At 73.9% G+C, this 55,519-nt stretch carries 52 protein-coding genes and 3 pseudogenes (1 of these 55 cut by a window edge); 33 read left to right on the forward strand and 22 right to left on the reverse strand.

Annotated elements, in window-relative coordinates; genetic code table 11:
* Positions 1-104 precede the first annotated feature (104 nt).
* From argG to AB0F71_RS06225, 3 genes are all read right to left on the reverse strand, one after another.
* Positions 105-1,517: an argininosuccinate synthase gene (argG, locus tag AB0F71_RS06215; RefSeq protein WP_360229003.1), complete on the reverse strand. Its 1,413-nt coding sequence runs from the start codon at positions 1,515-1,517 to the stop codon at positions 105-107.
* 320 nt (positions 1,518-1,837) lie between these two features.
* Positions 1,838-2,671, reverse strand: coding sequence for an SAM-dependent methyltransferase (locus AB0F71_RS06220; protein WP_360229006.1), 834 nt, complete (start codon positions 2,669-2,671; stop codon positions 1,838-1,840).
* 97 nt (positions 2,672-2,768) lie between these two features.
* Positions 2,769-3,605: a rhomboid-like protein gene (locus AB0F71_RS06225; RefSeq protein WP_360229009.1), complete on the reverse strand. Its 837-nt coding sequence runs from the start codon at positions 3,603-3,605 to the stop codon at positions 2,769-2,771.
* A gap of 245 nt (positions 3,606-3,850) precedes the next feature.
* Here AB0F71_RS06225 and AB0F71_RS06230 point away from each other — a divergent pair, with 245 nt between their 5' ends.
* Positions 3,851-4,591 carry a rhomboid-like protein gene (locus AB0F71_RS06230; RefSeq protein WP_360229012.1) on the forward strand — a complete coding sequence of 247 codons (741 nt, stop codon included), beginning with the start codon at positions 3,851-3,853 and terminating at the stop codon, positions 4,589-4,591.
* Between the two features lie 214 nt (positions 4,592-4,805).
* The gene (locus AB0F71_RS06235) at positions 4,806-7,553 is read left to right on the forward strand and encodes a glycosyl hydrolase (protein WP_360229015.1); all 2,748 of its coding nucleotides are present in this window, start codon (positions 4,806-4,808) and stop codon (positions 7,551-7,553) included.
* Positions 7,554-7,667: 114 nt separating this feature from the next.
* Here AB0F71_RS06235 and AB0F71_RS06240 read toward each other — a convergent pair whose 3' ends face one another.
* The 4 genes and pseudogenes from AB0F71_RS06240 to AB0F71_RS06255 form a co-directional block, all read right to left on the reverse strand.
* Positions 7,668-8,048: a VOC family protein gene (locus tag AB0F71_RS06240; RefSeq protein ID WP_360229018.1), complete on the reverse strand. Its 381-nt coding sequence runs from the start codon at positions 8,046-8,048 to the stop codon at positions 7,668-7,670.
* Positions 8,049-8,159: 111 nt separating this feature from the next.
* A complete protein-coding gene (locus AB0F71_RS06245; protein ID WP_360229021.1) occupies positions 8,160-9,110 on the reverse strand; it encodes an STM4011 family radical SAM protein in 951 nt (316 codons plus the stop codon).
* Positions 9,107-9,490: pseudogene (locus AB0F71_RS06250) on the reverse strand (coproporphyrinogen III oxidase family protein); the annotation flags it as partial. The pseudogene AB0F71_RS06250 and the gene AB0F71_RS06245, both read right to left, overlap by 4 nt.
* 78 nt (positions 9,491-9,568) lie before the next feature.
* Positions 9,569-10,612 carry a helix-turn-helix transcriptional regulator gene (locus AB0F71_RS06255; protein WP_360229024.1) on the reverse strand — a complete coding sequence of 348 codons (1,044 nt, stop codon included), beginning with the start codon at positions 10,610-10,612 and terminating at the stop codon, positions 9,569-9,571.
* Between the two features lie 163 nt (positions 10,613-10,775).
* On the opposite strand from AB0F71_RS06255, the gene AB0F71_RS06260 reads away from it, so the two are divergent.
* The 8 genes and pseudogenes from AB0F71_RS06260 to AB0F71_RS06295 all read left to right on the forward strand — a co-directional run bounded on the left by AB0F71_RS06260 (position 10,776) and on the right by AB0F71_RS06295 (position 14,868).
* On the forward strand, positions 10,776-11,216 hold the full coding sequence (locus AB0F71_RS06260) for an ATP-binding protein (protein WP_360229026.1): 441 nt from the start codon (positions 10,776-10,778) through the stop codon (positions 11,214-11,216).
* Between the two features lie 262 nt (positions 11,217-11,478).
* Complete coding sequence (locus AB0F71_RS06265; RefSeq protein ID WP_360229029.1) at positions 11,479-11,838, forward strand: hypothetical protein; 360 nt, start codon at positions 11,479-11,481, stop codon at positions 11,836-11,838.
* Positions 11,835-12,149, forward strand: a complete 315-nt coding sequence (locus tag AB0F71_RS06270) for a hypothetical protein (protein WP_360229032.1) — start codon at positions 11,835-11,837, stop codon at positions 12,147-12,149. The genes AB0F71_RS06265 and AB0F71_RS06270 overlap by 4 nt, the downstream gene beginning before the upstream one ends.
* A 167-nt stretch (positions 12,150-12,316) precedes the next feature.
* On the forward strand, positions 12,317-12,439 hold the full coding sequence (locus AB0F71_RS06275) for a hypothetical protein (protein WP_360229035.1): 123 nt from the start codon (positions 12,317-12,319) through the stop codon (positions 12,437-12,439).
* A gap of 58 nt (positions 12,440-12,497) precedes the next feature.
* Positions 12,498-12,617: pseudogene (locus tag AB0F71_RS06280) on the forward strand (IS110 family transposase); the annotation flags it as partial.
* A 67-nt stretch (positions 12,618-12,684) separates the two neighbouring features.
* Entirely contained in the window at positions 12,685-13,071 is a 387-nt protein-coding gene (locus tag AB0F71_RS06285) for a DUF6193 family natural product biosynthesis protein (RefSeq protein ID WP_360229038.1), read from the forward strand.
* Between the two features lie 265 nt (positions 13,072-13,336).
* A pseudogene (locus tag AB0F71_RS06290) lies at positions 13,337-13,549 on the forward strand (hypothetical protein); the annotation flags it as partial.
* A 107-nt stretch (positions 13,550-13,656) separates the two neighbouring features.
* Positions 13,657-14,868, forward strand: coding sequence for a DUF6745 domain-containing protein (locus AB0F71_RS06295; RefSeq protein ID WP_360229041.1), 1,212 nt, complete (start codon positions 13,657-13,659; stop codon positions 14,866-14,868).
* An 18-nt stretch (positions 14,869-14,886) separates the two neighbouring features.
* On the opposite strand, the gene AB0F71_RS06300 is transcribed toward AB0F71_RS06295, so the two are convergent.
* The 3 genes from AB0F71_RS06300 to AB0F71_RS06310 all read right to left on the reverse strand — a co-directional run bounded on the left by AB0F71_RS06300 (position 14,887) and on the right by AB0F71_RS06310 (position 17,922).
* Positions 14,887-16,680 carry a hypothetical protein gene (locus AB0F71_RS06300; protein ID WP_360229044.1) on the reverse strand — a complete coding sequence of 598 codons (1,794 nt, stop codon included), beginning with the start codon at positions 16,678-16,680 and terminating at the stop codon, positions 14,887-14,889.
* A gap of 106 nt (positions 16,681-16,786) precedes the next feature.
* Entirely contained in the window at positions 16,787-17,002 is a 216-nt protein-coding gene (locus AB0F71_RS06305; protein ID WP_360229047.1) for a hypothetical protein, read from the reverse strand.
* A 137-nt stretch (positions 17,003-17,139) separates the two neighbouring features.
* The gene (locus AB0F71_RS06310) at positions 17,140-17,922 is read right to left on the reverse strand and encodes a methyltransferase domain-containing protein (RefSeq protein ID WP_360229050.1); all 783 of its coding nucleotides are present in this window, start codon (positions 17,920-17,922) and stop codon (positions 17,140-17,142) included.
* 187 nt (positions 17,923-18,109) lie between these two features.
* On the opposite strand from AB0F71_RS06310, the gene AB0F71_RS06315 reads away from it, so the two are divergent.
* The 3 genes from AB0F71_RS06315 to AB0F71_RS06325 are packed head-to-tail and all read left to right on the forward strand — an operon-like array spanning position 18,110 to position 19,925.
* Positions 18,110-18,778 carry a hypothetical protein gene (locus AB0F71_RS06315; RefSeq protein ID WP_360229053.1) on the forward strand — a complete coding sequence of 223 codons (669 nt, stop codon included), beginning with the start codon at positions 18,110-18,112 and terminating at the stop codon, positions 18,776-18,778.
* Positions 18,775-19,155, forward strand: a complete 381-nt coding sequence (locus tag AB0F71_RS06320; protein ID WP_360229056.1) for a hypothetical protein — start codon at positions 18,775-18,777, stop codon at positions 19,153-19,155. Before AB0F71_RS06315 ends, AB0F71_RS06320 begins: the two co-directional genes overlap by 4 nt.
* Before the next feature lie 8 nt (positions 19,156-19,163).
* Entirely contained in the window at positions 19,164-19,925 is a 762-nt protein-coding gene (locus AB0F71_RS06325; protein WP_360229059.1) for a class I SAM-dependent methyltransferase, read from the forward strand.
* A 70-nt stretch (positions 19,926-19,995) separates the two neighbouring features.
* Here AB0F71_RS06325 and AB0F71_RS06330 read toward each other — a convergent pair whose 3' ends face one another.
* Both AB0F71_RS06330 and AB0F71_RS06335 read right to left on the reverse strand, forming a co-directional pair.
* Positions 19,996-21,597 carry an ABC-F family ATP-binding cassette domain-containing protein gene (locus AB0F71_RS06330; protein ID WP_360229062.1) on the reverse strand — a complete coding sequence of 534 codons (1,602 nt, stop codon included), beginning with the start codon at positions 21,595-21,597 and terminating at the stop codon, positions 19,996-19,998.
* Between the two features lie 239 nt (positions 21,598-21,836).
* Entirely contained in the window at positions 21,837-23,171 is a 1,335-nt protein-coding gene (locus tag AB0F71_RS06335) for an FAD-dependent monooxygenase (protein ID WP_360229065.1), read from the reverse strand.
* Between the two features lie 473 nt (positions 23,172-23,644).
* On the opposite strand from AB0F71_RS06335, the gene AB0F71_RS06340 reads away from it, so the two are divergent.
* The 6 genes from AB0F71_RS06340 to AB0F71_RS06365 all read left to right on the forward strand — a co-directional run bounded on the left by AB0F71_RS06340 (position 23,645) and on the right by AB0F71_RS06365 (position 29,736).
* Positions 23,645-24,814, forward strand: coding sequence for a magnesium and cobalt transport protein CorA (locus AB0F71_RS06340; RefSeq protein ID WP_360229068.1), 1,170 nt, complete (start codon positions 23,645-23,647; stop codon positions 24,812-24,814).
* 231 nt (positions 24,815-25,045) lie between these two features.
* Positions 25,046-26,599, forward strand: coding sequence for a hypothetical protein (locus AB0F71_RS06345; RefSeq protein WP_360229071.1), 1,554 nt, complete (start codon positions 25,046-25,048; stop codon positions 26,597-26,599).
* 246 nt (positions 26,600-26,845) lie between these two features.
* Complete coding sequence (locus tag AB0F71_RS06350) at positions 26,846-27,442, forward strand: helix-turn-helix transcriptional regulator (protein WP_360229074.1); 597 nt, start codon at positions 26,846-26,848, stop codon at positions 27,440-27,442.
* A gap of 65 nt (positions 27,443-27,507) precedes the next feature.
* Positions 27,508-28,512 (forward strand): signal peptidase I, encoded by a 1,005-nt coding sequence (gene lepB / locus AB0F71_RS06355; protein WP_360229077.1) that lies wholly within the window; start codon positions 27,508-27,510, stop codon positions 28,510-28,512.
* Positions 28,513-28,725: 213 nt separating this feature from the next.
* The gene (locus AB0F71_RS06360; RefSeq protein ID WP_360229080.1) at positions 28,726-28,980 is read left to right on the forward strand and encodes a hypothetical protein; all 255 of its coding nucleotides are present in this window, start codon (positions 28,726-28,728) and stop codon (positions 28,978-28,980) included.
* A gap of 96 nt (positions 28,981-29,076) precedes the next feature.
* Positions 29,077-29,736 carry a zinc ribbon domain-containing protein gene (locus AB0F71_RS06365; protein WP_360229083.1) on the forward strand — a complete coding sequence of 220 codons (660 nt, stop codon included), beginning with the start codon at positions 29,077-29,079 and terminating at the stop codon, positions 29,734-29,736.
* A gap of 109 nt (positions 29,737-29,845) precedes the next feature.
* Here AB0F71_RS06365 and AB0F71_RS06370 read toward each other — a convergent pair whose 3' ends face one another.
* Complete coding sequence (locus AB0F71_RS06370) at positions 29,846-31,327, reverse strand: LCP family protein (protein ID WP_360229494.1); 1,482 nt, start codon at positions 31,325-31,327, stop codon at positions 29,846-29,848.
* A 492-nt stretch (positions 31,328-31,819) separates the two neighbouring features.
* On the opposite strand from AB0F71_RS06370, the gene AB0F71_RS06375 reads away from it, so the two are divergent.
* From AB0F71_RS06375 to AB0F71_RS06385, 3 genes are all read left to right on the forward strand, one after another.
* Positions 31,820-32,167 carry a hypothetical protein gene (locus AB0F71_RS06375; RefSeq protein WP_360229086.1) on the forward strand — a complete coding sequence of 116 codons (348 nt, stop codon included), beginning with the start codon at positions 31,820-31,822 and terminating at the stop codon, positions 32,165-32,167.
* Between the two features lie 106 nt (positions 32,168-32,273).
* Positions 32,274-33,485: an aminotransferase class I/II-fold pyridoxal phosphate-dependent enzyme gene (locus AB0F71_RS06380; protein WP_360229089.1), complete on the forward strand. Its 1,212-nt coding sequence runs from the start codon at positions 32,274-32,276 to the stop codon at positions 33,483-33,485.
* A gap of 100 nt (positions 33,486-33,585) precedes the next feature.
* Positions 33,586-34,221 carry a hypothetical protein gene (locus AB0F71_RS06385; protein ID WP_360229092.1) on the forward strand — a complete coding sequence of 212 codons (636 nt, stop codon included), beginning with the start codon at positions 33,586-33,588 and terminating at the stop codon, positions 34,219-34,221.
* Positions 34,222-34,283: 62 nt separating this feature from the next.
* On the opposite strand, the gene AB0F71_RS06390 is transcribed toward AB0F71_RS06385, so the two are convergent.
* Positions 34,284-36,128 carry a SpoIIE family protein phosphatase gene (locus tag AB0F71_RS06390; protein ID WP_360229095.1) on the reverse strand — a complete coding sequence of 615 codons (1,845 nt, stop codon included), beginning with the start codon at positions 36,126-36,128 and terminating at the stop codon, positions 34,284-34,286.
* Positions 36,129-36,351: 223 nt separating this feature from the next.
* On the opposite strand from AB0F71_RS06390, the gene AB0F71_RS06395 reads away from it, so the two are divergent.
* Positions 36,352-37,224, forward strand: coding sequence for an SDR family NAD(P)-dependent oxidoreductase (locus AB0F71_RS06395; RefSeq protein WP_360229098.1), 873 nt, complete (start codon positions 36,352-36,354; stop codon positions 37,222-37,224).
* Positions 37,225-37,446: 222 nt separating this feature from the next.
* Positions 37,447-38,667 carry an ROK family protein gene (locus AB0F71_RS06400; protein WP_360229101.1) on the forward strand — a complete coding sequence of 407 codons (1,221 nt, stop codon included), beginning with the start codon at positions 37,447-37,449 and terminating at the stop codon, positions 38,665-38,667.
* A gap of 117 nt (positions 38,668-38,784) precedes the next feature.
* Here AB0F71_RS06400 and AB0F71_RS06405 read toward each other — a convergent pair whose 3' ends face one another.
* Complete coding sequence (locus tag AB0F71_RS06405) at positions 38,785-39,960, reverse strand: S1 family peptidase (RefSeq protein ID WP_360229104.1); 1,176 nt, start codon at positions 39,958-39,960, stop codon at positions 38,785-38,787.
* 278 nt (positions 39,961-40,238) lie between these two features.
* On the opposite strand from AB0F71_RS06405, the gene AB0F71_RS06410 reads away from it, so the two are divergent.
* Both AB0F71_RS06410 and AB0F71_RS06415 read left to right on the forward strand, forming a co-directional pair.
* A complete protein-coding gene (locus AB0F71_RS06410) occupies positions 40,239-40,754 on the forward strand; it encodes a hypothetical protein (RefSeq protein WP_360229107.1) in 516 nt (171 codons plus the stop codon).
* A gap of 158 nt (positions 40,755-40,912) precedes the next feature.
* Entirely contained in the window at positions 40,913-41,149 is a 237-nt protein-coding gene (locus tag AB0F71_RS06415) for a hypothetical protein (protein WP_360229109.1), read from the forward strand.
* A 245-nt stretch (positions 41,150-41,394) separates the two neighbouring features.
* Here AB0F71_RS06415 and AB0F71_RS06420 read toward each other — a convergent pair whose 3' ends face one another.
* The 5 genes from AB0F71_RS06420 to AB0F71_RS06440 form a co-directional block, all read right to left on the reverse strand.
* On the reverse strand, positions 41,395-42,045 hold the full coding sequence (locus AB0F71_RS06420; protein ID WP_360229112.1) for a transcriptional regulator: 651 nt from the start codon (positions 42,043-42,045) through the stop codon (positions 41,395-41,397).
* Positions 42,046-42,234: 189 nt separating this feature from the next.
* Positions 42,235-42,633: a hypothetical protein gene (locus tag AB0F71_RS06425; protein ID WP_360229115.1), complete on the reverse strand. Its 399-nt coding sequence runs from the start codon at positions 42,631-42,633 to the stop codon at positions 42,235-42,237.
* 108 nt (positions 42,634-42,741) lie between these two features.
* Positions 42,742-43,329, reverse strand: coding sequence for a DUF6817 domain-containing protein (locus AB0F71_RS06430; protein ID WP_360229118.1), 588 nt, complete (start codon positions 43,327-43,329; stop codon positions 42,742-42,744).
* A gap of 121 nt (positions 43,330-43,450) precedes the next feature.
* Complete coding sequence (locus AB0F71_RS06435) at positions 43,451-44,323, reverse strand: 2-dehydropantoate 2-reductase (protein ID WP_360229121.1); 873 nt, start codon at positions 44,321-44,323, stop codon at positions 43,451-43,453.
* Between the two features lie 83 nt (positions 44,324-44,406).
* The gene (locus AB0F71_RS06440; RefSeq protein WP_360229124.1) at positions 44,407-44,928 is read right to left on the reverse strand and encodes a hypothetical protein; all 522 of its coding nucleotides are present in this window, start codon (positions 44,926-44,928) and stop codon (positions 44,407-44,409) included.
* Positions 44,929-45,876: 948 nt separating this feature from the next.
* Here AB0F71_RS06440 and AB0F71_RS06445 point away from each other — a divergent pair.
* From AB0F71_RS06445 to AB0F71_RS06455, 3 genes are all read left to right on the forward strand, one after another.
* Entirely contained in the window at positions 45,877-46,650 is a 774-nt protein-coding gene (locus AB0F71_RS06445; protein WP_360229127.1) for an ABC transporter ATP-binding protein, read from the forward strand.
* Between the two features lie 5 nt (positions 46,651-46,655).
* The gene (locus AB0F71_RS06450; protein WP_360229130.1) at positions 46,656-48,050 is read left to right on the forward strand and encodes an FtsX-like permease family protein; all 1,395 of its coding nucleotides are present in this window, start codon (positions 46,656-46,658) and stop codon (positions 48,048-48,050) included.
* 283 nt (positions 48,051-48,333) lie between these two features.
* Positions 48,334-49,551, forward strand: coding sequence for a sensor domain-containing protein (locus tag AB0F71_RS06455; RefSeq protein ID WP_360229133.1), 1,218 nt, complete (start codon positions 48,334-48,336; stop codon positions 49,549-49,551).
* Positions 49,552-49,617: 66 nt separating this feature from the next.
* On the opposite strand, the gene AB0F71_RS06460 is transcribed toward AB0F71_RS06455, so the two are convergent.
* Positions 49,618-50,283, reverse strand: coding sequence for a response regulator transcription factor (locus AB0F71_RS06460; RefSeq protein ID WP_360229136.1), 666 nt, complete (start codon positions 50,281-50,283; stop codon positions 49,618-49,620).
* Between the two features lie 174 nt (positions 50,284-50,457).
* Here AB0F71_RS06460 and AB0F71_RS06465 point away from each other — a divergent pair, with 174 nt between their 5' ends.
* Both AB0F71_RS06465 and AB0F71_RS06470 read left to right on the forward strand, forming a co-directional pair.
* On the forward strand, positions 50,458-50,892 hold the full coding sequence (locus AB0F71_RS06465; protein WP_360229496.1) for a MarR family transcriptional regulator: 435 nt from the start codon (positions 50,458-50,460) through the stop codon (positions 50,890-50,892).
* A complete protein-coding gene (locus AB0F71_RS06470) occupies positions 50,889-52,373 on the forward strand; it encodes an MFS transporter (RefSeq protein ID WP_360229139.1) in 1,485 nt (494 codons plus the stop codon). Before AB0F71_RS06465 ends, AB0F71_RS06470 begins: the two co-directional genes overlap by 4 nt.
* Before the next feature lie 108 nt (positions 52,374-52,481).
* Here the strand turns inward: AB0F71_RS06470 and AB0F71_RS06475 are convergent, their stop codons facing one another.
* On the reverse strand, positions 52,482-53,513 hold the full coding sequence (locus AB0F71_RS06475; RefSeq protein WP_360229142.1) for a ScbA/BarX family gamma-butyrolactone biosynthesis protein: 1,032 nt from the start codon (positions 53,511-53,513) through the stop codon (positions 52,482-52,484).
* 559 nt (positions 53,514-54,072) lie between these two features.
* Between AB0F71_RS06475 and AB0F71_RS06480 the strand changes: the two genes are divergently transcribed.
* On the forward strand, positions 54,073-55,155 hold the full coding sequence (locus tag AB0F71_RS06480) for a lactonase family protein (protein ID WP_360229145.1): 1,083 nt from the start codon (positions 54,073-54,075) through the stop codon (positions 55,153-55,155).
* A 174-nt stretch (positions 55,156-55,329) separates the two neighbouring features.
* Positions 55,330-55,519, forward strand: partial view of a FadR/GntR family transcriptional regulator gene (locus tag AB0F71_RS06485; protein WP_360229148.1) — the beginning only. The gene runs 488 nt beyond the window's last position; only the first 190 of its 678 coding nucleotides appear in the window; the start codon lies at positions 55,330-55,332; its stop codon lies off the right edge, out of view.

A 55,519-nucleotide genomic window follows, 5' to 3' on the forward strand; every position in this document is an offset into this window, starting at 1 on the left:
CCGGGGGCCGCCGCACCGGTGTGGTGCGGCGGCCCCCGGCCGTTCCGGAGCGTTGCCGGTCAGGTGCCCGTCGTTCCGGTAGCCGTCGGCCGAGTGCCCGTAGGTCAGTCGGTGCCGGACTCGATCGCCGCGTGGTCCAGCGCGGTGGACTCGGCCTCGTCACCGGTGCCCGCCGCGATCGGCGCTGCGCCGCCCGGGGTGAGCTCGCCGATCAGGCCGGTCCACGGCGCCAGCTGGCCGTGACCCGCGTACTGCTCCAGCTTGCTGCGGGAGTCGGCGATGTCCAGGTTGCGCATGGTCAGCTGGCCGATCCGGTCGTCCGGGACGAAGGCGGCGTCGACGCTGCGCTCCATCGACAGCTTCTCCGGGTGGTAGCTGAAGTTCGGGCCCTGGGTGTCGATCACCGAGTAGTCCTGGCCCCGCCGCAGCCGCAGCGTGACGCTGCCGCTGACGGCCTGGCCGACCCACTTCTGCAGGCTGTCCCGCAGCATCAGCGACTGCGGGTCGAACCAGCGGCCCTCGTACATCAGCCGGCCGAGGCGCCGGCCCTGGGTGTGGTACGTGGCGAGGGTGTCCTCGTTGTGGATCGCGTTCAGGAGGCGCTCGTAGGCGATGTGCAGCAGCGCCATGCCGGGGGCCTCGTAGATGCCGCGGCTCTTGGCCTCGATGATCCGGTTCTCGATCTGGTCCGACATGCCGAGACCGTGCCGGCCGCCGATCAGGTTGGCCTCGTGCACCAGCGCGACGGCGGAGTCGAACTCACGGCCGTTGATCCGGACCGGCCGGCCGAACTCGAACTCGACCGTGACGTCCTCGGTCCGGATCTCGACGGCCGGGTCCCAGAAGGCCACGCCCATGATCGGGGCGACGATCTCCATCGAGGTGTCCAGGTACTCCAGCCGCTTGGCCTCGTGGGTGGCGCCCCAGATGTTGGCGTCGGTGGAGTAGGCCTTCTCGGCGGAGTCCCGGTACGGGAGGTCACGCTCGGCCAGCCACTCGGACATCTCCTTGCGGCCGCCGAGCTGGTCGACGAAGTCCTGGTCCAGCCACGGCTTGTAGATCCGCAGGTTGGGGTTGGCGAGCAGGCCGTAGCGGTAGAACCGCTCGATGTCGTTGCCCTTGTAGGTGGAACCGTCGCCCCAGATCGAGACGCCGTCCTCCTGCATGGCCCGGACCAGCAGGGTGCCGGTCACGGCGCGGCCGAGCGGAGTGGTGTTGAAGTAGGTCTGCCCGGCGGAGCGGATGTGGAAGGCGCCGCAGGCCAGGGCGGCCAGACCCTCCTCGACCAGCGGGGCCCGGCAGTCGATCAGGCGGGCCTGCTCGGCGCCGTAGGCGCGGCCACGGGCCGGGACGTCGGCGAGGTTCGGCTCGTCGTACTGGCCGATGTCGGCCGTGTAGGCGTAGGGGACGGCACCGTGCTCGCGCATCCACGCGACCGCGACGGAGGTGTCCAACCCACCCGAGAATGCGATGCCGATCCGTTCACCGACCGGCAGCTTGCTCAAGACCTTCGACATGCATGCACCCTTGACCCACCCGCGGTGCGGGCTCCTGATTTAGCGACGTGTGAGGGGATTCGGCCTGATTGATCCGATGCCCGCACTCTGGCATAGATTTGCAGAGTACCGCAAGAGCATACGGACGCGTCGACCGGGGCGGCAGCTCCGGAGGGCGACTCCAGGCGGTCGGGGCCGACTACAACTCCCTTGGGCGGAGCGGGGTTTGGCGGGTGCGGCGGGAGGCGCGGGGTCGTGGTGCGGAGGGGAGGAGGACGGGACGGCGCAGGGCCGGACTCCCGGGGGAGTCCGGCCCTGCGCTGGTCCGGGGGAGGCGGGGGTCAGGCCTTGCGGCCCACGCCCGCGTACATCCAGCGGGTCGAGTCCGCGGTCGGCCCGTCCGGGCGCCAGAGCGGGACGAAGTCCACGCCCGGTTCCAGCGCCTCCCAGCCGGTGAGGAAGGCCTCCACCTCGGCCCGGCCCCGGAGCCGGATGCGCGAATCGGTGTCGTCCCAGGTCTTCACGACCTCGGCGGCCCGCTGCGGATTGCCCTCGGCGGTGCTGTGCGAGAGCAGCAGGAAGCTCCCCGGGGCGACGCGGTCGTGGACGGCCTTGACCGCCGCGGCGGCCTGGTCGTCGTCGACGAAGTGCAGGACGGCCATCAGCAGGACGGCGACCGGTTGGGAGAGGTCGATCAGCTCGCGCAGCGCGGGCCGGTCGAGCAGCTCGTCGAGGTCGCGCAGATCGCCGGTGAGCACGGTGGTGGAGTGGTTGCTGGCGAGCAGCGCCCGGCCGTGGGCGAGCACGATCGGGTCGTTGTCGATGTAGACCACCCGGGACTCCGGGGCCAGCTCCTGCGCGACCTCGTGCACATTGCCCTGGGCGGGCAGACCGGAGCCGATGTCGATGAACTGGCGGACACCGGCCTCGACGCAGAGCCGGACGGCGCGGCGCAGGAAGGCGCGGTTCTCCCGGGCGGCCTGCGGGACGTCGGGCGCGGCGGCTATCGCGTGCTCGGCGGCGGCCCGGTCGGGCGGGAAGTTGTCCTTGCCGCCCAGCCAGTAGTCGTAGATCCGGGCCGGGTGGGGCCGGTGGGTCTGGAGCATCACCGGGTCGACGAAGCCCGCCGGATCGGTCACGTCCGCAGGGCTCGTGGCGTTGTCGAACTCGGGCATCGGGTCCCCTCCGTTTGGCCTGATCAACGGTCACCAGAAGCTGGCAGCCAGCCGGTTGATCGGTTCTGCATCGTACCCGGCCCACTGGGAAGGACGATCAGGGGCCCTGGTCCGGTTCACCGGGAGACCGGGCGGAGGTGCGGGCACGGGCAGTGGGGCGGTTGCCGGCCCGGGCGCGGGTGCGGAGCCAAGGGGTGCGGAGCCAGGGGGTGCGGGCGGCGAGGACGCCGAGGGCCAGGGCCACCAGGTGGCCCGCGTCGGCCAGTTGCTGGTCTGCCGCCCAGGCGACGGCCAGTACCAGGGCGAGGAGCGGCAGGCCGTACCGGCGCAGCGCGCGCGGGCCCAGGGCGAGCAAGCAGCCGATGGTGGCGACCAGCCCGTAGCTGATCCCGACGTCCCGCGCGCGGGAGAGCGCCCCCGGGATCCGGGCGGTCAGCATCACCCACATGGCGCCCTCGGTGAGCAGGGTGGCGCCCAGGTGCCCGAAGACGAATACCGCGCCCGCGCGGGCCGGGCCCCAGCGCCACTCGGCCAGGCCCAGGGCGATCGCGACGGCGGCGATGCCGGCCCAGGCCGGGACCCCGTCGACCACCAGGCCGCTGGTGAACATCGTCCACCACTTGCCCACCTCCATGTGGTGGACGTTGCTGCTGTTGTGCCGGATGAACCGGGCCCGCTCGGCGTGGCCCTGGGTGGCGAGCCAGGCGGCGGTGACGGTCAGCAGGACGACGTAGACGGAGGTGAGGCGCAGCCGGAGGGCGGCGGTGCGGGCGGTCGCCGCGAGCGAGGCCCGGCCGCCGGTGGCCGTTCTGTCGGTGGCCGTCGCGCTGGTGGCCGTCCCGACGGTGTGTGTTCTGTCGGTGGCTGTTCTGGGGGCAGACGTCCGGGAGGTGGCGGTGTCGGTCGGCTTCGTCGTTCCGAGGCGGTCCCTCATCGTGCCTGGCGCCCTTTGCGTGCGGTGTCCGGTGTCCGGTGCCCGGCGGCCCCGTGGGCGGCCGGAGAGCCAGCCTACGGCAGTCGGGCGGGGCCGCCCCGTCGACGGTTTCCCGGGCGGAGGCCGGGCGCGGATGGTGTCGGGCCGGTCACCCGAACGGGCCGTCGCGGCGGCGGGCGGCGGCCGGGGCGGGCCAGGGTGAGGAGGGGGCCGTCGAGGAGGAGGGGGCCGTCGAGGAGGCGCCGATGACCGGCAGCACCACCGGCGTGCCGCAGGTGCACCAGGGGCCCTGGTGGGCGCGCGCGGCCCGGGCGGCGTTGCGCTACGTCCGGCGCGCCCCCGGCACCTACATCTGGCTGGCGATCCTGCTGGTCACCACCGAGGTGATCCGGCACGTCGACCCGGTGACCGCCGACCGGATCCTGCAGCGGCGTTCGACCAATCTGCACCACCTCCAGGTTTCACCCGGTCGGGTGCTGCTGACCAGCGCGATGTGGATCGCGGGCGGCGGCTGGCTGAGCTACTTCGCGCTGTACAACCTCTTCCACGTGCCCGCCGAGCGCTGGCTGGGCACGCTGCGCTGGCTGTCGGTGGCGGTGCTGGCGCACGTCGGGGCGACCTACCTCAGCGAGGGGGTGCTCGGCTGGGCGATCCACCGCGGCCTGGCGGCGCCGAAGGCCGTCTACACGCTCGACTACGGCGTGAGCTACGCGCTGGCCGGGGTGGTCGGGGTGCTCAGCTACCTGATCGTGCGGCCCTGGCGGTACCTCTACGTGGTGGGCGTACTCGCCGTGTACGTCTACGGCGTCCACCAGAGCCGGGACTACACCAGCATCGGCCACCTCAGTGCGGCGCTGATCGGACTCGCCTGCTATCCGATCACCCGGGACCGGCCTGGGTCTTTCGATCCGGCCGCCGTGGTGCGGGAGTCGTGGCGGCGGGCGCGGGGGTGGCGGCTGTGTGGGTGGCGGGTGCGCGGGCGGTGAGGGGGGCCGTCGGACCCGAGGCGCTCGGGCAGTCGGGCATCCCGGCAGTCGGGCATCCCGGCATTCGGTGAATGCCAACTGTTCGAAACGGTAAGGGTCTTAACCATCTCTTACCGTTCGGGTCTTCCCCCGGGCGGGTGCACCGGACAGGCTTACCCCCTGTTCAGCCGGGGTCGCGCGACCGCGCGGCCGGCCACAGGGGAGGACCGCACTCGTGCCCATCAGGCAACGCCGTCGGCTGCTGCTCAGCGCCGTCACGCTCACCGCTCTCGGACTGACCACCAGTCAGGCGCTCGCCGCGCCTTCGCCGTCCGCATCGCAGCCCTGGCAGGTGCGCCACCAGGCGGACGTCGGGAAGCAGCACGCGAAGAAGGTCCGGGGCGCCACCACCGCCTCGACCGCCCCCCGCTCGACCGCCGCCCCCGAGGCCGACTCGCCCGGGGACGGCGGAGACGAGGTGGAGAACTCCGCCGAGGGCGTCGCCCAGTACACCGAGGCGCGCACCGCGCCGGGTGTCGTGGCGCCGGGCGCCTACGGCGCGGCCTGGGCGCAGTTGAAGTCGATGCCGCACACCGGCGGCACCTGGGACCACGTCACCGACAAGCCGTACAACTCCGACGACCCGCGCTACCGGGACGTCAACTCCAACTCCAGCGGCGGCGCCGGACTGGTGACCGGCCGGATCACCGGCATCGCGGCCGACAGCGACGGCTACGTGTACGCCGGCGGTGCCAATGGCGGGGTGTTCCGCTCCCGTACCGGCGGCGGCCGGTGGGAGCCGATCGCCGACAAGCTGCCCACGCTCTCCACCGGCACCCTGAACCTCGACGGCGGCGGCCGGCTCTGGTACGCCACCGGCGAGTCCAACACCGGGGCCACCTCGTACGTCGGCACCGGTGTGTACGTGCTGTCCGACCCGCAGCGCGGCACGTTCCAGCCCCGCAACCGGGTGGGCGGGCCGGAGCTGGAGTCGACCATCATCCACGCGCTGCGCTTCGGCGGCGGCAAGGTGTGGGCGGCGACCAGCCGCGGTGTGTGGAGCCACTCGACCTCCGACCTGTCGGGGCCGTGGACGCTGGAGTTCGCGCCCAACCCGGACTACCTGCCGGGCGGTTCGCTGGCCAAGGACCCGAGCGCGCCGTACAAGAACATCGCCAACGACATCGCGATCGACCCCAAGGACCCGTCCAAGGTGGTCCTGGCGGTCGGCTGGCGCGGCGGCGACACCTACAACGGCTTCTACAGCAAGGCGGCGGACGGGAGTTGGCAGCGCGTCGGCGCGCTGGGTGACCTGCCGTCGGACGCCGCGAACGTCGGCAACGTGACCTTCGCGCGGTCGGCGGACGGCTCGCGCTACTACGCGATCGACCAGTCGCCCGATGTCGCCGCGCACAACCCGGACACCGGGCTCAAGGGCATCTACGTCTCCAAGTCCGGTTCGCCGTACGGTCCGTGGACGTTGGTCGCGGACAAGGACAAGCTCAAGGCGTCCGGCTCCGCGCTCCAGGATCCGGGCTACCAGCCCGGCATCCAGGCCTGGTACAACCAGTCGCTCCAGGTCGACCCGGCCAACCCGGACCACGTCTACGCGGGCCTGGAGGAGGTCTTCGAGACCACCGACGGCGGCAACGCGTGGGCGACGGTCGGGCCGTACTGGAACAACGGCTTCCCGTGCTGGAGCATCGACCCGAGCAAGCAGACCGGCGACTGCTCGCCGACCACCCACTCCGACCAGCACGCCGTCGCCTTCGGCAGCTACCAGGGCAAGGTGAACGTCTACGTCGGCAACGACGGCGGCATCTACCGGCGCCCGGGCAAGGGGCAGTTGGACGCCTGGGGCCACGGCAAGGACTGGACGCCGCTCAACGACGGCACCATGGACACCCTCCAGTACTACTCGGTCGGCGTCGGCAAGGACCCGGCGGACAGGTCCGGCAAGGGCGTCATCGTCAGCGGCGGGCTCCAGGACAACGGCGAGTCCGTCCTGCGGGCGCACGACAAGGTGATGGGCTCCAACTTCGGCGGGGACGGCGGCGACACCCTGGTCGACCCGGCCAACGGCTGCAACATCGCCGAGGAGTACGTCTACCTGGACATGTGGGTCACCCAGAACTGCGCGGTGAACGACGGAAGTTGGACGAAGGACCCGAGCAAGGCCACCTCCTACGAGGTCGCCCCGCCGGACAAGGACACCAACGCCGCCCGGTTCATCGCGCCGATGACCGCCGACCCGAGGGACGCCAACACCTGGATCGCCGGCGGCCGGCACGTCTGGGTGCAGCACAAGGGCTACGCGATCCGCAGCGGCAGCGAGTGGACCTCCGCCTACGACCTGGGCGCCGGCCACGTGGCCACCGCCGTCGCCACCGTCAACGGCACGGTGTACGCGGGCTGGTGCGGCCCGTGCAACAACCAGGGGTTCAGCCGCGGCATCGCGGTCGGCAACATCGACGGCACCGGCTGGCACCAGCTGAACCTGCCCGTCGACGGGACCGTCCCGAACCGGTACATCTCCTCCTTCGCGGTGGACGAGAAGGACGCCCGGCACGTGCTGGTGGCCGTCAACGGCTTCTCGCGCACCTGGACGGAGGGCCCCGGCGCGGGCACCGGCCACCTCTTCGAGACCCGTGACGGCGGCGCCACCTGGACCGACGTCTCGGCCAACCTGCCCGACGTCCCGGCGACTTCGGTGAAGCTCCTGCCCGACGGCGGCCTCGCCCTCGGCACCGACCTCGCCGCGTTCTACCGAGCCCCGGGCGAGAGCCGGTTCTCGGTGCTCGGCCGCAACCTGCCGACCACGGCGGTGCAGCAGCTCAAGCCGGGCCCCGACGGCCGGCTCTACGCGGCGACCTTCGGCCGCGGCATCTGGTCGATCGACCCGCGCGAGCTCGGCCGGGACGGAGACGACCAGGGCGGCGACAGCCAGGGTGAGAACGGCCAGGGCGGCAACAACCAGGGCTGATCGTCCTCAGGGCTGACCGTCCGTTCATGCGCCGGTGCCCGGCCCGCTCTCGACGAGCGGGCCGGGCACCGGCGTCCCGGGTGCGGTTGGGGGCGGGGTGCGGTTGGGGCTGGGTCAGCTGCCGACGCGCTGGGACACGCAGAGGATGTTGCCCTCGCTGTCCTTGAACCAAGCGGCGCGCATGCCCTCACCCTCGGCGACGCCGTTGACCGTCTTGAGGCCGGGGAAGTCGTACTCCTCGAAGGTGATGCCGTGCTCACGCAGGGCGGTCATCTCGCCGTCGAGGTCGGCGACCTTGAAACTGGCGAGGGTGTGGGCGGCCTGGCCGCCGCTGGGGGTGTGGTAGATGGTGAACTGCGTCGCGCCGCATTCGCCGGTCAGTTCCTCCTCGTGCTCCTCGACGACCTTGAGGCCGAGGGTGTCGGTGTAGAAGGCCTTGGCGCGGGCGAGATCGGTGGCGGGGATGACTGCTTGCAGCGGTCCGTCTCCAAGCATGGTGGTTCGCCTCCTCTCGGTTACCAGGCTAGGGAGGTACGCGGCCGGGCGCTCGGTGGGCCGGGGAGCGCTGCGGGCCGTGCACGGCCGGTCACGCGGGGGCGCGGACGATCAGCTGCCCCGAGCCCACTCCTGCGGCACCCGTTCCAGCACGCCCGCGCCGAACAGCTCGTACAGCGGCAGCGTCTCCAGGTGGACGTAACCGATGTGGCAGTCGCAGACCGGCAGCGGGCAGGGGCGCGGACGCAGCCGGGCGCGGTAGCTGCCGTCGTAGAGGTTGCCGAGGACCTCCCGGACGAAGTGGCAGCGGCGCACCGTGCCGTCGCCGTCCACGGAGAGCACCGACTCGCCGGTGCGGCAGGGCAGCCCGGCGCTCGGGTGGGCGTGCCGGCTGTAGCCGAAGTGCGGGTCGAGGGCCGTCCACTGCGCGGCCTCGGCGTCGGTGTAGCTGCGGCCCTCGGCCGCGTTGATCCACAGGTACACCTCGGGGGCGAGCGCCGCGCGCAGCCTCCGGGCCTCGGGGAGGTGGTCCGGCTGTCCGACCACGCCCACGCTGTAGCGCACGCCCAGAGCGTCCAGCTCGCGGCACTTGGCGAGGAAGCGGTCGAAGGGCACCTGGCCGGGGTGGTAGGTGACCCACAGGGCGAAAGTGGCGGGGTCGGCCTCGGCCAGCCACCCGGTGCGGCAGCTCAGGTTGGTCTGGATCGCGACCCGGCGCACGTGCGGGAGCCGGCTCAGCTCGACCAGTGCGCGGCGGTACCAGGAGCGGACCAGGCCCTCGCCCCAGGGGGTGAACAGCAGCGACAGGGTGTCACCGGTGCCCGCGCGGGCGGTGGCCCAGGTGGTGAGGCGTTCCAGCGCGGCCCGGTCGGCGCGCAGCTGCTCGGGCGAGTCGCGGCGCTTGGCGAACGGGCAGTAGGGGCAGTCGTAGTCGCAGGAGGCGAGCGGGCCGCGGTAGAGCAGGGTGAGGTCGCGGGCCTGCGCCGCGTCGGCGTCGACGGTTACGGCGGTGTCGACGTCCGCAGGGACGGGGGCGCCGGAGGGCATGCCGAGGAAGGTCATTTCGCCTCGTAGCCCGCCATCAGGGCCCGGACCTCGGGCGAGAACAGCAGCGGCCCGACCGCGTCCGAGTGGGCCAGGCCCTCCGGGGTGAGCCGCAGCCGCTCCGGGTCGGCGGCCAGCCAGCCCCGCTCGGCGAAGTCGGCCAGCTCCGCGGCGAAGTCCTCGGCCGGTGAACTGCCGAAGCGGGCACGGTAGTCGGCCAGCGGCATGCCCTCGGCCTGGAGCAGGGACTGGACGAGGTGGCGGCGGAGCGGCTCCCCGCCGGCCATCCAGTGGCCGACCTCGGCGTGGTGGAAGTCCGAGGTGGAGACGTAGTCGTCGATGATGCCGCGCACCTCGGTGGCGTTCACCGCGTAGTCGAAGGAGTAGTGCAGCCGCGAGGCGCGCGTGAAGCCCGGGAAATGCCTGGTCAGCGACATGATCACGCTTCTGTCGGGCAAGCAACGACCTGACGTCAGTCACGCCCTGCGGCGGGCGTCCTCCAGGCGTGCTGCGTAGAAGGCTCGGTCGCGCGGGTAGCCGTCCAGCTCGGGCAGTGCCTGTTGGAGGATGTCGACGGCGGTGGTCCAGTCCCGGGCGGTGTATGCCGCGTCCCCCAGGTTCAGCTTCGCCCGGACGGGGTCAAGCCAGTAGAGCCACCCGGGCCGCTCCTCCTCGTTCGGCACGCGAAGTGCCAACTCATAGGAAGTCTCGGCAAGTTGACGTGACCGGTCCCGCTCTCCGACTGCCGCGGCTGCCATCGCTGCGGCGTGTGCTGCGATCGAGGCGGCAGCGGGCGAGAGGCCCCCCGGTGCCCGCTGGGCCGCCTCGGCGGTCCTCAGAGCTCGGACGGGATCGCCGTTGTTCAGGGTGTAGTAGGACCGGACCCGAGTGAGCCAGGACGCCATGTCCGCGGAGCCGGCATCCATCGCCCACCCGTGCGCCACGTCCAGCCAGGCCAGTGCGGGACCGCGCTTGCCCTCTTCGGCAGCCACCCAGGAAAGCCAGTGGCCGTGTTCAGCGGCCAGGATCAGCAGGCGGTCAGCCACAGCCCCCGAGGATCCGGGCAATAGTCGTGTGACTGCGTCGAGTTGGGACCGGACGACGGGCCAGAGGTCTCTACCTCCGATGGCGTCCTCGGCCCTGCGGTGCTCGGCGAGAACTCGGGCGATCCAGTCAGCCGAACGGACGTCAATTCGGCCCTTGGTGTGGGCATGTGCGATGCGGTCCGAGAGCTCCGGATCCGGGCTACAGGACTTCGGTGCGTGGGGCTCAGGTAACCCCGTCAGCTCGTTCGGCACTTCCAACCCCTCGGTGATCCGCGCGATGAGATCGGCGCTGGTGACCTTCCGCTTTCCGCTCTCAATCAGAGACACGTGGGACTGCGGCATCCCGATGAGAGAACCGAACTCGAGCTGCGACATACGCGCAGCTCGCCGGTACTCGCGAAAGATGGCTGCCCAGTCGCGAGATGCCCATGCGGCTCGCAAGCGAACGTCAGTCCATGATCCCGCGTCGGCCATGCGAAAGACGATACTGCGCGCACATACGCCCTGCGTATCGCTTCCACTCGATCGTGGCCCGATGCTGACGCTCAGCCGCAGATGAGGTCGGCGGCCGGCGCGCATCCGTCCGGTCGTCTCGGGAACACGCCACGAACTCGGGCGTCATGGATGGAGGATCGCCGTGCCTGACGTACTTGCCACACCGCTCGCACTGGCGGGCGACGCATTCTTCTGGCTCCCTCGCCATCGATCGTCGGTGCCCTTGGCCCGATCGCTGCTACGGAGCTTCCTCGGGAGTATTCCGGGCGGGGGTGCGCTCGCCAGCAGCGGTGAGCTGGTGCTCTCAGAGCTGGTGACCAACGCCGTGGTGCACGCCCGGGTGCCTCCGGGGCGGCGCATCGCGATCCGATTCAAAGCGGTCTGCGACCACCTTCGGGTGGAGGTGCACGACGCGAACAGCGAGAAGCCGGTTGTCCGTCGATCCACGGGGGCGGACGGCTGCTCGGGGCGTGGGTTGTTCCTGGTGGAGGCCTTGTCCGTGGAGTGGGGCTGTGTGCCCCGACCGGAAGGTATCGGGAAGATCATTTGGGCGCTGGTGGGCCCGGAAGGTGGTGCGCGATGAGGTTCGGGAGGCCGCCCGGGGTGGCGGGGACGCGGTGCTTCTACTGCGGTGCGGGGCTGCGGAAGGCGTTGGCCCGGTACATCGTCGTGAACGGTCAGGCGATGGGTGTGCACAGGCGGCACCCGCGTCGCGCGGGGGAGGTGTCGGCGTGACGGCTCTTCCAGTGGTGCCTGGTGCGGGCGCTTGGTCGCGGCCGGCTGACCGCTTTCCGCACCTGGCGTTCAGCCTGGGGCAGTGGCGGGTGGATGAGGCGTACTGGGCCATGGAGGAGATCCAGGACGGTGTGCCGCTGGCGGAGATGGGTCACGCGGAGCTGCTGTCCGCAGCAGAGTGCGCCGTGTCGCACGTGAGGTCTTTGGTGAAGCTGCTGGAGGCGGTGGAGTGCGCGATTCCCATCGACCGGCCGGCGACGCTCGATGGGGTGGTCCAGCCGATCCGCGACTACCTGAGGTGGGCGCTGGACACGGACGTGCCGTTCAGGGGCGATGCGGCGGCGTTCCTCGGCGAGGTGCGGAGGGTGCGCCTGCCCGCGGTGCGGGTGCGGGTGGAACTGGACGTGGTGGAGCGGCGGCTGAACGGCCTGGCGATCAGGCGCCGTGCGCGGAGGAAAGGAAAGTCATGACCGGAACCGAGCACACTGCCCAGTTGCCTGCGCCGTACCTGTTCCCGGTGGCGGTGGAGGTCCGGGGCGTAATGGAGGTGGCGCGGTTCTCGCGATTGTCGGACGCGCTGACGGCGCTGCTCGGCTCGCTGCGGGCGCTGCCACTGGACGCGGAGCAGTGGAAGTATTTCGACGACCTGTTCGGGCCGGGAGAGGCGCCGTCGATCGGACACCGGCTCGCGATGTACGGCCAGATACGGGCGCTCGCGTTCGTCGGGATCACTCCCTACGTGATCAAGCTGTACCCGGCTGATCCTGAGGTGGGCCCGTGATCCGGCACGACCCTCGGACGTGGTGAGGCAGGGTCGTGTGGTGGTGGTCGCTGCGTGGCCAGTTCTCCTGGCCGGTGCGGGCCGTCTCCCCGAGCCGACGTGCGGCCCAGCGCGACGTGAGGGCGTGGTTCGCAGAGTTCCGGTACGCCGACAGCTGCCGGGCGCGGTTGACGCGGCAGATCTGGCGGGAGCGCACCGGAGTTGATGATCCGCTGGCCGGGCTGGCCGAGGCGGAGCTGTTCCGCCGGATCTTCGGCCACGACCCCGACGGGAGCGAGGCTGTGCAGTAGGGCCCCTGGCATGAGCAGGGACAACTGAAGACGTGCCGGACCATTCCCTGACCTTGGCGGCCTCAAGCACGTGCAAGCTGTCATCGCTCTCGCACGCCGACGGGTCGATGTGCTCTGGGCGCTTCTGCGCGACGACCGGCTGTTCATCACCGCCCCGCCGACTGGGCAGGCGGCCTGACAATCCATTGAGACGCAGGTCCTCGGGCATTAGGGTGCCGAAAGCACCTTAGAGGGGGGACCTGAATATGGACGTACCGGGCGATTTCCGCGAGTCGGTCGAGGCAGAGTGGGACTTTCAGGCGCGTGCCGCCGCGCAATGGGACGAACGGTCCCGAAGCTCCACTACGACATGGGTACCCCCGATCATGGAAGCCCTCGTTGACGCAGCTCGGAACAGCGCACTCGCCCATTTTTATCCCTTCACCAGCCACGCCAGGCTGTGTTTCAGCACTGGCGGCCGGCATTGGGTGGGCGACGGCCAGGTACTCCCCGTGTGCATCGCGCTCCTCCCCGGGGGCACCTACTCCGTGGCGCACAAGCACGACCCGGCCCAGGTGCTGCTCGAAACGACCAACGCCGACGAGGCCGTGGCGACGGCTGTGGCGGCGCTCCACGAGCATCTCCAGGCCTAAGGAGCAGCTCGAAGTGCTGCCGAGCTCACGGTCGGCGGCTTGACTCAGTCATTGAGACTCCTCCGGGGAATCGGAGCGAACGACTGTCTACCAGGAGGGTCCGACAGACCGGTGGCCGGGTGGCGGCCCGGGCGCGTTGTCAGACCCTTGCTCTACGTTCGGGTCGTGGCTCCGGAGCGTGACCGTCTCCGGTCGGGCGGAGCCGTGGGTTCCGGCGTCCGTCGGGGTCCGGCCGTACGGCGTGGGAGGGCTGATGTACCGCCAGCTCGGTGAGGGCACCGGCCACGCGCACGCCGTGGTCGGCCCCGGTGAGCTGCGCCGGGAGGCCGGGCCCTTCGGCGAGGCCTGGCTGCACCTGCCGGAGGGCGGCCGGGTGGTGCACGAGGAGCACGCGGCGATACCGCTGCCCAGGGGGTGGTACCGGGTGGTCCGTCAACGCGAGTACGTGCCGGGCGCGGTGCGGGTGGTCGCGGACTGACCTGTGGGGATGGGTGCGGGGGCGAGTGTCGGCGTGGGTGCGGCACCGGGGATGCGAACGGGAACGGACGGCCGGGTGGGGAGCCCGGCCGGGGAACGGAGCAGACGATGACGACGGAGACGGTGATTCGGGCCAACCCGGCGGATCCGGACGCGGACACGGGGGCGGACACGGGCGGGGACGGCGAGGTCGGCGGGGCGGCCGGCGCCGCCGGGGCCACGGCGCGCTGGCGGGCCGCTTCGGCCGCCACCGGGCCGGCCGACCGGGCGGCGGTCGAACGCGCGGTGCGGGCCGCCTACCGGGCGGCCGGGCTGCCCGAACCCGCGGCCGTGCGCTGGTTCGGCTCGCCGCTCGCGGCCGCCGAGGCCGCGCTGGAGCTGCGGGCCGCCGGGGCGGTGAGCGTGCGCGAGGAGGTCCGCACCCGGCCCTGGGAGGAGGCCCGGCGGCGGGCCGTCGAGCGGGTCGGCCCGGCCGGCTGGGCGGCGCACTGGGCGCTCACCGGCGGTGAACTCGGCCCGGTCAGCACGCCGTTGGCCGAGCGGGTGCGCAACGCCGTGCTCGACCGGCTCGCGCCCGAGGCCGACCGCGACCGGGCCTCTGGCAGTGGCCTGGCCTCCGGCAGCGACCGGACCCCCGACGACGACCGGACCCCCAACGGCGAGGCCGCCGCGGCCCGGAGCCGCCGCACCGCCGTCCGCCTCGCCCTGCTGGACGCGGTGCGCGGCCAGCACGACGCACCCTGGTTCGCCGCCCTGGAGGCCGCCGGTGCGGGTGTCGAGGCCGTGGCACCGCTCGCCGAGGTGGGGCGGGGAGCCGGCTGGTGGTGGCCCTACCAGGAGGTGGCGCTGGTCTCCGAGCGGCCCGTCGCCCTGCACCGCGACGAGGCCGGCCGACTCGACCGGGCGGACGGCCCCGCGCTGGAGTACCCGGACGGCTTCGCGCTGCACGCCTGGCGCGGGATGCCCGTCCCCGCCGAGTTCCTGGCGGGCCTCGCCGAGGTGACGGCCGAGCGGATCCGTACCGAGGAGAACGCCGAGCTGCGCCGCGTGCTGCTGGAGCACTACGGCTACGAGCGGTACCTCGCCGACTCGGGCGCGGAGCCCGTCCACCGTGACGAGACGGGCGTGCTGTGGCGGATCGTCCTGCCGGACGACGAACCGGTGGTGATGGTCGAGGTGGTCAACTCCACGCCCGAGCCCGACGGCACCTCCCGCACCTACTGGCTGCGCGTCCCGCCGAGCACCCGGACGGCCCGGGCCGGGGTCGCCTGGACGTTCGGCATACCGGAGACGGCCTACCACCCGCAGCGCGAGACCTGACGCTCCCGCCCGCGCCCGTCAGGCCCACGGGGCCTTGCGCCCGCAGGTCACCGGCCACTCGGCGGCGGGGACGCCGGCGCACCACAGCCCGGGGTCGTCGGAGGACTCCTTCCGCGCGGTCAGGCCGCGGTTGACGTCGGCGCAGGTCGCGACGGGGGAGTACCGCGGGCAGCGGCCGTCGGCGTCCTTGATCGCGTGTGCGCGCCAGGCGTCCAGGCCCATGTCCTGGACCCCCGGGGCGGTGGTCGGCATGTACCGGTTGGCCGACCAGGAGCCGGCCATCGCGGTGAACAGCGCGATCGCGCAGACTCCGGCCGCGGTGATCCGGCGGACCGTCAGGAGGCTCCGGCCGGTGGCCGGGCCGCCGCCGGGCCGGGACAGCGTGCGGCTCCAGGCCGCCGTGTGCCGGACGGCCAGCATCAGTCCGAGCACCGCCAGGACGATCAGGCAGTACATGATGATCCACGTCGTCCGCGGGTAGAGCTGCACGGCCTGGGTGCGCTCCATCCGCGCGGCGAACCAGAACCGGAGCAGCCAGGAGCTGACCAGGACGGTGGCGACGGTCCGCACCAGGACGCCTCCCGAACCGAGGCCGATCGCGAGTGCCGCCGCCGCGAGCAGCAGCAGGGTGAACGCGCTCTGCCCGGCCAGCTCGCCGCTGACCGGCCAGTTGTGGTAGGTCTGCGTGCCGGCCCGGTCGGACGCCCATCCCATCACGTAGGCGGGATCGGCGTAGACCGTGATCATCGCGTAGCGGTCCTTGGTCGTCGCACCGAACCGGACCATCTGGTAGAGCAGCGGCGCGCCGACCACCGCGGCGCTCACCACCGTGACCCCCAGGAAGAGCAGCGTCCGCCGCAGCCGCGCCGCTCCCGCCCGCCAGGGGATCGAGAACCCGACCAGGACGAGCACACCGGGAGCGGCCCAGACGAACCAGCCGGAGTACCAGAGGAACACCACGCCCATCGCGGAGCCGTACGCGACCGCCCGCCGGACGGCGCTGCGGGTCGGCAGCCGGTGCGCCCGGCGCAGGTCGCGCAGGCAGGCGGCCAGCAGCGGCACCATGACCAGCATGGCGCTGTGGCTGTAGGGGCGGATGGGGTCGATGAAGAGCACCGCGGCGGGCACCGCGACGAGCAGGGCCCAGAAGGGCCGGAGCAGCAGCCGCCAAACCAGATAGGCGATCGGGCCGGCGACGGCGGTGCAGAGCAGTTGCAGGTCCTGCATGGCGAACCCGACGCCCGCGACACCACCGTGGAACAGCTTGCCCCACACGGCCAACAGCGCCGGGAAGAGCGGCGGGTAGACCCCGGGCAGGCCCTTGCCGCGGATCATGTCGTCGGCCATGCCCATCACGTTGCCCGGGTCGCCCTCCTGCCCCCCGAGCCCCCACGGGGTTCCGTGCAGCGCCACCGCGATGCCGCCGGCGACCAGGCCGGTGCTCAGCCCCGCGATCACCGCGCACCCGAGGCGGAGCGCCGGACGGTAGCGGTCGGGGCCGGCGCGGTGGGCGACGTACAGCAGCGCCGCGAGGACGGGCACGGCGACCACCGCGGCATGCACTTGGAGACCGGCGAGGCCGCTCACCTGGCCGATGCGGACGAGCGGGTTCACGTCGATGCTGCGGGCCCAGAGCATGAAGCCGACGCCGGTGACCAGGCTGACGACGGCCTCGGCGACCGCCATCGCGTGCCGCAGGCGTAGACGTGCGCCCGCTGTGCCGGTGGACGTGACGGTGCCGGGTTCGCGGTCCGCCCCGGTGATCCCGGCGGCCGGTGGTGCAGCGGTCGGACGAGTGGTCGCATCAGTCATGCAGTTGTGCTTTCTCACTGTGCATCCGCCGCACCCGAATGGGCTCGCCGGACCCGGAGTCCCCCGCTTGACGGTCGCCCTGGGGAACGACCGGCACCCACCCCGGTCACGTGGCATGACCTGGACGGAGCAACCGGGCGGGACCGCGCCCCGGCTCAGGCCCGCAGGCCGTGGCGCTTGGTGTGGGCGAGCGGGCGTTGGCGAGGACGTCCACCAACGCCCGGACCGCGACGGGGTGTTCGGCGAGGAAGTCGAGGTTCGCCTCGATGTAGGCGGCCAGCATCGCGGCCGGTTCGTGCTGGGCGCGGATCCGCGGCTGCATGGCGGCCCGGGCCTGTTCCTGGACGGTGTCGACCAGGGTCTGGAGGAGGTCCTCCCTGTCGTCGAAGTGGTACGAGATCAGCCCGCCGCCTCCGGTGGGGGAGGCGGCGGGGTGGTGTGGCGGAGGAAACCGGGAGGTCAGGGCGCCCGGGCGAGCAGGACGGGCTGGAAGAAGCCGGTGTCGGCGGGGTGGCGCCAGTCGGTGGCGGTGAGGCCCGCCTCGGTGGCGAAGGTGCTCAACTGGGCCTGGGTGAGGGCCCAGTAGCTGGACCGGCGGACCGTGGTGCGCCACTGTCCGGTGTCGTCCGGTAGGAGTCGGAAGAGCTCCAGGTCGTAGCGTTCGCCGTCCTCGCGCCAGTGCCAGAGCTGGAAGAGCACCGAGCGCCGGCCGTCCGGTTCGGCGGTCTGCGGCAGGGTGGCGGCGGGACGGTCCCGGCGCAGCTCGTCGTACGGGCGGGTGGAGAGCAGGAGCAGCCCGCCCGGGCGCAGCACCCGGCGCATCTCGGCCAGCGCGGCGCGGACGTCCTCGGCCGCGAGCAGGTGGGGGAGCGCGTTGTCGGCGCACACCACGACGTCGAACCGGCCGTCCGGGAAGGGGAGTTCGCGCATGTCGGCGGCCGCTGCGGGCAGTCGGAGCCCGCGTGCGGCGGCCTCAGTGGCGGCCCGGGCGGCGGCGACCGGGCTGAGGTCGGTACCGGTCACCTGGTGGCCCAGCGCGGCCAGTCCGATCGCCTGGGTGCCGATGCCGCAGGCGCAGTCGAGCACCTCGGCCGGGCCCTCGCCCAGGTGCTCCCGGACGAGGGCGTCCAGGGCCGCGCCCTGGCGGGTGAGCGCGGCGTTCCAGTCGGCGTAGAGCAGGTGGTAGTCCTCGGCGAAGTCGTCGTAGAAGCGGCCGAGCTCGGACTGCGGTGTGCTGGTCATGGCGTCGAGGTCTCCCCGCGTGGTGGTCGGCAGGAGGACCAGCGGGCGGCTCGCCGTCCTGGCCGTCCTGGCCGTCCGTCCTGACCGTCCTGGCCGGCCGTCATGGCCGCTATCCTCGCGCAGACGTATCGACCGGGGGTAGCGGCTTTCGAGGCCGCGGTTCCGGAACCGGAGGAAGGGGCGGACCGTGGAACGGATACCGGACGAGGACCCGCTGGACGGGATCCGTCCGCTGCTGGAGGCGGGGGAGGCGGTTCTCGGCTACGAGCCGGACGGGAGTTGGCCCGGCGCTGGGCCGACGCCCGGGTTCGCCGACCGCTGCTGGGTGCTGCACACCTTGCGGGTGGACGGGCGGCCGGTGCGCTGGGCCGAGGCGCTGGCGGGCGCCGGGCGGCGCCTCGCCGACTGGCCCTTCACGCTGTCGCACCTGGTGTTCGACCGGCGCGTCGTGCTCCCGGGCGAGGTCGACCACCCGCTGATCGGGGTGCCGGACCGCGACTGCCTCGCGCGGCTGGTGGAGGTGCTGGCCCGGCACAGCGCCGACGGGCCGGCGACCGACTGCCGCCTCGCCTCGGCCGCGATCGAGGACCTGCTTCGACCGGTGACGGCCCACCGAGGCCGGCTGGACGAGGTGCTCGCCCACTACGACGCCCGGCCGGAGTACGCCCAGTTCCCCGCGCACTGGTGGCCCGCGGACCGCTCCTGGTTCGTCCTCACCAACTGGGACCTCAGCGCCACCGAGGTCTTCGGCCCGCCCGCCCTGATCGCCGACCTGCTCGCCGACACCGGGCTGGAGGCCGTCCGCCACCCGAGCATCGCGGCGATTCCGGACGGCCCGGTCCGGTGGCCGGAGTGATCGAGCTGCCGGCAGGGTCCTGGTGGGACTGGGACGTGTACTCCTGGCGCCCGGGGGAACTGCGTCTGGCCGCCGGGCACGACCTCGGCTACCACCACGGCCTGGAGCTGGTCCTCACCGACCCGCTGTACGTCCGCTGCCCGCAGGCCTTCCAGGATCCGGTGTTCCGCGAGCCGAGCGTCGAGGAGCGACGGCTGGTCGAGCGGCAGTGCGGGGAGCAGCCGGAGGTGCTGCTCGCGTTCGAGGCGGACGGCGGCGGGGCGGAGCCGGTGTCCGGGCTGATCGCCGCCGGAGGCCTGGAGGTGCGGGTGGGGTGGGTGCTCCGGTACCCGGCCGGTTCCGAATCCACTGGCAGCGCGGCGCCGGCGCCGCGATGATGCCACGCATGCGCACCTTCGAAGAGCTGATCGCCGAGGCCGGGTCCGTCCCCGTGGACGGTTGGGACTTCTCCTGGCTGGACGGCCGGGCGACCGAGGAGCGCCCCTCCTGGGGCTACCAGCGGCTGCTGGCCGGGCGGTTGGCGTCGGCGTCGGCGGCCCTGGACATCCAGACCGGCGGCGGGGAGGTGCTGGCCGGCGCCCTGCGTCAGGGCGGCCGCCCGCCCGTCCTGGCGGCCACCGAGTCCTGGCCGCCCAACCTGGCCAAGGCGACCCGGCTGCTGCACCCGCTGGGCGCGGTGGTGGTCGCCGACCCGGACGAGCCGCCGCTGCCGTTCGCGGACGAGGCCTTCGACCTGGTCAGCAGCCGGCACCCGGTGAAGGCCTGGTGGTCGGAGATCGCCCGGGTGCTGCGGCCCGGCGGCGCGTACTTCGCCCAGCACGTCGGCCCGGCCTCGGTCTTCGAGCTGGTCGAGTACTTCCTCGGGCCGCAGCCCGAGGCGCGCGAGGGCCGCCGCCCCGAGGCGGAGAGCGCCGAGGCCCGGGCGGCCGGGCTGGAGGTGGTGGACCTGCGTTCGGAGCGGCTGCGGATGGAGTTCCGCGACATCGGCGCGGTGGTCTACTTCCTGCGGAAGGTGATCTGGATGGTTCCGGGCTTCACCGTGGAGGGCCACCTCGACCGGCTGCGCGAGCTGGACGCCCGGATCCGGGCCGAGGGGCCGTTCGTCGCCCATTCGGCGCGCTTCCTGATCGAGGCGCGCAAGCCGTAGCGGCCCACCGGGGGGACGGCGGACCGCTACGGGCGAGGGCGGTGGCGAGGGCTCACTCCAGGCCGGTGGCTCAGGCCTGGGTGACCAGGTCCAGGTACTCGTCGTGCCACAGGTCCTCGTCGCCGTCCGGCAGCAGCAGCACCCGGTCCGGCCGGAGCGCCTCGATGGCACCGGGGTCGTGGGTGACCATCACGATCGCACCCGGGTAGGTGCCGACCGCGGCCAGCACCTCGGCCCGGGAGGCCGGATCGAGGTTGTTGGTCGGCTCGTCCAGCAGCAGCACGTTGGCGCCGGAGTGGACCAGGGCCGCCAGCGCCAGCCTGGTCTTCTCGCCGCCGGAGAGCACGCCGGCCGGCTTGTCGGCGTCGTCCCCGCGGAACAGGAACGCGCCGAGGACGGTCCGCAGTTCGCCGTCGGTCAGGTCGGGCGCGGCGGCGGCCAGGTTGTCGCGCACGCTGAGCGCCGGGTCCAGGGTGTCGTGCTCCTGGGCGAAGTAGCCGAGCCGCAGGCCGGTGCCGGCCACGACCCGGCCGGAGTCCGGGCGTTCCTGCCCGGCCAGGACGCGCAGCAGGGTGGTCTTGCCGGCGCCGTTGAGGCCGAGCACGACCATCCGGCTGCCCCGGTCCACGGCGAGGTCCAGGCCGCTCAGCACCGTCCGGCCGCCGTAGGCCTTGGCGAGGCTGACCGCGCCGAGCGGGGTCCGGCCGCAGGGCGCGGGCTCGGGCAGCCGGATGCGCGCGGTGCGCTCGGCCTGCCGTACGGGTTCCAGCTCGGCGAGCATCCGGTCGGCGCGCCGGGCCATGCTGCGGGCGCTGGTCGCGGTGGCGACGTTGGAGCGCATCCGGTCGGCCTGGGCGTGCAGGGCGGCGGCCTTGCGCTCGGCGTTGGCCCGCTCCCAGGTGCGGCGGCGCTCGTCGGCCGCGCGCTGGGCCAGGTAGGCCCGCCAGCCGGTGTTGTGGACGTCGAGCGCGGCGCGCTGCGGGTCCAGGTGGAAGACCCGGTTGACGGTCTCCGCCAGCAGGTCGAGGTCGTGGCTGATCAGCACCAGCCCGCCCCGGTGGGCGGCGAGGAAGCCGCGCAGCCAGCCGACCGAGTCGGCGTCCAGGTGGTTGGTGGGCTCGTCCAGCAGCAGGGTGCCGTGGTCGGCGAACAGGATGCGGGCCAGCTCGACCCGGCGGCGCTGGCCGCCGGAGAGGGTGCCGACGGGGGCGTCCAGCACCCGGGCGGGCAGCCCGAGCCCGGCCGCGACCCGGGCGGCCTCGGCCTCGGCCGGGTAGCCGCCGCGGGACTGGAACGCGGCGTCGGCGCGCGCGTAGGCGTCCATCGCCCGGCGTTCCTCGGCGGCGGAGCCGGCCCGGGCCATGGCCCGTTCGGCGTCGCGCAGCGCGCGGACGGCGGTGTCCAGGCCGCGGGCGGACAGGATGCGGTCGGTGACGGTGACGGCCGGGTCGGCGGCACGGGAGTCCTGCGCGAGGTAGCCGACCGGTCCGGTGCGGGTGACCGTACCGGCGGCGGGGGGCAGTTGGCCGGCGAGGGTGGAGAGCAGGGTGGTCTTGCCGGCGCCGTTGCGGCCGACCAGGCCGATCCGGTCGCCGGGGGCGATGTGCAGGGTGACGTCGGACAACAGCAGACGGGCGCCGACGCGCACGTCGACACCACGGGTGGTGATCATGGGATAACGCTCCGAAACAGCTGACGGGCACACGGGTGGCGTGGAGGCGGGTCCGTCAGCTAGGAGATTCGGGGCGTAGACATGTCGGCCAGGCTAGCGGGCGGCCGGAACGGACGCACCCGAATTAACGGGTGCATCCGGACCGGACCGGATCGGACCGCTCGGCGAGGCGGGCCGGGCCGGACCGGACCGTTCGGTGAGGACGGCCGGGGCGGCCGCACCGCTCGGCGAGACGGCCGTCAGCCGCGCAGCACGGCGGCCACCACCGCCGGGTGGAACAGCCGGGTCGGCGGCGCGACCAGCGACAGCACCTCGTGGAAGGCCGCCGTGATCGCGGGGTTGTGGGTGGCGCCCCGGAGTACCTTGTCCAGGTAACGGTGCTGGAGCCTGATCAGCGCGCCCGAGGGCCCGCCCGTGGTGGCGGCGAAGCGGACGTCCTCGGCGCTGGACATCATCCACGCGGTCTTGGACACCGCCGCGATCTCCCGGCGCGCGTCACGGGCCGTGGCCGGCCCGACGCCGCCGTGCCGGGCGGCCGTGCGGCGCAGCACCTGGGCGCAGAACAGCGACACGGTGATGCCCTGCCCGTACACCGGGTTGAAGGTGCTCGCGGCGTCGCCGACCGCCACCAGGCCGTCCGGGGCGCCGTGTTCGTAGTGCCGCCGCACGCCCGGGCCGGGCAGGAAGCCGCGCACCTCGCCCGCCGGTTCGGCGCCCCGCAGCATGTCCGCGAGGGCCGGGTCGCGCAGCCGGGACAGGTGCTCGGTGAAGCCCTCGGTGCCGGGTGCGGGTTCGGCGCCGCGCATCCCGGCCAGGCTGACGATCCAGCGGTCGCCCTCGACCGGCAGCAGGACGCCCATCCGGGGCTTGTCCGGGGCCTTGGTCTGGAGGTAGACCGCCTGGTGGCCGAGGTCGACGCCGGGCGGGCGGTGGAACAGCCGGGAGGCGTACGCGACGCCCGCGTCCACCCGCTCCTCGGGCACCGGGCGGCCCAGTTCGCCGAGCCACTTCGGCACCGAGGTCGAGCGGCCGGCCGCGTCGATCACCAACTCGGCCGGGATCTCCCGGACTTCGCCGCGCTCCTGGCCGCGCTCGCGGACCTTCACCCCGGTCACCCGCTGCGCCGAGCCGAGCAGGCCGACCACGTCGGTGCCCTCCAGGAACTCGATCGACGGCTCGGTGCGGACCCGGTCCAGCACCACCTTGTCCAGCACCGGCCGGGTGCAGGAGAGGAAGGCCAGCTGGGCCGGGTAGTCGGCCATCCAGCCGGCGGAGCTGAGCCACCGGAGGTCGCCCGAGGTGGAGACCCGGTGCGCGCCCGCGTCGGTCAACTCCTGCTTGATGCCGGGCATCAGCTCCTCCAGCGCGCGGTGGCCCGCCTCCAGCACCAGGTGCGCGTGCCGGCCCTGCGGCACCCCGGCCCGGAACGCCGGCTCGTCCGGGTACCGGTCCCGCTCCACCACGACGATCCGCTCGGCGCGGCCCCGCAGCGCCCAGGCCGCCACCACGCCGGCCAGCCCGCCGCCGATCACCACCGCCGTGCCCCGCGCGGGGGCCGTCTCCAAAGAATTCATGCGACGTAGCGTAGTGGCGGCGGCGTCGGAGCGTAATCGGTCCAGTTGGACGAACGGGCGGACGGCGCAAGTCCGTTGACGTCGGGTCGGGACGGTCCAGGAGCCGCCGGGGGATCCGGTCGGAACGGTGGCGGTGAGGGGCGGTGGAGCGGATCGGTCGGGCGGGTACTGAACGGGTACTAAAATCGGGCGGGTTGCGTCAGCGTCCTGGTCCTCCGGGGCGCGCGGATTCGAGGAGGTGAGAGCCGTGGAGTGCAGTAGTACGGGTCGAAGTCGGCCCCGCCCCCGGTTGTCCCGCAGGATTCGCGGCCCCCGGCACTCCTCCTCCCGTACGGCTCCCGAGCAGGGCTGACCCCGCCACCGGCGGGGCGTTGCTGCCGGTGGCGCCGTGCGCGTGGCGGCGGGCCGGGCGCCCCCGGCCCGCCGTGCCGAGCGCGGCGGTGGCCGGGCACCCACCGTGGAGGTTCCCCGCCATGTCCGACTGGCGTGTGCGCGCCGTGCGCGTGAGCAAGCGTCCGTTCTCCCGTCCGACGGCCGAGCGGCGGCCCGTCGATCCCCGCTCCGCGCCCGAGCACTCGATGGACCCGCGCCCGGACCAGCCGGTCGAGCCGGTGGCCCTGGAACGTTCCGTGGTGGACGCGGCGGTCTACCGCGACGGCCGCCGCACCGACGCGCCCGCCGACCTCGCCGAGATCTACCGCGAACTGCCGGACCGGCCCGGCACGATGGCCTGGATCGGGCTGTTCCGCCCGGCGGAGGCGCAGCTGCTGGAGGCCGCGGACCGGTTCAACCTGCACGAACTGGCAGTCGAGGACGCCATCGTGGCCCACCAGCGGCCGAAGCTGGAGCGCTACGGCGACACCCTGTTCGTGGTGCTGCGCGCCGCCCGCTACCTGGACGAGGCGGAGGAGGTGGACTTCGGCGAGATCCACCTGTTCGTCGGCCCCGAGTTCGTCATCACCGTGCGCCACTCGCAGGCCCCGGACCTCTCCGCGGTCCGCCGCCGCCTGGAGGACGACCCGGAGCTGCTGGCGCTCGGCCCGGAGGCGGTGCTGTACGGGGTGCTGGACGCCGTGGTGGACGGCTACGCGCCGGTGATCGCCGGGCTCCAGCACGACATCGACGAGATCGAGACCGAGGTGTTCGGCGGGGACCCGCACGTCTCCCGCCGGATCTACGAGCTGTCCCGCGAGGTGATCGAGCTCCAGCGGGCCACCCGGCCGCTGCTGGAGATCATGCGGAGCCTGGAGGCGGGCTTCGGCAAGTACGGCACCGACGAGGAACTCCAGCGCCGCCTGCGGGACGTCGCGGACCACGCCACCTACGCGGCCGAGCGGGTGGACGGCTTCCGGCAGATGCTGCAGAACATCCTGACGGTGAACGCGACGCTGGTCTCGCAGCGGCAGAACGAGGAGATGAAGCAGCTCGCCGAGGCCGGGCACGCGCAGAACGACGAGATCAAGAAGATCTCCTCCTGGGCGGCCATCCTGTTCGCGCCGACCCTGATCGGCACGGTCTACGGGATGAACTTCGAGATCATGCCGGAGCTCAAGTGGGCCTTCGGCTATCCGTTCGCGATCGGGTTGATGGCGCTGGTCTGCACCGGGCTGTACCTGGTGTTCAAGCGCCGAGACTGGCTCTGACGGCCCCCGGCGGGCCGTCCGGGTGCCACCGACGACCCCCGCGCTAAGGAAGCGTCAAGATCCCCCTCCGCCGGTGTCAAGGAGCCGTCAGGGAGCGTCTCATCGCTGGTGGCGCGGCACTAGCGTCGCGCGGCGGAGAGAAACGGTTCTGTGCGCGGTTCCCACCGGGAGGTTCGGTTCCCACCGGGAGCCTCCGGAGGACCGTGCCACGGGGGAAAGGGACGTGTGGTCATGACCACCTCGACTGCAGGCAGAGCGGCCACCTCGGAGGAGGCGGCCGCCGGAGGGGACGACGGCCCGGAACCGGCCGGGAGCGGGGAGCCCGCCGGAGCGCGGGTGCCGTCCGGACCGCTGGCCCGGCTCGGGCAGGGCCTGCGGACGGTCGGCAGCCGCTCCTACTGGACCACCCCGCGCCTGGTGCGCGGGCTCACCGCACTGAGCCTGGCCGCCCTGATCGGCCTCGGCGCCACCGCCACCGCCGTGCTCGGCGGCGCCCGGGACGGCACCGACACCATCGGCCACCGGGCGGCCCCGCAGGCCACCCGGGCCGCCGACCTCTACTTCGCGCTCAGCGACATGGACGCCCAGGCCGCCAACCTGCTGCTGGTCGGCGACGACCAGGACTACGCCGCGCTGCGCAAGCAGACCCTGGACACCTACGAGCTGCGCCGCAACCAGGCCGACGACGACCTCCAGCAGGCCGCCCAGGCCGCCGCCGACGACCCGGCCGGGCAGCGCGCCGTCCAGCTGGTACTCGGCCGGCTCGGCAGCTACGAGGCCCTGGTGGCCCGCTCCCAGCTGCTGGAGGAGCAGGCCAAGGCCCCGGCCGGCAAGCCCTCGCCCGCCGCCCTGGACGCCTACCGGCAGGCCTCCGACCTGCTGCGCAGCCAGCTGCTGCCCGCCGCCGACCAGGTCACCGCCGCCAACGAGGCGACCGTCGACCGCGTCTACGGCCAGCAGCGCGCCGACCTGGGCACCGGCTGGTGGTGGCTGTTCGCCGTCGGACTGCTCGCCCTCGCCGCGCTGTTCGGGCTCCAGCGCGCGCTGTTCGTGCGCTACCACCGGGTGTTCAACCCCGCGCTGGCCGGCGTCACCCTGCTGACCGGCGCGGTGCTGGTGACCGGCCTGGCCCTGGTGGGCCGCACCTCGGACCACCTGGCGACGGCCAAGAGCGACGCCTACGACTCGGTGATCGCGCTCAGCCGGTCCCGCGCCGTCGCGTACGACATGAACGCCGACGAGAGCCGCTACCTGATCGACCCGAGCCGGGCGGCCGTGTGGGAGCAGGCCTACCTGGAGCAGAGCCAGGCGATCGTCCACTTCGACGGGGCGACCATGGACAGTTACGGCACCCGGCTGCAGACCGCCGTCGAACGGCACCACCAGGACCGCTCGACCGTCCCCTTCGGCGGGTACCTGGGCGACGAGCTGCACAACATCACCTTCCCCGGCGAGCAGGCGGCCGCGGAGCGGGTGTTGAGCGCCTTCCAGGAGTACCAGGCCATCGACCACCGGATGCGCGTGCTGCGCGGCGCGGGGCAGCTCAAGGACGCGATCACCCTCAACACCGGCCTCGCCGAGGGGCAGTCCAACTACCAGTTCGGGCAGTTGAGCACGGCCCTGGAGGACACCATCGACGTCAACCAGAAGGCGATGGACTCGGCCGTCGCGGCGACCGACGGCGACCTCGACGGCACCACGGCGGCCCTGGGCGGGGTCGTCCTGGCGGCGGCGGTGGCGCTCACCGCGGTGGGGGTGCGGCCCCGGCTGCGCGAGTACCGGTAGTGCGCGGCCCGTTGACGGGGCGACCGTATGACGGGACGGCCGGATGACGGCACGGCCGCATGACGGGACGGCTGTCTGACGGCACGGCCGGATGACGGGATGACTGGAAGGCCGTGATCCGGGAAGCCGGAGGACGGGGCCCGGTGGCGATCGGCGGACCGCCACCGGGCCCTGCCGGCAGGCGGGGTGGCCGTCACCGGTGTGCCGGATTGACAAGCACCCTTGCCGTCCCGGCGAATAGCAGGCATGGCCGACGAAGAGTTCGAGAACGTCCTCACCACGGTGGGTCCGCGGCTGCGGGCGCTGCGCCGGGAGCGCGGCACCACGCTCGCCAAGCTGGCCGCGGCGACCGGGATCTCGCTCAGCACGCTGTCCCGCCTGGAGTCCGGGCAGCGCAAGCCGACCCTGGAGCTGCTGCTGCCGCTGGCCCGGGAGTACCGGGTGCCGCTGGACGAACTGGTCGGCGCCCCGGCCACCGGAGACCCGCGGATCCACCCGCGCCCGGTGACCAGGAACGGGCAGACCGTCATCCCGCTCACCCGCCACCTCGGTGGTCTGCACGCGTACAAGCACATCGTGCCACCGGGCCGGAACGCCGGGCCGGAGCTGGAGTTGAAGGTCCACGAGGGCTACGAGTGGCTGTACGTGCTGTCCGGGCGGCTGCGGCTGGTGCTCGGCCCGCACGACCTGGAGCTGACCGCCGGTGAGGCCGCCGAGTTCGACACCCGGACCCCGCACGGCTTCGGCAACGCCGGCCCGCAGCCGGTGGAGTTCCTCAGCCTGTTCGGCCCGCAGGGCGAACGGATCCACATCAGGGCGCGCCCGGGAACCTCAGTTCGGTAGGTTCGTTCCCTGACAGGGGGTCTCCGCTTCGGGCTCCCCCCAGGCCGTCGGGAGGGGCCGAATACATGAGTGTGCAGCAGAGCACGGAGTCCGGCGAGAGCGGCGGAACCGAGCAGAGGCCGGGGACCGCGCCGGCGGGGCCGGACACCAGGTCGGAAAGCGGCCCGGGTGCTGGCCCTGGCACCGGCTCGGGCACTGGTTCCGGAGCCGGGACGGAGGAGCCGTCGGAGCCGGAAGCCGGGCGGGCCGCCGGACCGGAGGAGCCCGCCGGGAACGGTGCGAAGCCCGCGCGCAAGAAGCGCCCGTTCTGGCAGGAGCTGCCGATCCTGCTGGTGATCGCCCTGCTGCTCTCGCTCGGCATCAAGACCTTCTTCGTACAGGCCTTCTCGATCCCCTCCGGTTCGATGGAGAACACCCTGCAGATCGGCGACCGGGTGCTGGTCGACAAGCTCACCCCGTGGTTCGGCGCCGAGCCGGAGCGCGGCGAGGTGGTGGTCTTCCGCGACCCGGGCGGCTGGCTGGAGGACACCCCCACGACGAGCTCCGGCGGCTTCACCAGCACCGTTCAGAAGGCGCTGAGCACCGTCGGCCTGATGCCCTCCGCGGACGAGAAGGACCTGATCAAGCGGGTCATCGCGGTCGGCGGCGACACGGTGGAGTGCAACGCGGGCAGTCCGGTGAAGGTGAACGGCGTCGCGCTGGACGAGCCGTACGTGTTCCCCGGGGCGACGCCCTGCGACAACGACCCGGTCGGCACCGTCACCGTGCCCAAGGGCAAGCTCTGGGTGATGGGCGACCACCGGAACAACTCCCGGGACTCCCGTCCGCACCAGAACCTCACCGGGGACGGCTTCGTGCCGGTGGACAACGTGGTCGGCCGGGCCTTCGTGGTGGCGTGGCCGATCTCCGACTGGTCGACCCTGCCCGTCCCGGACACCTTCGACAAGGTGCCCTCCCGGGCCGCGGGCGGCCCGGCGGAGGCGCCCCCGGCGCCGGCGGCGCTCGCCCTCGCGGGCGTGGTGCCGATCGCGCTGTGGCGGCGCCGGCGGGCGCGGCGCACCGGGCGCTGAGCGGGACCGCTTCGCCGGAACTCCACCCGCCGTGTTCTACGCGGCTGTAGAGTTCCGGCGACGGGCCGCGGCGACGGGCGCGGTCGCACCGGTCGGAGCGGAGGCGGAGCCGTGGTGGAGGGTTCGAACGGGCCCGCGGTGTCCGCGATGTCGCCCGCCGTGTCGTTCGTGGCGTCGCCCGCAGTGTCGTCCGCCGAGTTAGCGGCGCCCGCCGTGTCGTCCGCTGAGTTCGCGGCGCCCGCCGAGGTGCCCGGGCGACCGGTGGACCGGGAGGTCCGGTGGGTCTACCAGCCGGTCGAGGTCGACCTCGGTGACGGCCGCTGGGCGCCCGGCCGGATCAGCGGCTGGTGGCAGGACCCGGCCGGGCGGAGCTGGTGCCAACTGCGGGTCGGCCGCAGCGGACGGCCCGCCGACTGGCGGCCGTTCGAACCCGACCGGGTACGGCTGCTACCGGTCGCCGGGTTGTGAAGAGAGTGTCAGGAGTTCTTGGCGGAACCGTTCGAAGGCACCTGTCGTCCCTGGGAGCGAACGCCGACTAGGCCACTTTCAGCAACCGGGGACGACGTGAGTTCCGAGATCTACTTCAGCAACAACTACCGCGACCTGTGCGAGCAGTACGGGACCGGCGCGGGCTTCCAGTTCGAGTTCTCCTGCTACCGCTGCTCCGACACCTGGCGCTCGCCGTTCGAGCGGTTCACCACCGGCCAGGTGGCGGGCTGGCTGGGCAAGGGCGTCAGCGCGGCCTGGAACCTCATCGGCGGCAGTGCCAACACGATCAGCAACGCCGCGGACGGCCTGGCCGGCCACACCTGGGGCAGCTCGCGGGACGCCGCGTTCCAGCGCGCGATCGACAACGCCCGCTCGCACTTCAACCGTTGCGCCCGATGCACCCACTACGTCTGCGGCCGCTGCTTCAACCCGGAGCAGGGCCTGTGCTTCAGCTGCGCCCCGGACACCGCGGCCGAGGCGGCCGCGGCCCAGCGGCGGGGCCTCAACGACATGGTGTCGGACCGGGCGTACCAGGTCGGCCAGCAGTCCGGCGCCGAGTTCGACGTGCGGACACCGCGCCAACTGGTCTGCCCGCAGTGCCACACGGAGACCCACGGCACGCCGTTCTGCCCGGGCTGCGGGTTCAAGCTGGCGCAGCCCGTCCAGTGCGGGCAGTGCCACCAGGACGTGCCCGAGGGGGCGGCGTTCTGCCCGTCCTGCGGGACGAGGCGCTGAGCGGCGGTCAGTCGACGCGACGGGGCGCCCGCAGGCCGGTGAGGTCCGTAGGCGCCCCGTCGGTTCGTCCGGGGGGCGTCGGTCGCGGGACGGCCCCCGGGAGGGCGGCTCAGCCGTACGACACGTTGGCGCACGGGTCGTCGTCGGCCGAGCGGGCGGTTCCGCTGACGCTGCTCGGCAGCGGGGCCGGGGCGGCGGGCGCGCCGGGGGTCGAACCGGTGGCGGGGGCCGGGTTGGCGGCGGCGAAGTCGCGGCCGAGCACCACGCTCAGGCCCTTGCCGCCAGCCTGGACGCTCGCCCCGGGGAAGAGCTTGGCGACGGCCTCGGCGTTGCCGCGCTCGCCCGCGCCGTACTCGACCACGGTGGTGCTGCGGGCCTTGCCGGCCGCGTTGCCGACGGCGGTGACGGTGTAGCCGGCGGCCTTGACGGTCTCGGCGCCCTTGCTGCCGACGCCGCTCTCGCCCGTGCCGTTGAGGACGGCGACCTTGATGTCCGCGTTCTTGGCGGCCGCCGTCGGGGAGGGCGTGGCCTCGGCGCCGGGCGGGGTGCTGGGGGCGGCGGAGCCGCTGGCGGCCGGGCTCTGGGCGCTGGCGTCCTGGCCGTCGATGGTGTGGTCGGCCTTGAGCGCGGCCCAGAGCTGGTCCACGTCGGGGTGGACCAGGGCGACCCGGGGGCCTTCGTAACGCCACGGCGCGGTGAGGAACTTGACGTCGTGCAGGTCGACGTCCTTGATCGACATGGCGAAGGACATCAGCTTGGCGGCCGAGCCGAGGTCGGGGTCGACGGTCAGCGACTTGGTCGCCGCGTCGGCGAGCGGCAGCAGGGTGGTCGGGTCCATGCCGCGGGACTTGACCTCCTTGATGAGGGAGGAGAGGAAGGCCTGCTGGCGCTTGGTGCGGCCGATGTCGGAGCCGTCGCCGATGCCGTGCCGGACCCGGACGAAGTCCAGCGCGGACTGGCCCTCGACCTTCTGCTTGCCCTTGGCGAAGATCAGCTTGCCCTTGCGGCCGAGGTTGGGGTTGAGATCCCCCTCGTAGACGTTGTTCGGCAGGCAGACCTCGACGCCGCCGACCGCCTTGGTCATCGCGGCGAAGCCGCCGAAGTCCACCACGATGGTGTGGTCGACGCGCAGGTTGGTGAGCTTCTCGACGGCGTTCTGGGTGCAGGCCGGGTTGCCCTGGTCGGTGTTGCCGACCGAGAACGCGCTGTTGAACATCACATTGGTCTGTTCCTTGGTCCACTTGCCGTTGGGCAGCTTGCACGGCGGGAGGTCGACCAGGGAGTCGCGGGGGATCGAGATGCCGACGGCGTGCTTGTGGTCGGCGTAGATGTGCAGCAGGATCGCGGTGTCCGAGCGGGCGCCTTCGTCCCCGCCGCCGCCCAGGTCGCTGTTGCCGTTGCCGCGGCTGTCCGAGCCGATCATCAGCACGTTGACCGGGGTGCGGCCCTGGGCGTCCGGGGCGGCCGCCTCGGGGCGGTCCTTGCTGAGGGCGTCGCGGTCGAAGGTGGTGATGTTGCTGTTCAGGCGGTAGTAGACGGCGCCGCCGGCGAGGACCAGGAGGGCGGTGCAGCCGGCCGTCACCCAGAGCACCTTCTGCTTGGTGCTGCGCTTGGGCTTCGGCCTGGCCCGGCCGGCGGGGCGGGCGTCGGGTATCCCCTTGCCCGGGCCGTCCTTGGCCGAACGGTCCTTGGGGGAACGGTCCTCGGGGGAGCCGTCCCTGCTCGAACCGTCCGCGCCCGTACCGGGTTTGCGGTTCGCCGCTCTGCGTCCACCGGCCCGGTGCGACGAATTCTCGCTCTCGGTGGAACCCCTGCGACCCGACACGGCGTCATCCTCCACAGTTGCCACGGAACCCCGACGGAGCGGTGGCTTGCGTGGTCCTGGGTCGGAGTCGGATCCGGTCGTCCCGCCGCTAAACTTTTACACCGCTGTAGAACTTCCAGAGGAGCATACTAGGCGCAGATGAGAAAAATACTGGTCAGACCATGAGAGAAGGTCGACCGGGTCTCATCTCCGTCGCTCCGTACCCGTACGAGGAGCACGATGACTCACCGGATCGCACGTTCGATAGCCGGCGTCCTGGTGGCACTGCTGGCCGCCGTCGGCCTCGGCGCCGCGGCATCGAGCGCGACGGCGGTGGCCGCACCCCGGACCGCCGTGAGCGGCACGGCCGTTGCCGGCGGAGCGGCGGCCGGGACCGCCGCCGCCCAGGGCGCGCAGGACCGGCAGGTCGCGCAGGTCGGACAGGTCGCGCACGTCACGCAGGTCGCGAAGGTCGCGCACATCGCGGCCAAGGAGAAGAAGAAGTCCGGCTTCTTCGCCAAGCTCGGCAAGTTCCTGCTGGTCGTGGTCATTCTGATCATCCTGTTCATCATCCTGGTGATCTGGGGCATCGTTCACCTGGTGCGGAAGCTCTTCCGCCGTCGCTGAGTCGGTTCCGGGGCGGCCCGCCCGGGTGCCGAGACGGCGCCGAGGCGGGCCACCCGGCTGTGATTGGCCCTGTCCCGCCCGGCCGCCGCGCCCCAGGATGGGCGGCATGAGCGACTTTTCCCGGAACCCCGCCGCCGACGCGCTGCGCCCCGAGAGCCGGATCGTCCACCCGCCGCTGGCCGGACTCGGCGGCGCCCGGCCGATGGGCATCCCGCTGCACCAGGGCCACCTGTACGCCTTCGAGACCAGCGAGGCGCTCACCGCCTCCTTCGCCGGCCCCGACGGCGCGTTCGTCTACAACCGCTACGGCAACCCCACCGTCCGCTCGCTGGAGGACGCCGTCGCCGACCTGGAGGGCGGCACCGGGGCGCTGGCCACCGCCTCCGGAATGGGCGCGATCAGCACCGTGCTGCTCGCCCTGCTCCGCTCCGGCGACCACCTGATCGCCCAACGAAGCCTGTACGGAGGGACGTTCGCGCTGCTGGCCGACCTCGCGCAGCGGTGGGGCGTCGAGGTCACCCACGTCTCCGGCTCCGACCCGGACGAGGTGGCGGCGGCGCTGCGGCCCACCACCCGGCTGCTGCACCTGGAGACCGTCTCCAACCCCACCACCCGGGTCACCGACCTGCCCGGGCTGATCGCCGTCGCCAAGCGGGCCGGGGTGCTCAGCGTGGTCGACAACACCTTCGCCACCCCGCTGCTGTGCCGCCCGATCGAGCACGGCGCGGACGTGGTGGTGCACTCGGCCACCAAGTACCTGGGCGGGCACTCGGACGTGCTGGCCGGGATCGCGGTCTTCGCCGACCCCGAACTGCACCGGAAGGTCTGGCACCACGGGACCGAACTCGGCGCCAGCGCCGACCCCTTCGCCGCCTGGCTGACCCTGCGCGGCCTGCAGACCCTGGCGCTGCGGGTCCGCCGTCACTGCGACACCGCGCTCGACCTGGCCACCCGGCTGGCCGCCCACCCGGCCGTCGACGCCGTCCACTACCCGGGCCTGCCCGACCACCCCGACCACGAACTCGCCCGCCGCCTGCTGCCCGACGGCCACGGCGGCGTGCTGGCCTTCGACCTGGCGGGCGGCCGCGAGGCGGCCCGGGCCTTCACCGAGTCCGTCCGGCTGGCCGCGCTGGCACCCTCGCTGGGCGGCGTCCACACCCTGGTGGTCCACCCCGCCAGCACCTCGCACCGGCAGCTGTCGGACGGGGAGTTGGCGGCGGCGGGCATCGGCCCGGGCACGGTGCGGGTCTCGGTGGGCATCGAGCACCCGGAGGACCTGTGGGCGGACGTCGAGCAGGCCCTCGCGAAGGCCGGGTGAGGCCCGACCCGGTGGGGCGGTAATCCCGGTGGGGCGGGTAATCCGGGCGGGGCGGTAATCCGGGTGCGGGGACCGTGGCCGACCGGGCATGATCCGGCCCATGGGAACGGACATCCGGGGCTTCGTGGAGTGTCGCACCTGGGCCCCGGCCCTCAACCCCGGGGAGCGGGCCTGGCAGGCGGCCGTCGACCTCTCCCTGCTCGGCCCGACCAGGGACTACGCCGCCTTCGCCTGCCTCTTCGGGGTGCGGGACCCGCACGGCCACTGGCGGCCGGTGGTCGGCGCCCGCGGCCTGCCCGAGGACGCCTCGGCCACCACCCGGGCCGGGTACGCCTCCTGGGGGCCGGCGGCCTTCGGCGCCACCTGGCTGGGCTGGGACGAGGTGCTCGCGGTGGACTGGGACGAGCCGGCGCTGCCCCGGGCGACCAGGATCGCCCGGTACCGGCGGCGGCCCGACGGCTCGCTGGATCCGGTCCGGCGGGAGGACTGGAGCCGGACCTTCGCCCGGGCCGCCGGGATCGACAGCCGGACCTTCGACTTCGGGCGGCTCGGCGAGCACTGGGCCGAGGGCACCGAGTGGGACACCGGCCCGCTGGTCTTCCGGGCCGAGCGCGACCGGCGCCGCGACGCCGTTCCCGCCGACGGGCCGTGGCGGCCGGTGTGGACGGTGCTGCGCACCCCTGCCGAGGTGCACGGGGAGCAGCACGTCCGGCTGGTGGTCTGGTTCGAGGAGTAGCCCGGCGGGCCGGTGGTCCGGCTCGAGAAGTGGTCCGGCTCGAGAGCTGGGCGGGCGGGCCGTCAGCGGGCCCTGGGCCGGGCGGCGAGCAGGGCGATGTCGTCCTCCGCGGCGGGCGCCGGTGGCGGGGCGAGGGAGTGCAGGACGGCGTCGAGGAGCTCGTCGAGGTCGCCGGTGGCGGGGAGCCTGAGGGCGGCGAGGCGCTCCAGCGAGGTGTCGATGTCCTCGTGCCGACGCTCCACCAGGCCGTCGGTGTAGAGCAGCAGGGTCTGCCGGGGGTCGAGCGGGTGGGTGGACTGCTCGTAGCCGCCGAAACCGGTGCCGAGCGGCGGGCCGGTGGGGACCGGCAGCAGCTCGGTGGGGTGGTCCGGGGTGATCAGGGCGGGCGGCAGGTGCCCGGCGCTGGAGAAGGTCCAGCGGGCGCGGCCGGGGTCGGCGAGGGCCAGCAGGCAGGTCGCCGGGCGGGCGGTGTCGTCGGCGGAGATCACGGTGTCGAGCTGGCGCAGGATCCGGTGCGGGGGCAGGTCCATGGTGGCGATGTCGCGCAGCGCCGAGCGGTAGTGGCTCATGTCGACGGCCGCCTCGACGCCGTGCCCCATCACGTCGCCCATGGCCAGCAGGGTGCGGCCGAAGGGCAGTCGGACCGTCTCGTACCAGTCGCCGCCGACCACCGAGCTGCTGCCGGAGGGCAGGTAGCGGGAGGCCAGCGCGAGGTTCTGGTGCGGATTGCCGGGCTCGCTCAGCAGGGCCCGCTGGAGTTCCAGGGCGATGCCCTGGGAGCGGGTGTAGCTGCGGGCGTTGTCGATGCCGGTGGCGGCGCGGGCGGCGAGGTCGCCGAGCAGGGCGGCCTCGTCCGGGGTGAAGGCCGGGGTGGCGGCGGTGCGGCCGAGGGTGAGCACCCCGACCAGGCGGCCGCGGGCGGCGAGCGGCAGGACCAGCAGTGAGGCGGTGCCCGCCGGGCAGGCGTCGGCGGGGCCGGGTTCGGTGAGCACGGCGACGCCGCCGGCCAGGCCGCGGGCCGCGGCCGAGCCCTCGCGGTGGCGCACGGACTCGCCGGGGCGGGCCAGTTCGGCGAGGGCGGCGTCGAGTCCGGGTACGGCCCGGACCGCGGCGCGGTGCAGCCGCTGGGCGCCGGCCCGGCCCGGGCGGGCGGGCTCGGCCTCGGGCGGCAGTACGTCGACGACGGCGAGGTCGGCGAGGGCGGGCACGGTGAAGGCGGCGAGTTCCGCGCAGGTGGTGCCGATGTCGAGGGTGGTGCCGATCCGCTCGGCGGCGGCGTCCAGCAGGGCGAGCCGGGCGCGGGCGTGTTCGAGTTCGCGCAGCTGTTCGCGGGCCGGGTCGGGGTCGTCCAGGACCGCGACGATCACGCCGGTGGTCCGCCCGCCGTTCCGCAGCGGCCGGTAGCGCACCCGTAGCCCGGTCGGGACGGGGGCGTCCGGGCCGTCGGGACCGCCGCTGACGTGCTCGCGGTCGCGGCCGTCGGCGAGGACGCGGCGCAGGGTGGCGACGGCACCGGCGAAGGGGGTGGCCGCGGCGGCGCGGCCGAGCAGGTCGGCGCGGCGCAGGCCGGTGACGGTGGTGAACGCCGGGTTGAGGTAGTGCCAGCGCAGCTGGTCGTCGAGCAGGGCGATGCCGACCGGGGCGGTGGCGAGCAGTTCACGGAGCAGGTCCGGGTCGCTGCCGGGGGGCTCGTCGGTGGGGTACTCCTTGCCTGGGTTCTGGCTGCCGGGGCTCTGGCTGCCTGGGTTCTGGCTGCCGGGGTTCTCGATGTCACGGCCCGGGCGTCCGAGGCGGTCACTGCCGGTGATGGAGGCGAGGCGCGCGGCGAGGGCTGCCGCGGTCGCCGTCAGGGAGCGGGCGTCCGGGGGTGGGGTGCCCTCTGCTCGGGGCCCGTGCCGGAAGTGCATAGCCCCATGATCACGCGCCGGAGCGCGGCACGCCTACAACTGGGTGAAACCTTGACCGGTCGGAGACGGTGTCGTAGCGAAGAGCGAGGCGCGAAGGGCGAAGCGAAGGGCAAGGAGCGCAGCGCGGCCGGTTGCGTGCGCGCGCACACACTTGTAGAGTGCGTGCACACGCACACAGTAATCGACCGCCCGGAACCGCCCGGCGGTCGCGAGGAGGGCCCGCATGGCAGTCACCCCGATGAACGGCACCCGGATCGTCCTGATCACCGGCACCTCCTCCGGAATCGGCCTCGCCGCCGCCGTGGCCGCCGCCCGGGCCGGCTTCCGGGTGGTCGCCACCATGCGCGACACCGGCCGGGCCGGGAACCTGCTGCGCGCGGCGGAGGAGGCGGGCGTCGCCGAGCGGATCGAGATCGAGCGGCTGGACGTCACCGACCCGGCCTCCGTCGCGCACTGCCTGGACGTCGTCCTGGACCGGCACGGGCGGCTGGACGCCGTGGTCAACAACGCGGGCGCGGGCTTCGTCGGCACCGTCGAGCAGGACGGCATGGCACCGGTGCGCGCCGCGATGGAGGTCAACTACTTCGGCGTGGTCGAGGTGACCAGGGCCGCGCTGCCGCGCCTGCGCGCCGCCGGCGGCCGGGTGGTCACCGTGACCAGCGTCGGCGGGGTGGTGGGACAGCCCTTCAACGAGGCCTACTGCGCGGCCAAGTTCGCCGTCGAGGGCTTCATGGAGTCGCTGGCACCGGTCGCCGCGGCTGTCGGGGTGGCCGTCAGCGTGGTCGAACCGGGCGCGGTGGCCAGCGAGTTCATCGGCAACCAGGGCATCGACGTGCCCGCGCTGGTGGCCGCCGCCGGCCCGTACGGCCCCGCCCTGGAGGCCTACGTGGACCGTACCTTGAAGGCCTTCGGCAGTGCCCAGACGCCCGAGGAGGCGGCCGCGCCGATCGTCGACGTGCTCACCGCCGAGCGGCCGCCGCTGCGGGTGCAGACCTCCGAGGCGGCCCGGGCCTTCGCCGGGGTCAAGCTGGCCGACCTGGACGGGTCGGCGGTGGGGGCGATGACCGGCGGCTGGGTCACGACCGGCGGCGCCTGACCGTCGGGGGTGGGTTGCCGGGCTTGTGTCCGGGGGGCGCGAGCGGGGCGTTCGGGCGGCGCGGGTGGTCGTCCGGGCGGGCCTCCCGGCGGGTCCGGGCGGTGGGTCGTGGGTGATCACCGGTCATACTTGGGCGGCGGCGCCGGGGCCGTCGGCGGCGTCGGCCGCGGGCAGCCCCGCCCGTGCAGGACAGCCCGTCAGCAGCCCAGACCGGAGGAACCGATGAGCCCCCACCAGCCGACCAGTCGTCCGGCGGCAGGGGCTCCGGGGGTGCCGTGGAACCGGCAGCGGCAGCGCAGCAACAACGAGTGGCTGCTGCTGGAGCTGCTGCGCACCGGCGGCGGCACCTCGCGCGCCCAACTGGCCCGGGACACCGGCCTGTCCAAGCCCACCGTGTCCGCCGCGCTGGCCGACCTGGAGCAGGCCGGGCTGGTCCGCGAGGCCGGGTGGGTGGCCCCGGAACGGGGCCGCACCGCGGTGCTCTACGAGGTCGACCCGACGGCCGGTCACGTGCTCGGTGTGGACGTCGGCCGGGCCCGGCTCCGGGTCGCCGTGGCGGACCTGGCCGGCACCGTGGTCGCCCGGCGGGACGTGCCCAACCGGGGGCGGACCGCGGACGCCGTCGCGGACGCCGTGGTCGCCGCCGCGCGGGAGGCGACCGCCGAGGCGGGCCTGGCCGCCGGGGACCTCGTGCACGCGGTGATCGGCACGCCCGGGGTGTGGGACGAGGAGCGGCGCGGCCTGCGGTACGCCACCAGCCTGCCCGGCTGGGGCCGACCGGGGCTGTTCGACCGGATCGGCGAGGGCCTGGGCACGGCCGTGACGGTCGCCAACGACGCCAACCTGGCCGCGCTCGGCGAGTACACCCTGGGGGCCGGGCGCGGCAGCCGGATGTTCGCCTACCTGCTGGTCGGCACCGGCCTCGGCGTGGGGGTGGTGAAGGACGGTGAACTGCTGCTCGGTGCGCACGGCGCACTCGGCGAGATCGGCCTGGCGCCGCTGCCCGCCGGCCCGGGCGAGCCGGCCGTGGCCACGCTGGAGCAGGAAGCGGCGGCGGACGCGGTGGTGCGCGCCGCCCGGGAGTTCGGGTTGGCGGGCAAGGGCCGGAGCCGGCTGACGGCCAAGCAGGTCTTCGAGCGGGCCCGGGCCGGGGAGGACGCGGCGCTGCGGGCGGTGGAGTGGGAGGCGGACCGGCTCGCATACGCGGTGGCGGTGCTGTCCGCCGTGCTGGACCCGGACCTGCTGGTGCTCGGTGGGGGAATCGGCAGCAGCGCGGACCTGCTCCTGGAACCGCTGGAGCGGGCCCTGCGCCGCTTCGCGCCGATGCCTCCGACGCTCGCCCCGAGCCTGCTGGGGGAGGAGGCGGTGCTCCTCGGCGCGGTGGCCACGGCGCTGGAGACGGCGCGTCCCGATGTGTTCGAGCGCCGGACGGCGGAGCTGTGAGGGCGGGAGCTGTGAGGGCGGGGGCCGTGAGGTGGGCGCTGTGAGGCGGGGGTTGCGCGGTGGCGGCTGTGAGGCCGGGGCCGGTGGGTGCGGTGGAACCCGCCGGCCCCGGGCGGGTCAGCCGGTGGCCAGGGTCAGGCCGTAGGTGCTGAGGATCGGGTTGACCGGCTGGAAGTAGGTCTCGCCCCCGGAGGTGCAGTCGCCGGAGCCGCCGGAGGTCACGCCCTGGGCCTGGTCGCCGGAGATGAACGAACCGCCGGAGTCGCCCGGTTCGGCGCAGACGTCGGTGCGGGTGAGGCCGTAGACGCTGCCCTCCTGGTAGTTGACGGTGGCGCCCAGCTCCTGGACGGTGCCGCAGTGCCAGCCGGTGGTGGAACCGGAGCGGCAGACCGAGCCGCCGACCGTCTGCTCGGACGAGCCGCCCACCGTGACCGCGCCGCCGGCGTAGTCGTTCACCTGCGGCTGGGCCGTCCAGTCGGATCCGGCCGCCACCCAGGAGTAGTCGTTGCCCGGGAAGGTCGAGCCCTGGAAGGTGCCGATCGAACTGCCGTCGGAGGCCGTGGCGTTGGAGCCGGGCTGGCCGCAGTGGCCGGCGCTGACGAAGCCGGGCTGGCCGTTCTGGGTGACCGGGAAGCCGATCGAGCAGCGGGCGGCGTCGTCGATGTAGTACGCGTCCCCGCCGTGCAGGTCGGCGAGCGGCCGGGGTGCGGCGGTGGCCCGCTCGACCCGGACCAGGGAGCGGTCCACCCCGGCCCGGTCCAGGAAGGCCCCGGTGCGGGCGTCGTCGGCGGACCGCACCACGACGGTGTTGGAGCGGACGTCGACGTACCAGAGCGGGGTGGCGTCCGGGGCGGCGGCCCGGGAGGCCCGGTCGAGCGCGTCCTTGGCCCGGTCCAGGGACGCCAGCGAATGCCGGACGACGGTGGCCCGGCCGCCGTGGGCGGTGATGGTCCGGGCGGCCGAGGCGTCGGTGGTGGCGACCACCAGCTCGGCCTGCGGTCCGTCGATCCAGGCGCCGGCCCAGCGGTCGCCGAGCGTCTGGGTGAGGGCGCGCTGGACGGCGGTGGCGCGGCTCTCGCGGGCGATCCGGTCGGCGGCGGCCTGCGGGGCGAGCCCGAGGTCGCGCTGCATCGCGTGCAGCAGGGGGGTCGGTACGGCCGCGGTGCGGGTGGGGGCGGCGGCCAGGGCGGCGGCTATGGACGGGTCGTCAGCGGGGGCGCTGACGGCGGGTGCTGCGGTGAGCGCGACGGTCGCGAAGGCTGCGGCGACGGCGAGCGCACGGATCCGGAGCATGGGGTCTCCTCGTTCGGCGTGGGGGTTGCCGGAACCGTAGCGAGCTGATTGGCATGTTCGGAACATGTCGTAACGCCCCGCGCTCCGGTGCTATACCCCTGCGGGGGTGCGGGGCGGTGGCCGGTCGCGTCGGGTGGTTGCGTCGGGTGGCCGCGTCGGGTGGTCGGAAGATCTCGATCCGCCAACGAGTGGGGAAACCGTGCTCACGGCGTGTGCAGGTTCTGCTTGAATCGCACGCCTCACCCGTACGGACCCACGGAACGGAGCGTTCCCCCTTCATGGCTTCACCGATATCCGGGCGTCGCAGGACGGCCGGCCTGGCGGGATTCGCCGGACTCGTCCTCACCGTCGGTCTGGCGCTGACCGGTTGCGACCCGTCGGCGGCGGACACCACGCCGACCTCCTCCCCGAGCGTCGCGGCCACGCCGAGCGCCGCCGCGCCGACCCCGGCCGCGCCCGCGAGCCCGACGGTCCCGGCGCCGCCGGTGGTCACCCCCTCGGCGCCGCCCGTCGCGACCGCCCCGCCGCCGTCCGCCCCGCCCGCCGCGCACCCGCAGACACCGTCCGCCAAGCCGCAGCCCAAGGTGACCACCGCCCAGCCGCCGAACGACCCGCAGCCGCAGCACACCCAGGCGGCGGGCGGCACCGAGTGCGAGATCCGCTCCAACGCGGGCAACTGCTACGCGGCCGGGCAGTTCTGCCGCAACGACGACCTGGGCCGGAGCACCCACGACGCGAACGGGCGGATGATCTACTGCCGGATGGTCAGCGGAAAGCCGCACTGGCAGGCGTGAGTCGCGAGCATGCGAAAAGGCTCGTAGTGACTGTCAGAACGTCACCTCCCAGGCGGCCTTCCTTCGGGACGTGGGCCGACCGGAGTCGACTCACTCGATCAGGTCATGTCCTCGGGACTTTCGGTCGGCGAGAGGACCGGAACCCTACGCTGTCGGCCATGGGAGACATCGCTTACGACAGGGCAGTCACGACCGTGAAGGCGGCCCTTGCCAGGGAACTGAAGATCCCGCTGGAGGCGGTCCAGCTTGAGGCCCGTCTCGCCGCGATGGGTCTCAACGCGGACCGCATCCGCAGGGTCGCGGCCGTGGTGGAGGCTGAGCTCGACATCGATCTGGACACCACGGGCATCACCACGGGCGACACCTTCGTGCTCGCGGTGGTGGCGGCTGGCTAGAGGTCCGACTCCCGGCCCCTCGACCGGTCCAGCCCGAAGCCAGGGGTGTTGGCTGACCAGAACCGGCGCGCGGTCTTGTCACGGCAGATGACAGGACCGCGCGCCGTTTCTGGTTTGCCGTGGGCGAGCGGGACAGCGTCCACAAAGACGTGCGCACCGGCTCGCAGGCGATGGTCGGGACGGCCACCTCCCACCGGTTGCACCCTGCCGGGTGGTCAGCGGAAAGCCGTACTGGCAGGCGTGAGTCACCCGCCGAGGGCGTCCCAGAACAGGTGCTCGTAGGCCTGGAGCAGCAGGCCGTACTCTCGGGCGGCCGTCAGCGTGCGGTCGTCCAGTGGGTCCGGCCCGAGGGCGTCGGCGGCCTGCTGCTCCAGTTCGGGTGCCGGCTGGGCGAAGAAGTCGAAGAAGGCGCAGGCCTCGTCGGAGAAGCCGTGGTGGCGGCGCAGCGCCGCGGCGATGGTGGCGCAGTAGCCGCCCCAGGCGGCGAAGTTGGCCACCAGGGCGGTGGCCGCGGCCGGCGGTGGGGCGTTCAGGGCGAGCCAGGCGAGGTAGGACGGATAGGCCTGGCAGCCGGGCAGCGGCACCCGGGCCTCGACCGCCCGGCGGTCCAGGCCGCAGGCCGCGGCGAGGGCGGGCAGGGTGCGCAGCGCGGCGCTCTCGCCCTCGGCGAGGGTGACGAACCAGGCGCCGAGCGGCCGGTCGGCGCAGCGGGTGGCGAGCAGCAGCAGGCTGCGCCGGTCCGAGGTGATGATCCGCTGTTGCTGGGCGGCGAGTTCGGCCACCGCGGAGAGCGGGGCGGTGCCGTCGGCGAGTGCGGTGACCAGGGCGGGAGCGGTGTCGCCGGGGGCCAACTCGGTACGCAGGCGGCGGATCTGGTCGAGGATCGGATGGTTCACCGGTGCCTCCGGGGTGCGGTTCGGTCCGGTGCCCATTCCTACCGGTTGCGGGCCTCGGGGCGGTGGCGACAGGCCGGGGGCTCCGGGATGGGGGCTCCGGGGGGCCTCCAGGGGGCTCGGGCGGTGCGGGTGCCGGGAGCGCCCGGCGGTTCGGCGCCCCCGGTCCGGGTGGCGGGGGCTGTGCGGGGGTCAGGCTCCGGCGCAGGCCTTGGTCAGCTCGCCGGCGGCGTCGCCGATCGGCCCGAAGTCGGGCTCAGTGCCCTTGGAGACGGCGGTCTGGGCGTTGTCCACGGCCTTGGACAGCTTGTCGGCCGCCGCGTCCACCTTGCCGTCGCCGTCCTGGCGGATCTTCCTGACGTCCTCGACGATCTTCTTGAGGGCCGCGCTGGTGTGTTTGCGCCGGCTCTCGTCGGTGATCTGGCCGACGTTGAGCGCGGAGTCGGTGAGGTCCTGGACGTCACCGGTGAGGCTGATCGCCCGTTTTCCGCAGTCGAGGGCCTGGTCGGCGTTCTTGCACGCGGTGAACAAGGGGGCCGCCACGAGCAGAACGAGTGCGGTGGCGGCCAGGCGGTACGGCTTCTTCGTCATGTCTGTATCCCTCCCGTGTCTAGAACGCCCCGTGCTCGTGCGGCGGTTCCGGTGCGACGGGTGAACGGTCGGGGAAGGGGCGCCTGCGGATGCGAGATTGACGGGCCGTCAGTTCGAGCGGTTCTGCCGGTGGAACCGGTCCTGCCAGTCCTGCCAGTCCCGCCACGCGGTCGGCGGGAGCAAGGTGCGGCTGCGGGACAGGAGTTCGTACAGGCCGGGCCCGTAGCGGGCGGCCAGCTCGGCGTTGTGGACGAACACGTCGAGCTCGTTGGCGGCCGTGATGGCGAGGAAGGCCCGCAGGTCCTCTTCCGGCGGGGTGTGGTCCTCGCCGGTGAACCGGTCGTGGAACAGCGGCGCTTCGTCCCGGCCCAGGCGCGGGTAGACGGCGGACCGGTCGCAGCTGGCGTACAGGTAGACGACCGCCTCGGCGCGCTCGCCCAGGAGGTCGACCAGGGTGGCCCGTTCGTCCAGGGTGAGCAGGGCGCCGTCGAACCCGTCGGTCCCGTACGCGGCGTGGCAGAGCCCGGCCACCTGGACGGCGGAATCGGTGCCCCAGTCGGCCAACCGGGCCGCCACCCGGGTCAGGTGGTCCAGCAGGGTGCCGCCCGGGTGCGGGATCCGGTCGGCCTCGTGGGAGCGCAGGAACTCCTCGACGTGGCTCCGCGCGGGAGCGGTGCGGCGGTCGGGTGATGTCACCTGACGAGTTCTACTCCTGTGCCGGAGCGCCCCACAACCGGGGCTGACCGTGAGGTCTCTCACGCCCGTCGTCGGCCCACACGGCGGTTCGACGACGGGAGTTCGAGGCGTTGCGTACCCGCTAGGAGAGCTCGCGCACCAGCCGGGTGATGGTCGGGGTGGGGACGGAGTGGGCCTCGGCGGCCCGCAGCACCGCGCCGCCGATCGCGTCGAGCTCGGTGGGCCGGCCCGCCTCGACGTCCCGCTGCATCGAGGACCTCATCCCGGCGGGGACCCGGTCGAAGGCGGCGAGCAGCGCCCGCGCGTCCGCCGGGGCGCCGACCGCGTCCGCGACGGCGGTGATCTCGTCCAGGACGGCGAGCAGTTCGTCCCGGTGCTCGGCGCGCACCACGCCGATGCCGTCGGCGTACCGGGTGGTCAGCAGGGCGAACGGGGCGAGGAAGGAGAGCTTGCTCCAGAGCATCGCGGTCTCGTCCTCGCGGAGCGTGACGTCCAGCCCGGTGTGCCGCAGCCGCTCGGCGAACTCCGCCACCGGAGCGGCGAGTTCCACGGCCGCGAACGGGCTGGTGTGCTCGATCCGACCCGGCGCGGTACGGGTGGCCTCGACCCGGATCGTGCCGGCCACCACCTGCCCGGCCGGGTAGCGCCCGCGCAGCAGCGACATGTGGTCCAGGCCGTTGAGCAGCGGCACCACGATGCCGGTGCCGAGCGACTGCGGCGGCATCCGGTCGAGTGCGGCGGTCAGGGCCGTCTCCTTGACGGTCACGAAGGCGGCGTCGACCGGCTCGCCGAGCTCGGTCGCGGCCTCGACCCGGGCGGTGAACTCGCCGAACTGGGTGCTGCGCACGTGCAGTCCGTCCCGGGCCAGGACGGCTGCGGTCCGCTCACCGGCCAGGCAGATCACGCGGTGGCCGTCGCGCGCGAGCAGCCCGGCGATCAGGCCGCCGACGCCACCGGGGCCGAGGACGGCGACAGTGAGGGGGGTGGTGGTCATGCTGACTCCTTCGTGGGGTGGGAGGGGTTGGAGACCGGTGCCTGAGCGGGGTGTGCGGGGGGCGGGGGTCGACTCCGGGGAGTTCATCGGGCGGCCTCGGTGGCGGTGGTGCGGTGGAGGGAGACGAAGTCGAAGTGGTAGGGCGCCTCGTGGCGGGCCTTGCGGCCGGGGGCCGGGCGGGGCGGGCGGCCGGTGCTCGCGTGGAGGTAGAGCTCGTGGTGGCGCAGCGTGCCGTGCTCAGGGTCCGGTACCGGCAGGCCCTGGGCACGCAGAGCTTCGGCCAACTCCCGGGCAGGCCAGCCGAAAACGTCGATCCCGAGGTAGCCGACCGAGCAGGCGGGCCGGTCGTCGTACCGGTTCAGGCCTACCGAGACCCCCGCCAGGCCGCCGTCCTCGCCCCCGGACAGGGTGACGCCCACCCCGGGGAGTCCGAAGCCCAGGGCCCAGCTGGTGCCGCAGACGAAGGTCGGGTGCACCCCGTCCGGCAGCAGCTCGCCGTGCGGGGCCAGCAGCGCGCGCACGGCCTCCTCGCCGAGGCCGAAGCGCAGTTCGGGCAGCGGAGCCGGCAGGCGGACGCCTCGGCCGGGCAGCAGGTCGATGGTCACCCGATCATGATTCCTCGTCGGGCCCGCCGACGGGAGTCCGTCCCGCCGTGGCGGGCGTCACGGAGCGCGGGCCGGGCTAGGGTCGGTGCGGGGAGGCGGAGGCGGAGGCGGTGCGGGCGGCGCTCGGCGCCGGGGCCGACCCCGACGCGCGGGGTGGGGACGGGTTGCCGGTGCTGTGCGCGGCAGTGGCCGGCTTCGACCACGCGGTGGCCCACGGGGCTCACCCTCCGGGCCGGGCACGGGGCCGTGCTGACGGTGCTGGAGTGGAGCTTCCGGATCGTCACCCCGGTCGACGAGCTGGTGGCCAGGGCCGTGCGGCAGCCCGACGACCTCCACGTCGACGGGGCGGCGTGCGGCCACGTCCTCGCGCGGCGGCCCGGCAGGCCGACCTGGGAAGCGGTGACGGCGCACCGCCGGCACCCGGACCCGCGCCACCGCCGGTTCGTGGCCTCCTTCCTGGCGACCAACCGGGACGGTGTGGGCGGCCCCGTCCCCATCCTTCGAGGACGAGGAGGACGAGCTGCTCGCCGCCTGGACGGCGGAGGAGACCGACGGCGAGGTGCTCGCGGAGGTCCTCCAGGCGCTGCTGATGGGTGACCACCCCGGGATGGAGGGCCTGGCGCGGCGCCACGCCGACCACCCGGCGCGGGAGGTGCGCACCCTGGTGACGCAGTGCCTGGGGGCGGCGGGCAGCCCTTCCCGGCGGAGGTCACCGCCTGCCTGCTCCGGCTCGGAGGCGGTCGAGCGGGTCGGGGCCGTCCCCCTGGCACGAGTACCGGCACGACCATCGGGCCGACGCGATCTGGGCTTGGCGGACACGTCGCGGGCCCGAGGGGGCATAGGGGGCATAGGGGGCGTAGCACCACCTGCGGGGTTCGGTTTTCCGAACCCCGGATTGGGGTGCCAGCACAATCGACCCGGTCGTCCCGGATGTCCAGGATTGGGGGCATGAACGGGATCACGACAGCCGCCGACCGGGCGGCGCACGGCGGGGTGACGGAGGCGGCGCTCAGTGGCGAGGGGCTGCACCGCGAGTACGGGCGCGGCGCGGCCGCCGTCCGGGCGCTGCGAGGGGTGTCCGTGGCCTTCGCGCCGGGCACGTTCACGGCGGTGATGGGGCCTTCGGGCTCCGGCAAGACCACCCTGCTGCACTGCCTGGCTGGGATGGACCGCCCCACCCGGGGCACCGTCCGCTGGGGCGGTACGGAGGTGTCCGGCCTGCCCGAACGGCGGCTCGCCGAGCTGCGGCGCACCAGGGTGGGGTTCGTCTTCCAGGCCTTCAACCTGATGCCCGCGATGACGGTCGCGCAGAACGTCGAGCTGCCCGGGCGGCTGGCCGGGCACCCGCCGGAGCGGGCCCGGGTGCGGGAGGCGCTGGTCCGGGTCGGGCTGGCCGGGCGGGAGCGGGACCGGCCGGGCCGACTGTCCGGCGGCCAGCAGCAGCGGGTGGCCATCGCCCGCGCGCTGGCCGCCCGGCCCGAGGTGCTGTTCGCCGACGAGCCCACCGGCGCGTTGGACCGGGCGACCGGGCGCGACGTCCTGGACTTGCTGCGCGCGGGCGTGGACGAGGACGGGCGGACGTGCGTGATGGTCACCCACGATCCGGTGGCCGCCGGCTACGCGGACCGGGTGCTGCTGCTGGCGGACGGCCTGCTGGTGGACGAACTGGACCGGCCGACGGCAGCACAGGTCGGCGAGCGGCTCAGCAGATTGGGCGGGTGAGGGCGATGCGTGGCGGTTCCGTGCCGACCCTGGCGGTCGGTCAGATCAGGCGTCGGCCGGCGGCCTTCGCCGGGCTCGCGGCGGCGCTGTTCCTGGCGGTGGCGGCGGTGACGCTGTTCGGTTCCCTGGTCGCCGCCCAGGTCACCGCGCCGGCCCCGGTGGCGCGGGCGGCGGTGGCCGGGCCCGGGCTGCTGGTGATCGCCGGGGCCTTCGGTGAGATCGCCGTCCTGGTCGCGCTGTTCGTGGTGGTGAACGCGCTCGGGTTCACCCTCCGCCAGCAGCACCGCGACCTCGCCCTGCTGCGCACGGTCGCGGCGACGCCCCGCCAGATCCGGCGGCTGGTGCGCCTCCAGGTCACGGCGACGGTGCTGGCGGCGGCCGTTCCGGGCGGTGCGGCGGGCCACTTCGCCGCCCGGGCCTTCCTCGCCGCGCTGCAGCGGCGCGGGATGGCCGCACCCGGGCTGCGGATACCCGGGACACCGGTGCCGGTGCTGATCGCGCTCGCGGTCGCGCTGCTGGTCGGCCTGGCGGCCACCGCGCTCACGGTCCGGCGGATCACCCGGCCCGCCCCGGCGGCCGCGCTGACCGACAGCGCGGTCGGGCAACGGTGGACGGGCGTGCTGCGGCTGCTGGTCGGCGGGGCGGTGCTGGTGGGCGGCGGCCTGCTGCTGCGGCTGGCCGAGAGCCGACCGGCCGAGCAACTGGACAAGGCGGGGCAGGCGGCCCTGCTCGGCGCTCTGGTGCTGCTGGTCGCGGTCGCCCTGCTGGGGCCGGTGCTGGCCCGGCTGCCGGTGGCGGTGCTCGGTGCCCCGGTGCGGGCGCTGCTGCCCCGGGTCGGCTGGCTGGCGGACGCCAACCTGCGCGGCTACGCGGTCCGGCTCTCCTCGGCGGTGGTCCCGGTCGCGCTGCTGGTGGGGCTCTCGGCCACCATGCTGATCATGACCGGCACGGCGGAGCGGGCGGCCCTGGCGACGGGGGCCACGACCAGCGTCACCAAGGCCAGCGACGTCTGGCTGCGGCAGGCGGAGCTGGGCCTGCTGGCCGGCTTCGCGGCGGTCTCCACGGTCAACACCCTGGTCGCGCTGACCGCCGACCGCCGGCGCGAGTTCGCGCTGCTCCGGCTGGTCGGGGCGACGCGGCGGCAGCTGCTGCGGATGCTCCTCGTCGAGGCCGTCCTGACCACGGCGGTGGGCGTGCTGCTCGGCGCGGCGGTGGCGGCCGCGGCGACCGGGGCGTTCAGTCGGGCGGTCACCGGGTCGCTGCTGCCGGTGGTGCCGGGGGCCGCCTGTGGCTGGGTGGTGGCGGGCGCGGCGGTGCTGACGGTACCGGGGATCGTGGGCACCGGACTCTGGGCGATCGGCGGGCGCGCGGTGGAGGAGGTGGGCGGTGAGCGGGGGTGAGCGGGGGTGAGCGGGGAGACGGACGGTTGCGGGCGATCGAGGACGGCTTCGGGCGGCCGAGGAGGGCCGAGGACGGCTGAGGAGGCATGAGGGCGGATGAGGCGGATGAGAACTGCGGAGGTGAGAGGAGGTTCGGGGCCGTGAGGTGGCCTGCGGTGAGGGAGGGTCCGGGCGTGCGGCGGATCCGGTGGCGGCTGAGGGATGCTGGGGGTCGGTTGATCGGTGAACGGTGGGGCACGTGGTGACTCGGTGGCGGCGCGGAATGTCGGTGCGGGGCGGTGAGGTGGCGTTCGCCATCCTCGGACTGCCGCTCGGAGTGCTGGGCGGCGTCTACGCGGTGGCCGCGCTCTACGCGGGCGCCCTGCTCTCGCTCACCGTCCTGGGGCTGCCGTTCGTCGCGGCCGCCCTGGCCGGGGCACGCGGGATCGGCGGGTTGCATCGGCGGCTGGTCGGGCGGCTGTTGGGCGAACGGGTGGCCGCGCCACCGGCGTCGGCGCGCCCCTCGGGGCTGCTGGCCCGGGGGCGGGCCGTACTGACCGACCCGGTCGCCTGGCGGGCGCTGCTCTACCTGCTGCTCCGGCTGCCGCTCGGCGTGCTCGGCTTTCTGACCGTGGTCGGACTGCCGCTCAGCTCGGTGTGGCTGGCGGGCTTTCCGCTCTGGGTACGGCTGTTGGAGCCCGGGCCGCGACCGGTCGACTGGCTGGACGTCGCCGGGCCGCCGGTGGGCCTCGCGGTGCTGGCCGCCGTACCGGCCGTACTGCGGGCCCTGAGCCGGGCCAACCGCGCGCTGGCCCGGGCACTGCTCGGACCGGTGCGCTCGCAGCAGCGGGTGCGGGAGCTGGAGCACGCCCGCGCCACCCTGCTCGCCGAGAACACGGACCGGCTGCGGCGGCTCGAACGCGACCTGCACGACGGCACCCAGGCGCAGTTGGTCGCGCTCGCCATCACCCTCTCGCTGGCGGACGACGCCCTCGGTGATCCGGAGGCTTCCGGGGCCGGGGTGGGGTCCGGTGCCGGTGTCGGTGCCGACCTCGGGCGGCTGCGCACCCTGGTCGACCGGGCGCGCGGGCAGACCGACGACACCATCACCGGGCTGCGCCGCCTGACCCGGGGCATCCACCCGGTGGCGCTGGACGGCGGCCTGGCCGAGGCACTGCCCGCGCTGACCGCCACCTCGCCGGTGCCGGTGACGCTTCGGCTGGACCTGCGGGAGCGGCCGACGGAGGTGATCGAGCGCGCGGTCTACTTCTGCGCGGCCGAACTGCTCACCAACGTGGCCAAGCACAGCGGGGCCCGGGCGGTCGAGTTGACGGCGAGTGCGGTCGACGGCCGGGTCCGGCTGACGGTCCGCGACGACGGGCGCGGGGGCGCCGGGGTCGGTGCGGGGACGGGGCTGGCCGGGCTGGCCGAGCGCCTCGCGGCGGTGGACGGGAGGCTGCGGGTGGACAGCCCGCCCGGTGGGCCGACGGTGGTCACCGCGGAGCTGCCGAGCAGGCTGTGAGGCCGCCCGTCGGGCGGTGGGACGGGCGGCGCGTCCGGCGGTGTGCCGGGCGGAAGGCCGGGCAGCTCAGGCCCCGGTCTCCGCGAGGTAGGCCAGGACGGCCTTGACCCGGCGGTTGTCCGCGTCCGTCGCGGGCAGGTCGAACTTGCCGAACACGGCGGCCACATGCTTCTCCACGGCGCGCTCGGAGACCACCAGCCGTCCCGCGATCGAGCGGTTGGAATGGCCCTGGGCCATCAGCTCCAGCACCTCGCGCTCGCGGGGGGTGAGCGAGTCCACCCGGTTGTGCCGTCCGCCGTGCATCAGCCCGTTGACGATCTCCGGGTCGAGCGCCGTGCCGCCCGCGGCGACCCGGTGCAGCGCGTCCACGAACTCGGAGGTGCGGGCCACCCGTTCCTTGAGCAGGTAGCCGATGCCGGCGGCGCCGTCAGCCAACAGCCGGGCGGCCCAGGCGGTTTCCACGTGCTGGGAGAAGACCAGGATGCCGACCCCGGGTGCGGTGGCCCGGATTTCGACCGCGGCCCGGATCCCCTCGTCGGTGTGGGTGGGCGGCATCCGGATGTCCACCACGGCCACATCGGGCCGGTGCTCGGTGACGGCGGCGACCAGTTCCGGGGCCGTACCGGCGGTGGCGACCACCGCGCACCCGCGGGCGGTCAGGAGCTCGACCATCCCCTCGCGGAGGATCACCGAGTCCTCGGCGAGGACGACGCGGAGCTGCTTGTCGATCATGACGCCATTATCCGGACCGTCCGGGTGGACGGTGGGGCCGGGTGCGGAACAATATCTACAGCAAGGCTGGACAGTTTGGACTGATGAAATTACCGTGGAGTGGTGACCGAGAAACGAACCGCCCCAGCCGTTCCGGAGCCCCCGGCTGTTCCGGAGACCCCAGCCGTTCCGGAGATCCCCGTCGACACGGCCGCGCTGGCCGCCCGGGAGCTCCGGGCCGTGTTCAGCCGGCTGCGCCGGACCCTCAAGGAGAAGGGGCAGGGCACCACCGGCCTCACCCCCTCCCAGACCGCGGTGCTCAACCGCCTGATCACCGACGGGCCGGCCTCCGCGAGCGCGCTGGCCGCCGCGGAGCGGGTCCGGCCGCAGTCGATGGCCGCGACACTGGCCGCGCTGGAGGCGCACGGGCTGATCGCCCGCCGTCCCGACCCCGAGGACGGGCGCCGCCAGGTCGTGGACCTGAGCGTGACCGGGCTGGAGTGGATCGCGGACAGCCGCCGGGCCCGTGAGGAGTGGCTGGCCCAGGCGCTGCAGCAGGAGCTCACCGAGGCCGAGCGCGCCACCGTGCTGGCGGCGCTGCCCCTGCTGGACCGGCTGAACCGGCGATGACCGGCCCGTCGACGTTGCTGGCGCGACTCCGCTCCCGGCGCCAGGGCACGGAGCGGGCGGCGGAGCCGTCGGCCCCGGCCCGGGCAGGAGCGCCCACCGGGGCCGACGGGCAGGCCGGGCCCGGCGACGGCTTCAACCGCCGACTGCTCGCCCCGATGGTGCTGGGCTCGGTGCTCAATCCGATCAACTCCTCGATGATCGCGGTGGCCCTGGTGCCCGTCGGCACCGCCTTCGGGGCGCCGCCCGCCGAGACGGCCTGGCTGGTGAGCGGGCTCTACCTCGCGACCGCCGTCGGTCAGCCGGTGATCGGCCGGCTGGTGGACACCTACGGGCCGCGCCGGCTCTACCTGGCCGGGACGGCGCTGGTCGGCCTGGCCGGACTGGTGGGCGTGCTCGCGCCCACCCTCGGAGTGCTGGTCGTCGCCCGGGTGCTGCTCGGGATCGGCACCTCCGCCGCGTATCCGGCCGCGATGCACCTCACCCGCAGCGAGGCCGAGCGGACCGGGCGGGACAGCCCCACCGGGGTGCTGACGGTGCTCGCCGTCGCCAACCAGACCATCGCCGTGATCGGGCCGACGCTCGGCGGCCTGCTGATCGGGTTGGGCGGCTGGCGGGCGATCTTCGCGGTCAACGTCCCGCTGTCGCTGGCCTGTCTGGTACTCGGGGCCGCCCGGTTGCCCGCCGCCGCCCCGCGCCGGGACGCCGGGGAGCGCTTGGACCGGTCCGGGATCGCCCTGTTCGCCGTCCTCCTGCTGGCGCTGATGCTGTTCGTGATGCGGCCCGGGGCGGAGCGCTGGTACCTGCCGGTGCTCGCGGTCCTGGCCGGTGCCGGATTCGCGGTCCGGGAGACCAGGGCCCGCAGCCCGTTCATCGACCTGCGGGCCCTGGCCGGCAACCGTCCGTTGATCGCCACCTACCTGCGCCAGGTGCTCGGCTACACGGCGAGTTACGCCTTCCTCTACGGCTACACCCAGTGGCTGGAGCAGGGGCGGGGTCTGAGTGCCGCCTCCGCCGGGCTGGTGCTGCTCCCGCTCTCGCTCACCGCCCTCACGGTCTCCGGTGTGACCGGTCGCCGTGCGGCGGTGCGCGGCAAGCTGGTGGTCGGCGCGGTGGTCCAGATGGCCGCCTGCGCGGCCCTGTTGGCGGCGGGCTCGGCGAGTCCTCCGGTGCTGCTGATCGCCGTCGGGGTGCTGGCGGGCATTCCGCAGGGGCTGATCGGCCTCGGCAACCAGACCGCGCTCTACCACCAGGCCGACCCGGCCGCCATCGCCTCCGCGGCTGGGCTGTTGCGGACCTTCATGTACCTCGGGGCGATGGCCGCCTCGGCCGCCAACGCGGCCTTCTTCCCGCACGGCGCCACCACGGCCGGGCTGCACCACCTCGCGCTGTTCATGTTCGGCGGTGCGGCCCTGCTCTTCCTCCTCGTCCTCCCCGACCGCTCGCTCGGCCGACTCGGAAGCACTGTCTCCCAAGGGAGTTGACGAACAGTCGTCCCGTAGGAGCAGGCCTGTCCGACCTGTCCGACCCGCAGTCGGACGGGCCGGACGGGCCGCGCCGGGGCCTGCGGGCCAGGGCCGAGGGCCTGCGGGTCAGGGCCGGTCGGGTCGGCCGGTGAGGATCGTGGTGAAGATCGGCTCGCCGTGCTGGTGCCCGGTCACGGTGGTGGTCAGGGCGTCCGGGTCCTCACCGCGGGTGTGCCGGGCGGTGACGGTGGTGGGCGCGTCGTGCTCGGCGTAGCGGTGGAAGGTGGTGGCCGCGGCGGCCGGGGTGACGGTGACCGGGGCGGTGAGGGCGTTGGCGGCCTGGCGGGCGGCCTCCAGCAGCACCATGCCGGGTATGTGGTCGCCGGCGTGGTCGAACAGGATCGGGTGCCGGAGGTCGGGGGTGAGGTACCAGGTGCCGGGGGTGCCGGTCGGGGTCAGGACGACGTCGCAGGGCCGGGCCCGGCCGACCAGGGCCGGTGGCAGGCGCCGGTCGTCCCCCGCCGCAGCCGCGACCGGTATCCGGCCGCTCGCGGGGCGCGCGCCGCGCAGCCGGCGGTAGGTGGAGTCCGGCACGGTGGTGAAGCGGGCCTCGCCGGTCGCGGCCAGGTGGGGGCCGCGGCGGACGGTTGCGGTGAAGGTGAAGTCGATCGTGCTGCGGGTGCGCCGGGGCCGGGGGAGGAGCCTGGCCTCGATGGTGAGGTCGGTGGGTGTCGCCCCGATGGACAGCCGGTGGGCGCGGGCGGTGTAGTCGAGGTTCCACATCAGGAATCGGTGGTCGAGCGGGATGTCGTACCGGCTGTGGGCGAGGTAGAGCCCGGCTTGGCGAACCGTTTCAGCGGCGAGCATCGGGTCGTACCGGGTCCCGTCCGGGGTGCTGAAGAAGGTGTGCGCCCGCGGCCACTGGGCGGTGACGGTGAACGCGGTGTCGCCGAGCGGCTCGCTGCCGGTGATGAAGACCTCGGCGTGGCAGGCCCGGTGGACGTACTCCTTGGCGACGGTACTGGTCAATCGGGGCGCCGGGGCGGCCGGAACGACCGGGCGGCTCGGCTCGGGGGGCGTGCCGAGGGCCGTGGCGGCCGGGGTGAGGACAGGGGCGGCCGGGGTGAGGACACGGGCGGGATGAGCGAGCAGGGACATGGGGGAGCGCTCCAGGGGACCGGGGTGGGCGGGGCCGGCTGCTCAGGGCTCGTGGGGGTACGCACCTGCCGGTCCGTTCGTCGGGGAGCCGGGACGAAGGTGCGTCGGCGGCCGAGCGCAACCGTGTCAACGCCGGGTCGTCCGTCCGCGCCCGACCGCTGACCTCGACGGTCAGCACACGGCCGTTCACCTGCGGTGATGCCGACGACCCGGGTTGACGCCTCCATCATCACAAGCGCTGGGCGCAGGGGCGTCACCGGCTCGGGCGGCGCTTGCGATGACGGACGCGGGAGCCGGGCCGGCGCCCGACCTGCCACGGGGCCGTCAAACGGCCGATCGGAAAGCCCAGTTGCCGCGCCGCACCATCCGCTCGACGGGTGTGCCGGCGTTCGGGCGCCGGATAGACTTCGGCACTTCCCGCCCCACCTCACGGCCCCGCTGCCACCGAGACGATGCCACCCGGAGAGCAGAGAACAGAGAGCAGAGAGCAGAGAGCAGAGGGCAGCGGGCAGAGGGCAGAGGGCACAGAGCAGCGGCACAGAGCAGAGAGCAGGCCTTCGTGAACCATCCTTCGACCACGTCGCCCGGCGGACTGCTGGTCATCGGCAGCGCCGCCCCGGCCGACGTCTCCGGCGCGGGGCTGTGCACGGTCGGCTACGACGGCACCGGCGCCATGAGCCTCCTCCGCACACTGCCGCTCGACCACCCCTCCTATGCGGCCGTCGACCCGACACGCGCCATCGTCCACACCGTCCTGGAACAGGCGGTCGGACGGGTCGTCTCCCTCCGGACGGACTCCGGGGCCGAGGGCGAGGGGCCGCCCGCCGCCGCTGCCAGCGGTGGTGCGGGCCCGTGCCACATCGCGGTCCACCCCAGCGGTTCGCACGTCTTCGTGGCCCACTACGGCGACGGCGTCCTCTCGGCCGTCCCCACCGGCGCCGACGGTACGGTCGCCACCGCCGAGCCGGTGCAGACCATCCGGCACCCGGGCCGGGAGGCCTCCGGGGACCTGCTCACCTCCCCGCACGCCCACATGGCGGCCCCCTCGCCGGACGGGCGGTTCCTGCTGTGCACCGACCTCGGTACCGACCGGGTGTACGTCTACGCCTTCGACCCGGACAGCGGCCCGCTCAGCGCCCACCGGACGGTGCAACTGCCGCCGGGCAGGGGCCCCCGGCACCTCGTGTTCCACCCGTCGGCCCGGTACGCCTACGTCCTGAACGAGCTCTCCTCCACCCTCACGGTGTGCACCTGGGACGCGCTCTCCGGCCACCTCGAACCGTTCGCCGAGGTCGAGACCCGACAGGATCCGGGCGCGCCGAACGCCAACTCCGCCGCCGCAGTCCGGTTGTCCGGCGACGGCGGCTTCCTCTACACGACCAACCGCGGCGACGACGCGATCTCGGTCCACGCCGTCCGCGATGACGGCGCCTCCGTGGAGCTGCTCACCGCCGTTCCCTGCGGCGGGACTTGGCCGCGCGACATCGCGCTCACCCCGGACGGCCTGCTGGTCTTCTGCGCCAATCAGCGCTCCGACACGGTCACGGCCTTCCACCGCGACCCGTCCACCGGCCGGCTGAGCCCGGCCGGGGAGCCCCTGGTGGTCACCGAGCCCACGTCCGTCCTGCCGATCGCCCGCTGAGCGAAGGCCCGAGGTGCCCGGCGCGCGTGAGCCGTCGGGCACCGACGGATATGTGAGCGTTCCCATGTGAGCGCTCTCAACATCTTGACACCCTCCGGCCGCAAGCCCCAGGATCGCCCTGTGAACCTGTCAGACAGCCAGACAGCAGGGTCGGCCCCCCGGCGCGTGAGCGCGATGGAAGCAGTGTTCGGCCACCTGCGCAGCGCCATCGAGCGCGGCGAGTACGTCGTGGGGGACAAGCTCCCCTCCGAAGCGGAGCTGTGCCGGACCCTGGAGGTCAGCCGGCCCGTGCTGCGGGAGGCGCTCCGGGCGCTCCAGGCCATGGGCCTGACCGTCTCGAAGACCGGCAAGGGCACCTTCGTCG

The sequence above is a fragment of the Kitasatospora sp. NPDC028055 genome (genome assembly GCF_040637885.1).
Taxonomy (GTDB): Bacteria; Actinomycetota; Actinomycetes; order Streptomycetales; family Streptomycetaceae; genus Kitasatospora.

Excerpts from the sequence above, each read along its gene's own strand:
- lepB (WP_360229077.1), top strand. The coding sequence starts at position 27,508 with ATGAGTGTGCAGCAGAGCACGGAGTCCGGCGAGAGCGGCGGAACCGAG.
- AB0F71_RS06295 (WP_360229041.1), top strand. The coding sequence starts at position 13,657 with ATGACGACGGAGACGGTGATTCGGGCCAACCCGGCGGATCCGGACGCG.
- AB0F71_RS06380 (WP_360229089.1), top strand. The coding sequence starts at position 32,274 with ATGAGCGACTTTTCCCGGAACCCCGCCGCCGACGCGCTGCGCCCCGAG.
- AB0F71_RS06255 (WP_360229024.1), bottom strand. The coding sequence starts at position 10,612 with ATGGCCGACGCGGGATCATGGACTGACGTTCGCTTGCGAGCCGCATGG.
- AB0F71_RS06300 (WP_360229044.1), bottom strand. The coding sequence starts at position 16,680 with ATGACTGATGCGACCACTCGTCCGACCGCTGCACCACCGGCCGCCGGG.
- AB0F71_RS06270 (WP_360229032.1), top strand. The coding sequence starts at position 11,835 with ATGACCGGAACCGAGCACACTGCCCAGTTGCCTGCGCCGTACCTGTTC.
- AB0F71_RS06460 (WP_360229136.1), bottom strand. The coding sequence starts at position 50,283 with ATGATCGACAAGCAGCTCCGCGTCGTCCTCGCCGAGGACTCGGTGATC.
- AB0F71_RS06405 (WP_360229104.1), bottom strand. The coding sequence starts at position 39,960 with ATGCTCCGGATCCGTGCGCTCGCCGTCGCCGCAGCCTTCGCGACCGTC.
- AB0F71_RS06305 (WP_360229047.1), bottom strand. The coding sequence starts at position 17,002 with ATGCAGCCGCGGATCCGCGCCCAGCACGAACCGGCCGCGATGCTGGCC.
- AB0F71_RS06345 (WP_360229071.1), top strand. The coding sequence starts at position 25,046 with ATGACCACCTCGACTGCAGGCAGAGCGGCCACCTCGGAGGAGGCGGCC.
- AB0F71_RS06385 (WP_360229092.1), top strand. The coding sequence starts at position 33,586 with ATGGGAACGGACATCCGGGGCTTCGTGGAGTGTCGCACCTGGGCCCCG.
- AB0F71_RS06240 (WP_360229018.1), bottom strand. The coding sequence starts at position 8,048 with ATGCTTGGAGACGGACCGCTGCAAGCAGTCATCCCCGCCACCGATCTC.
- AB0F71_RS06285 (WP_360229038.1), top strand. The coding sequence starts at position 12,685 with ATGGACGTACCGGGCGATTTCCGCGAGTCGGTCGAGGCAGAGTGGGAC.
- AB0F71_RS06395 (WP_360229098.1), top strand. The coding sequence starts at position 36,352 with ATGGCAGTCACCCCGATGAACGGCACCCGGATCGTCCTGATCACCGGC.
- AB0F71_RS06470 (WP_360229139.1), top strand. The coding sequence starts at position 50,889 with ATGACCGGCCCGTCGACGTTGCTGGCGCGACTCCGCTCCCGGCGCCAG.
- AB0F71_RS06475 (WP_360229142.1), bottom strand. The coding sequence starts at position 53,513 with ATGTCCCTGCTCGCTCATCCCGCCCGTGTCCTCACCCCGGCCGCCCCT.
- AB0F71_RS06225 (WP_360229009.1), bottom strand. The coding sequence starts at position 3,605 with ATGAGGGACCGCCTCGGAACGACGAAGCCGACCGACACCGCCACCTCC.
- AB0F71_RS06335 (WP_360229065.1), bottom strand. The coding sequence starts at position 23,171 with ATGAATTCTTTGGAGACGGCCCCCGCGCGGGGCACGGCGGTGGTGATC.
- AB0F71_RS06325 (WP_360229059.1), top strand. The coding sequence starts at position 19,164 with ATGCGCACCTTCGAAGAGCTGATCGCCGAGGCCGGGTCCGTCCCCGTG.
- AB0F71_RS06220 (WP_360229006.1), bottom strand. The coding sequence starts at position 2,671 with ATGCCCGAGTTCGACAACGCCACGAGCCCTGCGGACGTGACCGATCCG.
- AB0F71_RS06450 (WP_360229130.1), top strand. The coding sequence starts at position 46,656 with ATGCGTGGCGGTTCCGTGCCGACCCTGGCGGTCGGTCAGATCAGGCGT.
- AB0F71_RS06265 (WP_360229029.1), top strand. The coding sequence starts at position 11,479 with ATGGAGGAGATCCAGGACGGTGTGCCGCTGGCGGAGATGGGTCACGCG.
- AB0F71_RS06330 (WP_360229062.1), bottom strand. The coding sequence starts at position 21,597 with ATGATCACCACCCGTGGTGTCGACGTGCGCGTCGGCGCCCGTCTGCTG.
- AB0F71_RS06425 (WP_360229115.1), bottom strand. The coding sequence starts at position 42,633 with ATGACGAAGAAGCCGTACCGCCTGGCCGCCACCGCACTCGTTCTGCTC.
- AB0F71_RS06230 (WP_360229012.1), top strand. The coding sequence starts at position 3,851 with ATGACCGGCAGCACCACCGGCGTGCCGCAGGTGCACCAGGGGCCCTGG.
- AB0F71_RS06400 (WP_360229101.1), top strand. The coding sequence starts at position 37,447 with ATGAGCCCCCACCAGCCGACCAGTCGTCCGGCGGCAGGGGCTCCGGGG.
- AB0F71_RS06340 (WP_360229068.1), top strand. The coding sequence starts at position 23,645 with ATGTCCGACTGGCGTGTGCGCGCCGTGCGCGTGAGCAAGCGTCCGTTC.
- AB0F71_RS06410 (WP_360229107.1), top strand. The coding sequence starts at position 40,239 with ATGGCTTCACCGATATCCGGGCGTCGCAGGACGGCCGGCCTGGCGGGA.
- argG (WP_360229003.1), bottom strand. The coding sequence starts at position 1,517 with ATGTCGAAGGTCTTGAGCAAGCTGCCGGTCGGTGAACGGATCGGCATC.
- AB0F71_RS06245 (WP_360229021.1), bottom strand. The coding sequence starts at position 9,110 with ATGACCTTCCTCGGCATGCCCTCCGGCGCCCCCGTCCCTGCGGACGTC.
- AB0F71_RS06350 (WP_360229074.1), top strand. The coding sequence starts at position 26,846 with ATGGCCGACGAAGAGTTCGAGAACGTCCTCACCACGGTGGGTCCGCGG.
- AB0F71_RS06390 (WP_360229095.1), bottom strand. The coding sequence starts at position 36,128 with ATGCACTTCCGGCACGGGCCCCGAGCAGAGGGCACCCCACCCCCGGAC.
- AB0F71_RS06445 (WP_360229127.1), top strand. The coding sequence starts at position 45,877 with ATGAACGGGATCACGACAGCCGCCGACCGGGCGGCGCACGGCGGGGTG.
- AB0F71_RS06310 (WP_360229050.1), bottom strand. The coding sequence starts at position 17,922 with ATGACCAGCACACCGCAGTCCGAGCTCGGCCGCTTCTACGACGACTTC.
- AB0F71_RS06415 (WP_360229109.1), top strand. The coding sequence starts at position 40,913 with ATGGGAGACATCGCTTACGACAGGGCAGTCACGACCGTGAAGGCGGCC.
- AB0F71_RS06435 (WP_360229121.1), bottom strand. The coding sequence starts at position 44,323 with ATGACCACCACCCCCCTCACTGTCGCCGTCCTCGGCCCCGGTGGCGTC.